Source organism: Microcoleus sp. AT9b-C3, assembly GCF_036705485.1.
Taxonomy (GTDB): domain Bacteria; phylum Cyanobacteriota; class Cyanobacteriia; order Cyanobacteriales; family Microcoleaceae; genus Microcoleus.
The window spans coordinates 115,344-157,923 of the sequence record NZ_JAUBUR010000015.1 but is presented as its reverse complement, the minus strand read 5'-3'; the positions used below and the strand labels follow the sequence as shown (position 1 = coordinate 157,923).

At 46.2% G+C, this 42,580-nt stretch carries 31 protein-coding genes (1 of these 31 running past the window's edge); 17 read left to right on the top strand and 14 right to left on the bottom strand.

Annotated elements, in window-relative coordinates:
• Positions 1–491 precede the first annotated feature (491 nt).
• Positions 492–899 (top strand): 5-formyltetrahydrofolate cyclo-ligase, encoded by a 408-nt coding sequence (locus QUB77_RS15865; RefSeq protein WP_333174566.1) that lies wholly within the window; start codon positions 492–494, stop codon positions 897–899.
• 95 nt (positions 900–994) lie between these two features.
• Entirely contained in the window at positions 995–1,774 is a 780-nt protein-coding gene (locus QUB77_RS15860) for a fumarylacetoacetate hydrolase family protein (RefSeq protein WP_333174322.1), read from the top strand.
• Between the two features lie 52 nt (positions 1,775–1,826).
• Here QUB77_RS15860 and QUB77_RS15855 read toward each other — a convergent pair whose 3' ends face one another.
• Entirely contained in the window at positions 1,827–2,300 is a 474-nt protein-coding gene (locus QUB77_RS15855) for a Tic20 family protein (protein WP_333077581.1), read from the bottom strand.
• Between the two features lie 142 nt (positions 2,301–2,442).
• Positions 2,443–2,640, bottom strand: coding sequence for a hypothetical protein (locus QUB77_RS15850; protein WP_006631916.1), 198 nt, complete (start codon positions 2,638–2,640; stop codon positions 2,443–2,445).
• A 168-nt stretch (positions 2,641–2,808) separates the two neighbouring features.
• Here QUB77_RS15850 and glyA point away from each other — a divergent pair, with 168 nt between their 5' ends.
• From glyA to QUB77_RS15810, 8 genes are all read left to right on the top strand, one after another.
• Positions 2,809–4,092, top strand: a complete 1,284-nt coding sequence (glyA, locus tag QUB77_RS15845) for a serine hydroxymethyltransferase (RefSeq protein WP_333174326.1) — start codon at positions 2,809–2,811, stop codon at positions 4,090–4,092.
• A 454-nt stretch (positions 4,093–4,546) separates the two neighbouring features.
• Positions 4,547–5,602: an MraY family glycosyltransferase gene (locus QUB77_RS15840; RefSeq protein ID WP_333174329.1), complete on the top strand. Its 1,056-nt coding sequence runs from the start codon at positions 4,547–4,549 to the stop codon at positions 5,600–5,602.
• Positions 5,603–5,735: 133 nt separating this feature from the next.
• Positions 5,736–6,992 carry a competence/damage-inducible protein A gene (locus QUB77_RS15835; RefSeq protein WP_333174332.1) on the top strand — a complete coding sequence of 419 codons (1,257 nt, stop codon included), beginning with the start codon at positions 5,736–5,738 and terminating at the stop codon, positions 6,990–6,992.
• A 299-nt stretch (positions 6,993–7,291) separates the two neighbouring features.
• Positions 7,292–7,429 (top strand): hypothetical protein, encoded by a 138-nt coding sequence (locus tag QUB77_RS15830; protein WP_333054680.1) that lies wholly within the window; start codon positions 7,292–7,294, stop codon positions 7,427–7,429.
• 105 nt (positions 7,430–7,534) lie between these two features.
• Positions 7,535–7,975: a type II 3-dehydroquinate dehydratase gene (gene aroQ / locus QUB77_RS15825; RefSeq protein ID WP_332983027.1), complete on the top strand. Its 441-nt coding sequence runs from the start codon at positions 7,535–7,537 to the stop codon at positions 7,973–7,975.
• Between the two features lie 174 nt (positions 7,976–8,149).
• Entirely contained in the window at positions 8,150–9,298 is a 1,149-nt protein-coding gene (locus QUB77_RS15820; RefSeq protein ID WP_333174336.1) for an ADP-ribosylglycohydrolase family protein, read from the top strand.
• 417 nt (positions 9,299–9,715) lie between these two features.
• The gene (locus QUB77_RS15815; RefSeq protein ID WP_333174337.1) at positions 9,716–12,271 is read left to right on the top strand and encodes an HDIG domain-containing metalloprotein; all 2,556 of its coding nucleotides are present in this window, start codon (positions 9,716–9,718) and stop codon (positions 12,269–12,271) included.
• A 169-nt stretch (positions 12,272–12,440) separates the two neighbouring features.
• Positions 12,441–12,563 (top strand): hypothetical protein, encoded by a 123-nt coding sequence (locus QUB77_RS15810; protein ID WP_333174339.1) that lies wholly within the window; start codon positions 12,441–12,443, stop codon positions 12,561–12,563.
• 88 nt (positions 12,564–12,651) lie between these two features.
• Here the strand turns inward: QUB77_RS15810 and QUB77_RS15805 are convergent, their stop codons facing one another.
• Positions 12,652–13,569 carry a carbohydrate ABC transporter permease gene (locus tag QUB77_RS15805; protein WP_333174342.1) on the bottom strand — a complete coding sequence of 306 codons (918 nt, stop codon included), beginning with the start codon at positions 13,567–13,569 and terminating at the stop codon, positions 12,652–12,654.
• Positions 13,570–13,584: 15 nt separating this feature from the next.
• Here QUB77_RS15805 and rpsF point away from each other — a divergent pair, with 15 nt between their 5' ends.
• The 4 genes from rpsF (at position 13,585) to argJ (ending at position 16,703) form a co-directional block, all read left to right on the top strand.
• Positions 13,585–13,920, top strand: coding sequence for a 30S ribosomal protein S6 (gene rpsF / locus QUB77_RS15800; RefSeq protein WP_015176119.1), 336 nt, complete (start codon positions 13,585–13,587; stop codon positions 13,918–13,920).
• A gap of 825 nt (positions 13,921–14,745) precedes the next feature.
• Positions 14,746–14,940 (top strand): hypothetical protein, encoded by a 195-nt coding sequence (locus QUB77_RS15795; protein WP_006631905.1) that lies wholly within the window; start codon positions 14,746–14,748, stop codon positions 14,938–14,940.
• 61 nt (positions 14,941–15,001) lie between these two features.
• Entirely contained in the window at positions 15,002–15,142 is a 141-nt protein-coding gene (locus QUB77_RS15790; protein WP_333035219.1) for a hypothetical protein, read from the top strand.
• 319 nt (positions 15,143–15,461) lie between these two features.
• Positions 15,462–16,703: a bifunctional ornithine acetyltransferase/N-acetylglutamate synthase gene (gene argJ, locus QUB77_RS15785; protein WP_333174569.1), complete on the top strand. Its 1,242-nt coding sequence runs from the start codon at positions 15,462–15,464 to the stop codon at positions 16,701–16,703.
• Between the two features lie 319 nt (positions 16,704–17,022).
• Here the strand turns inward: argJ and QUB77_RS15780 are convergent, their stop codons facing one another.
• From QUB77_RS15780 to QUB77_RS15750, 7 genes are all read right to left on the bottom strand, one after another.
• On the bottom strand, positions 17,023–18,336 hold the full coding sequence (locus tag QUB77_RS15780) for a hypothetical protein (protein WP_333174344.1): 1,314 nt from the start codon (positions 18,334–18,336) through the stop codon (positions 17,023–17,025).
• A 216-nt stretch (positions 18,337–18,552) separates the two neighbouring features.
• Positions 18,553–19,773: an alanine racemase gene (locus QUB77_RS15775; protein ID WP_333174347.1), complete on the bottom strand. Its 1,221-nt coding sequence runs from the start codon at positions 19,771–19,773 to the stop codon at positions 18,553–18,555.
• A 232-nt stretch (positions 19,774–20,005) separates the two neighbouring features.
• Complete coding sequence (locus QUB77_RS15770) at positions 20,006–21,739, bottom strand: asparagine synthetase B family protein (protein WP_333174350.1); 1,734 nt, start codon at positions 21,737–21,739, stop codon at positions 20,006–20,008.
• A 146-nt stretch (positions 21,740–21,885) separates the two neighbouring features.
• On the bottom strand, positions 21,886–22,509 hold the full coding sequence (locus QUB77_RS15765) for a DUF3859 domain-containing protein (protein WP_333174353.1): 624 nt from the start codon (positions 22,507–22,509) through the stop codon (positions 21,886–21,888).
• Positions 22,510–22,755: 246 nt separating this feature from the next.
• Complete coding sequence (locus QUB77_RS15760; RefSeq protein ID WP_333174356.1) at positions 22,756–23,472, bottom strand: HAD-IA family hydrolase; 717 nt, start codon at positions 23,470–23,472, stop codon at positions 22,756–22,758.
• 3 nt (positions 23,473–23,475) lie between these two features.
• Positions 23,476–25,392 (bottom strand): S9 family peptidase, encoded by a 1,917-nt coding sequence (locus QUB77_RS15755; protein ID WP_333174359.1) that lies wholly within the window; start codon positions 25,390–25,392, stop codon positions 23,476–23,478.
• A gap of 178 nt (positions 25,393–25,570) precedes the next feature.
• Positions 25,571–26,764 (bottom strand): NAD(P)/FAD-dependent oxidoreductase, encoded by a 1,194-nt coding sequence (locus QUB77_RS15750; RefSeq protein WP_333323277.1) that lies wholly within the window; start codon positions 26,762–26,764, stop codon positions 25,571–25,573.
• 380 nt (positions 26,765–27,144) lie between these two features.
• On the opposite strand from QUB77_RS15750, the gene QUB77_RS15745 reads away from it, so the two are divergent.
• Positions 27,145–30,219, top strand: coding sequence for a PAS domain S-box protein (locus QUB77_RS15745; protein WP_333323275.1), 3,075 nt, complete (start codon positions 27,145–27,147; stop codon positions 30,217–30,219).
• Between the two features lie 84 nt (positions 30,220–30,303).
• On the top strand, positions 30,304–30,729 hold the full coding sequence (locus QUB77_RS15740) for a DCC1-like thiol-disulfide oxidoreductase family protein (RefSeq protein WP_333323273.1): 426 nt from the start codon (positions 30,304–30,306) through the stop codon (positions 30,727–30,729).
• A 41-nt stretch (positions 30,730–30,770) separates the two neighbouring features.
• Here QUB77_RS15740 and QUB77_RS15735 read toward each other — a convergent pair whose 3' ends face one another.
• The 3 genes from QUB77_RS15735 to QUB77_RS15725 all read right to left on the bottom strand — a co-directional run bounded on the left by QUB77_RS15735 (position 30,771) and on the right by QUB77_RS15725 (position 39,614).
• Positions 30,771–31,196 carry a hypothetical protein gene (locus QUB77_RS15735; RefSeq protein WP_333166661.1) on the bottom strand — a complete coding sequence of 142 codons (426 nt, stop codon included), beginning with the start codon at positions 31,194–31,196 and terminating at the stop codon, positions 30,771–30,773.
• 277 nt (positions 31,197–31,473) lie between these two features.
• Complete coding sequence (locus tag QUB77_RS15730; protein ID WP_333323271.1) at positions 31,474–36,930, bottom strand: protein kinase domain-containing protein; 5,457 nt, start codon at positions 36,928–36,930, stop codon at positions 31,474–31,476.
• A gap of 302 nt (positions 36,931–37,232) precedes the next feature.
• Positions 37,233–39,614: a GAF domain-containing protein gene (locus tag QUB77_RS15725; protein ID WP_333323269.1), complete on the bottom strand. Its 2,382-nt coding sequence runs from the start codon at positions 39,612–39,614 to the stop codon at positions 37,233–37,235.
• A 485-nt stretch (positions 39,615–40,099) separates the two neighbouring features.
• Between QUB77_RS15725 and QUB77_RS15720 the strand changes: the two genes are divergently transcribed.
• On the top strand, positions 40,100–40,882 hold the full coding sequence (locus QUB77_RS15720; RefSeq protein ID WP_333174375.1) for a calcium-binding protein: 783 nt from the start codon (positions 40,100–40,102) through the stop codon (positions 40,880–40,882).
• Between the two features lie 1,326 nt (positions 40,883–42,208).
• Here the strand turns inward: QUB77_RS15720 and QUB77_RS15715 are convergent.
• On the bottom strand, positions 42,209–42,580 hold the end of the coding sequence (locus QUB77_RS15715) for a transglutaminaseTgpA domain-containing protein (protein ID WP_333174378.1). 1,992 nt of this gene lie beyond the right edge of the window; the window shows 372 of its 2,364 coding nt (coding positions 1,993–2,364); its start codon lies beyond the right edge, outside the window; it ends in the stop codon at positions 42,209–42,211.

Genomic DNA, 42,580 nt, shown 5'->3' with positions numbered 1-42,580 from the left:
TTTCTTGCACCCTTACTACTTTTTTGGTCGGAAAACCCATACACTGTTTACTTTTCTCACTGATTCAGCAAGCCCTACTTATTGCAATACTGCGGACTGTTTTTAAAGAGGGATGCGATGCCTTCGGCCTTCGCTAACCCAATAAAGCAGAGAAGCGAAAAAAGTGAGTGCAATCTGAACTCAACATGAACAGAAAAAAAGGCGCTCTTTTAGCAATAGTTCGGACAGTTTTTATATAGCCCAATGGCTTATGCTCGCTTGACTTTGAGCCACTGTGGATAATTAAATCAATGTCAGATCCATCCCTGACGTGACATTTAATTTGACTTTTTTATGATCCTTGCCCCGCGTAAGCTTGTAGTATCGTTCCCAAAACTGTGCGGAGTATTGGTAGCTGATAATTTCAAAAATACTATGCAAGTTGTTTTTGACGAATATTTGCCCAAATGGAATTATCGAGCCGTACCTCAACCTGAGTAATTGATTAAGTTATTTATTTTTCATTCCTAAGTCCCCTATTTGTAACTCCCCGCAAATGGGGATTTCCCCGCTGTGTCGGCAAAGAGCTATCCTGGCACATCTGGCAGCCCGGAGATGCTTTACATACTGGAGCTTATGGCATACTCAAACTACGGACGGATGCTCCTAAAATAGACCGCTCAGAAGTAGATTTAATGCTCGTACCCGCTGTAGGCTGCGATGTTCGCGGCTATCGCTGGGGCTACGGCGGCGACTATTACGACAGAATGCTCAGTTTAGCTGAGTGGGAATCAAAAGTTACGATCGCCACAATCTTTGAATTTGCTTTGGTCGCCCAGCTACCAGTTGACTCCTGGGATCTACCGCTGCACGGCATTTGTACAGAAAGCGGTTGCAAAATTGCACAGCGAGAATCTTAAACGGGCATAAACAAATTAATTTTCCGCAATTATGCCTATATCCTCTTAATCTAGAATCTAGAATCTAAAATCTAAAATCTAAAATCTAAAATAGTATGGCCCAGCGCTACGTTCGAGTAAAAACAACACAAGGACACATCCATTACGGTTTACTGCAACTGGGCCACAGCGTTCAAGTATTTGATGCACCGCCCTGGTTAAAAGGACAACCAACCGATTTGGAACTTTCACCAGATACTTACCAAATTCTCGCCCCGTGCTCTCCCTCAAAAATTGTAGCCGTAGGCAAAAATTATGTCGATCACGCCGCCGAGATGGGAACCCCAGTACCGGAAGAACCCCTGCTGTTTTTCAAGCCTCCGAGTGCTGTCATCCCTGGAGGTGCAGCGATTCGCTATCCGCAGCAGTCGGAAAGGGTAGACTACGAGGGAGAATTGGCCCTGGTAATTGGCGAACATTGTACCAACTGCACTCCCGAACAAGCACACAGCAAAATTTGGGGCTATACTATCGCCAACGACGTAACAGCCAGAGATTTGCAAAAGCGGGACAACCAGTGGGCGAGGGCCAAAGGGTTCGATACTTTTTGTCCCTTGGGGCCTTGGATTGTCCGCGAACTGAGTCCGGCTGCACAATTGCAGACTTTTGTCAATGAAAGCGAGCGACCGGTACAGTCATCCCAGATCGATCGCATGGTATTTTCCCCAGACTTTCTCGTCTCCTACATCAGTCAAGTAATGACCCTAATTCCAGGCGATGTGATACTGACTGGAACGCCGCAAGGAGTAGGGCCGCTACAAATAGGCGATCGAGTCCGCATTGAAATTGAAGGCATCGGCAGTCTTGAAAATACAGTAGTTATTAGTAATCGGTAATGGGTAATTGGTAATTATCACCAACAACTGTCAACTGCCAACTGCCAACTGACTAACGTACCTGCATATAAACAGCATCCGAAAGCGGAGGAATCTCTGCATAGCGTCCCAAAAGCGACTGCACGACTGCATAGACAAATGCAGCAAAAGCGCCCAAAAACACCATGTTATACAGAGTTTCCGCAATAAATGCGACTTGGACGCCGTTAGAAAAAATCGGCAAAACCAGACCACACAGCATCAAAACAATGTCTAAAAGAATTGCCTGCATCGCATTAAAACGAATGAAGTGACTGATGTTTTCGTTTCTAACTACTCCTAAATACAGGGCAAAGAAGATAATCAAGCTAGCAAATGGCAAACTATAAATTTGCATCAATGGAGCTAGCGGTATCAACAACAGTTGCAGGACAGGAAACTGTGTAAACAGAAACCTGCCAAAGGCAAGCCCGTCAACCAACGGGAGTAAATAAGGCAAAGAAGCAAAAATCCGGTCTGGAACAGTTGTAGATCCGCGCCAAGTCATAATGAACTCTCCTGAGTCGATCGATTAACTATGAATTCCATTAAACTCAGGATAACGCAGCAGCAGGGTTTGTGTTTCGACTCTGCCGGAACTTGCTTTTCACTCAGTGGGGAGCAGCCTCAACTACCAACGGCAGGCTTTCTTATTTAATATTGGCAATGACGAAGCCCATTTGACACTCGTACCGATCGGGCAAATTTTCCGTAGGTTTAGCAACTGGATGTCCACAGCGAAGCTCTCCACCACTCCAGCGCGGTTGGCCAGTGCGATCTGCCAGCAAACAACTTTGGCACACACACTGAGGGGCAAGCATCTGATTTTCCATTAAAATGACTAACATTTGATACCTCCGGCAGGTTTCACACCAGTAATTTCATTGTATGTCAGGAGTTGGGGACAAACCGCTTAACCTGAACACAACGTAATATTTATGTGAATCGTGCGAAATCCGTAGTACGGTATAAGATCCCCAATTCCCAATCCCAAATTTGTCAAGAGGTTGATTATTGTGACGGACACTAACTTAGAATTCCTTTCCAAAACCGATCCGCTGATTGCCGATTTAATCGGGCAAGAGCTCCAGCGGCAGCGAGACCACCTAGAACTCATCGCCAGCGAAAACTTTACCTCCGCAGCGGTAATGGCCGCTCAAGGCTCAGTGCTGACCAATAAATACGCCGAAGGACTGCCAGCGAAACGGTACTACGGTGGCTGCGAATTTATTGACGGCATCGAGCAAATTGCGATCGATCGCGCCAAACAGCTATTTGGAGCCGCTCACGCCAACGTCCAGCCCCACTCCGGCGCTCAAGCCAACTTTGCAGTGTTTTTGAGCTTGCTGGAACCCGGAGACGGAATTATGGGCATGGATTTGTCCCACGGCGGACACTTGACCCACGGTTCGCCGGTCAACGTATCCGGCAAATGGTTCAAAGCTTTTCACTACGGCGTCAGCCAAGAAACAGAACAGCTTGACTACGACGAAATTTTGGCACTGGCCAAAGAAAACCGACCGAAATTGCTAATTTGTGGCTATTCAGCATATTCGCGAATTATCGACTTTGAGAAGTTTAGAGCGATCGCCGACGAAATCGGAGCCTACCTGCTCGCTGACATCGCCCACATCGCCGGGTTAGTCGCCACAGGGCATCACCCCAACCCCCTCCCCCACTGTCACGCAGTCACCACCACCACTCACAAAACCCTGCGGGGGCCCCGTGGTGGCTTGATTATGACTAATGACCCGGAATTAGGTAAAAAATTTGACAAAGCAGTGTTCCCCGGCACTCAAGGTGGGCCATTAGAACACGTTATTGCGGGCAAAGCAGTAGCTTTCGGCGAAGCATTAAAGCCTGAATTTAAAACTTATTCCGGTCAAGTAATTGAAAATGCACGCGCTTTAGCGGAACGGTTGCAGCAGCGGGGTTTAAAACTCGTTTCCGGCGGCACAGACAATCACTTAATGCTAGTTGATTTGCGATCGGTAAACATGACAGGCAAACAAGCCGACCAATTAGTCAGCGGTGTGAATATTACTGCTAATAAAAATACCGTGCCTTTCGATCCGGCATCGCCCTTTGTCACCAGCGGTTTGAGACTCGGTTCGCCGGCGATGACCACCAGGGGAATGGGAGCAGCAGAATTTACCGAGATTGGCAATATTATTGCCGATCGCCTGCTAAATCCAGATGATGAAAGCGTCGCCGCTGACTGCCTGCGTCGAGTAGCAGCACTGTGCGATCGCTTCCCCTTATATCCCCACTTGTACTTGAAAGTGCCGGCATTAGCTTAATTTTCCTGATCGGCAATGGGAAATTGGTAGTTGGAAGTGTACGGGTAAAAGGGTAAAAGAGCAGGAAAAGATTGAGAGTTGCCGGTAGCGATATTGACAAGCGGTTTTCACCAAAAATATCGATCGCCAATACGGTTTTTAGTAAAGATATTTGTCTGGCGGGGCTAGTTTGACTAACGGTATTTGTAGGTTGCGAAAGATACCGCTCAACTGGACCCGTTCGCCAAATATCGACTTTTTTGCTCGCGAAAGAGTCGATATTTCAAATCGTGAATTCGAGAGTTATGAATGAAAAACCTGACAATTCGCCCCAGGGCAACTGCCATTGCGGCAAATCTCCGACTCCCAAACCCCCAGTCGCTCTTCAAGATGTTTCCTTGTTATAAGCCATCTGAAATGTAGTAGACTCTGCCTGACAGCCTAATTGCCCCGCACTATTTAAAATTGATTTCAGATGCCGTACCAGTATCTGTACCACATACTCGCTTTCCTGGTTTCTGCGATCATCGTCCTCTGGAGTACGCCAATAGTCAAAAAAATTGGTCTCAAAAGCGGGCGAGTCGATCGGCCAGGCGAGCGAAAAGTCCACAAGCGCCCTATGGTGCGCTTGGGAGGAGTGTCCATCTTTCTCGGCACTATCACTGCCCTCTTATTTGTCTGGCTCTCAGGAGGCTTCATCGATGCTAACGGACAAGTTCTCAATCCCAAAGACGAATACGAAATTTGGGGAGTCACCCTCGGCGGCATCGGATTCTTCCTCATCGGTTTAGCAGACGACCTATTTTCGCTCTCGGCGGTAAAACGCTTGCTCATGCAAATTGGCGTATCCAGCATCGTTTGGATGGCAGGCGTACAAATTGAGTTTCTCACAGTTCCCTCCCTGGGACTGACTAATATTGGCTGGCTGAGCTTGCCAATTACCGTGATTTGGCTCGTCGGCATGGCGAATGCCATCAACTGGATTGACGGTTTGGACGGTTTAGCTGCCGGAGTTTCAGGGATTGCAGCAGTTGTGATGTTAATTGTCAGTCTGGCGATGCACCAACCAGCGGCGGCCCTGATTGCAGCGGCTTTAGCTGGCGGGGCCTTGGGATTTCTGCGCTACAACTTCAATCCGGCTCAAATCTTTATGGGAGATGGCGGGGCTTATTTTATCGGGTTTACTCTCGCTGGAGTGGGAGTAATTGGGTTAGTTAAAACTACGGCTGTTACTTCTGTGTTGCTGCCATATTTAATTTTAGCTGTACCGATTTTAGATATGTCGGCGGTGATTCTCGATCGACTTCGCAACGGCAAGTCACCGTTTATTGCTGACAAGCGCCACCTTCACCACCGACTTCTACAAGCCGGACTATCCCATCGATTTGCGGTTTTATTTATTTACTCGCTGACACTGTGGGTGGGAAGTTTAGCCCTAGCTTTTTCGGTTCCCAGTGGCGTAATTTATGCTATGGGTGCGACAAGTTTGTTGGGATATGCTAGCTGGAAAGTTTGGAGACACGCTAGGTGAAGGAAGAAGGAAGAAGGAAGAAGGAAGAAGGAAGGAAGAAAATTAAATAATTTCTAATGCCCCATGCCCTATGCCCAATTCCCTAATTCCCCAATCTCAAATCCAAAATCTAAAATCTAAAATCTAAAATTGAATGGTTGCTGAAATTATTTGTGTTGGCACTGAATTGCTGTTAGGCGACATTCTTAATAGCAATGCCCAGTTTTTAGCCAAAGAATTAGCGAATCTGGGAATCCCTCACTACTATCAAACAGTGGTGGGGGACAATCCAGAACGTATCAAACAAGTGTTAGAAATCGCCGTCAGTCGATCGCAGCTTTTGCTCTTCACGGGAGGCCTGGGCCCCACACCAGACGACCTCACAGTCGAAACAATCGCCGATTTTTTTGGGGTTCCTCTCATCGAAAAGCCGGAAATTATCGCCGATATCGAATACAAATTTGCCCAGCGGGGACGCACCATGAGTCCCAGCAATCGCAAACAAGCTTTAATTCCAGAAACTGCGGACATTCTGCCAAACCGCAGCGGTTCGGCACCGGGGATTATTTGGCAGCCGGTTTCTAACGTGACAGTAATGACATTTCCCGGCGTACCGGCGGAAATGCACTTGATGTGGGAAGAAACCGCCGTTCCTTACCTGAAAAATGGCGGCTGGTGCAGCGAAACTATTTACAGCCGCATATTGAAATTTTGGGGCATTGCTGAGTCGGCATTGGCGGAAAAAGTAGATAGTTTTCTGAATTTAACTAATCCTACTGTGGCTCCCTACGCCAATCACGGCGAAGTCAAACTGCGGATTTCGGCCCGCGCGGAGTCGTCGGTGGCTGCTTCAAACTTGATTGAGCCGATCGAACAACAGTTGCTGCAGATTGCTGGTCTAGACTGTTACGGTGTCGATACCGATACCCTCGCCTCGACTGTCGGTAAATTACTGCTGTTGGCTGGCGAAACTCTTAGCGTGGCTGAATCCTGCACCGGAGGCGGGTTGGGAGCAATGCTGACCGGTGTTGCGGGGAGTTCGAGGTACTTTTTGGGCGGAATTATTTCTTACGACAATCGAATTAAGGAAGAATTATTAGGTGTTAATCCGCAAGATTTAGCCGAATTTGGGGCAGTCAGCCACCAAGTGGCAAAACAAATGGCTGCAGGAGTTCGCGCCAGCCTCAATACCAATTGGGGATTGAGCATTACAGGCGTCGCCGGGCCCGGAGGCGGCACAGATGCTAAACCTGTTGGACTGGTTTATGTTGGTTTAGCTGGGCCCCACGGCTCCGCAGAAAGTTTTGAATACCGCTTTGGCGATGCCAGAGGTCGCGATTGGATTCGGAATCTGAGTAGCTGTACGGCGCTCGATCGGCTCCGGCGTAAATTATTGTTGGCAAAAGCGTAGAAAAAATCCTACGATTGGTCAATTGTCAACAGTCAACCGTAAGCTTAAGCTTTATTTAACACTCTCTACTCCGATATAATTCGGCAATTTTCCTTTTCCCTCTTGATTATCTGTAAAGATTCGTTATGATAATAAGATAGGACTGATTGGCCAATATACTGACTCTCTCCATTGCTCAAAACAACCAGCAAGCGAGAAAGCAAGTTTGATCTTTGGTTTCAAAGTCGTGCTTGCTTATTTTCAGATATTTAGCCGTCGGTTTAGCAATCTAGACTATAAGAAAAGGAGCTATCCGTTCAATGGAAGACATTGAAAAGGTGCTGGAACAAATTAAAGAATGGGTTCGCAAGCTGATAGAAGGATTGCTGAATCCTGAAGCTCAACCGGAACTCGAACCGATTCGTATTCCTGTCAACCAACCGAGAAATCGCCGATAGTCGGGACTGGATTGGAAGTTTGAGCTTTGAGCTTTGAGGTTGGAGACTGGTTCTAAATACCATGTCAAAACTCTCCTAATTTTTGTTGCGCTGGAAATTTTAAAATTGTTAAATATCCTGGTACTTCACGGCCCTAATCTGAATCTATTGGGTCAGCGAGAACCTGGAGTTTATGGTTCTGCAACTTTAAATGATATCAACAAGTTGCTAGAACGAGAAGCGCAAGCCCTCCAGGTGAAAGTCTCAATTCAGCAGTCGAATCATGAAGGGGTATTGGTGGATGCAATTCACTCGATGTTAGGGCAGCACCAAGGCTTATTGATTAATGCTGGAGCTTATACTCATACGAGTGTCGCAATTAGAGACGCGATCGCCGCGGTGAATATCCCTGCGGTAGAAGTTCATCTGAGCAATATTTACCGACGGGAAGCTTTTCGCCACCACTCATTTATCGCAGCGGTGGCGATCGGGCAAATCAGCGGTTTTGGCTCAGAAAGTTATCGGCTGGGGCTGCAAGCTCTAGTGAGTTACCTGATTAAAAATTAAAAATTTACCGATTGTAGCGATCGGATGAGGGCAGGTTTTAGATGGAAAACCAGCCCTTATATGTTTGGGTTGAATTCAAATTAATCACAAGAGTTAGGCAAAGAAGCACACCAGAAAGAATTCTAAATTACCAATTACCAATTACCAATTACTAACAACTTGAGTTAAATTCAAATGCGGCATTCCCTGTTGAGCAAGTTTCAAGGAACCATCCTGGGCGCAGTTTTAGGAGACTCTATAGGGCTGGATTACCAGAGGCAACTCGTGGGTATTCCCCCCCAAAAAGAAGACTTGCAGCCGATTTTACAACTGACGAAACACCAACAATTGACCCTAAGAGGGGCAACATTGGCGTTGAATTCTGTTAACAGTAAAATCCCACGTGGCAAAGACTCATCCGCATCCGGGAGACTTGCGGTAGCGTGTGCTCAAAGTTTAATTCGGTGTAGGGGTTTAGATTTAAAAGATTGGCGCGATACTTGGGAAGCATTTGCCAAGTCGGAAATCTACCATCCCCGCAACAGTCAGTTTCCCACACTGCTTAACCCCGGTGAAGCTGCCGTTGCTGCGCTGCCATCCGCGATGTTTTTTCACGAAAATAAAGCCAAGCTGCGAGAAAAAATCATGCTGGCGATAGAGGTTTGGCACCACGAAAACCAGCCAGAATGGGAAACAGCAATTTTAGCAGTAGCATATACGATCGCCCGCTCGCTCAAAGAAAGACTTGACCCCGCGACAGCGATCGAGCAAACACTTGCTTACCTGAAAACAGATAATGCCTTAACAGAGCTGCTGCTGCAAGTGCAAATACTACTAGAAAAAGGAGCCGATTTAGAAACAGCCGCCACTCATCTGTGCAAAAGCGCCACAGCTTTGCGAGAAAGAGAGGGCGAAGGTGAAAAAAAATTACAAACCGAGTCAATTGTCAACCCTGAAAATTTCATTCCCATTGCCCTAGCTTTCTACTGCTTTTTGAACACCCCCGAAGACTTCCGCTTGTCAGTGGTGCGCGCTGCCCGCTGTGGTATAGCCGGACAAATAACCTGCGCTTTGACGGCAGCTTTGTCTGGAGCCTATAACGGCGTTGCTGCGATTCCTGTAGAATGGCGACAGGTATCTTCGACTGAGGTTAAACCGCAGCAGCTAGCCGAGGGCAGAGAACCCTCGCTTTGGGGAACGGGCAGCGATGCAAAAATTGTAGAGTTAGCAAATAACCTGTTTGCTGTTTGGGCGGGAGTTTACAGGCCCGATACGGGACTGGATTCCGCAGTGCTAGCCCGATCCGTGGCTGCACCTTATGTCATTAGACCTCGTAAAATATAAAGTTGGGAGTTTTTAACGGTAAGGGGAAACCAGAAATTAGCAATTAGCCATTAACAAGTCAAAAGCGAAAGTGGAAGGAGAGCGACAATTAAAGATTAAAAAGTGAAAAATTAAAGCGCACGCGCCTGCCCCAACGAGCCAGGTTTAAACGAGAATATGGGGTTGGGAAACGAAGAATCTACGGAGAAAGGGGTTTTTAGCCATCGCGCGCGAGTTCTGTTTAAGATAGACAAGGGAAGGAAAGAAGCTGCTTGCGTGGTTGGCCACCGTCCGGAAAGCCAACTTCTGGCTACAGTCAGGCAAAGTAGTCTGGGGGGTTGAATATTCAGCCAGGGTAGTTCGGATAAAATCAATCAAGATGCATAGTCAGAAATTCTGACAAAGCTGCTGGATAACAGTGATATATCTTCGACACAAATGAATACGCTCTCCTCATTGATGCGGCAGATTGAGCAGCTAGGGGCTGCGCGCTCACTGCGCCAACACATTGCTAAAGTGCAAAATGGCAGCAGCAAAGCAGATACCTCACGCGCTGGCGGGCCTCTCCTGAGCCGTTTGTCGCGCCCGAAATGGATTCTTCCCGAGACTTTTACTACTAGATTTACAAGTAAAACCTCCAAATCAAGCCTCAAAAATCAAGCTCGTTCCCCTATGTTGGCGCTGGTGGCGGTAGTTTCTCTAAGCAGCACTCTGGGCCACCGCTTCTACAACCAGCCGAAATTGGATGTAGGGACGAAAGCTCCTCAGACGATTAAGGCTCCTGATACTGCTAGTGTGCCCGATTACAAAACTACTGAAGAACAGCGGAAAGCAGCGCGGATCGGGGCTGTAGCAATATTAATGCTAGATCCTGCGGTCAATCGACAAATTTATCAAGAATTGCAACAATTTTTGCAGCAGGGGAGCGATCTACGGGAGGCGGTAGGGCCGTTTCCGTTTGCGCAATCTTCGGCGCTCTCACTTGCTGCACAGGTTTACTTGCGGGGCTGTCCCGAGTGGGAGTGGCGATCTATTTTGGCGCAAGCTAGGGAAAAAACTCCAACTTCCGATCGGTTGAGTTTGGATTCCCCCGGAGTTGGTGGGCAAACGGAGAACAAGTCTCAGCAGGATGCTATCGCTCAACTGCAAGCTTACAGCCGATCGGTCCGGGCAGCAGAGTTTCAAAGCCTGACAGACAGTATTTCCTCTGCTCGCCAGCGCTATCTCAATGCTGTGGAGGCGCTGGAAAAACCTTTGGTTTCCGGGTTCCCCCAGATATACGATACTTCGCTGTTTGATTTGTCGGATGCAGCTTGGCAGAAAACCCAAATCGGTATGAATCGCGCGGCAAAAAGGATGGTGGCTCAAGGTATCCCGCATGGGTTGCCAAAAGAGATTTTGAAAGAAGCCGTGAAGCTGCACGTTGCTGATGAAGTGCCGTTAGAGTCCCAAGCTTTGGCGGTGGAGGGTTTAGCAGCGATTTTGCAGCCAAATCTGGTGAGAGATCGCGAGGAAACCAAACAGCTAGCTGAATTAGCGGCGCAAAAAGTGAAACCTGTAATGATCGCAGTAGATCAGGACGAGATAATTGTTGCACAAGGACAAGAGATCTCGCAGCAAGATTTCGTGTTGCTGGACTATTTTGGTTTAAGCCGGCGGGGGGTGAATTGGCTGGGGCTGACGGGTTTTGTTTGTTTAGTCGCGGGGGCAATTGCGATCGTACTGCTGGTGGAAAGGCACTACCGCTTGCGCCGCAGAGATCATTTGCTATTGCTGCTGCTGACTTTGAGCGCGCCGGTGCTGGTGAGTTTGGGGCTGCCTTGGACGAGTTTGCCCGCGATCGGGATTTTAGCGGGCGGCTTCTACGGTTCGGCAGTGGGAGTGACTGTGGTGGGGCTGCTGTCGGCGCTGCTGCCCGTTGGCTTAAATGTAGACTTGATTCATTTGGTGGCTAGCGGGGCGGGGGGATTGCTGGGCGCTTTTATGGCCGGGCGGCTGCGATCGCGTGAGGAATTGGCTCTTTTGGGCTTGGCTGTTGGGTTGACTCAGGGCACGGTTTATCTGGTGGGGACTTTGATTGCCAGCGCCGCTGTCGGTGCGATTTGGTACGTCGTGCTCGGTACTGTGGGCGCGCAAAGTTTGGCCGGTTTGGCTTGGAGCGTTGTGGCGATCGGCATCAGCCCTTATTTGGAACACGTTTTTGACTTGATTACACCGATCCGGCTGGCGGAACTTGCCAATCCCAACCGCCCGCTGTTGAAGAAATTGGCTGCCGAGGTTCCGGGGACTTTTCAGCACACGCTATTTGTAGCGAGTTTGGCGGAGGCTGCGGCCCGGGAACTCGGCTGCAATGTTGAGCTGGTCAGAGCTGGTACATTATACCACGATATTGGAAAAATGCACGACCCGCTCGGATTTTGTGAAAATCAAATGGGTGGGGCCAACAAACACGATGAAATTAATGACCCTTGGGCGAGTGCGGAGATTATTAAAAAGCACGTTAGCGAGGGCTTGGTGATGGCGCGCAAACATCGATTGCCGAAGGCAATTCAGGCGTTTATTCCCGAGCACCAAGGTACAATGTTAATTGCTTACTTCTACCACCAAGCGCAGCAAATTGCTGCACAAGAAATAGAAGATTTAAAGGTTGCTTTGCCAGATGCGGATAATTCAAAGTTAACAATCGTAAGTCGCCAAGTGAGGGAGGAAGATTTTCGCTACGATGGGCCGATTCCGCAGTCGCGGGAAACCGGGATTTTGATGCTGGCGGATTCTTGCGAGGCTGCTTTGCGATCGCTCAAGGATGCTACTCATGAAGAGGCTTTGAATATGGTCAATAAGATTTTGAGAGCTCGCTGGCAGGATAATCAGTTGATTGATTCGGGTTTAACGCGGGAAGATATGTCTCTAATCGCGGAGATTTTTGTGCGGGTTTGGGAACAGTTCAATCACAAGCGGATTGCTTACCCTAGTGCAGTTTTCACTCCCAGGTAGGCGGAGATTTGTAGTTAGGACAAATCAGCTCGCATTTTAGTTGTGAATGAGATATCATTGCGATTGGCCCCCGCGAATAGCCATGCACTTCAGAATTGTCTCTGACAATTACCACAGGTTGTTTGATTCCTCAAAACTCCCAACAGTCGATATCTCTTTCGCCGGCTAGGTGCGATCGCAATTTTTGCTAGTCTTGGGCATCGATCGCATTTGCAAAAGCGATGATAATATCTACAACCGCAGCGCCGTCAACAATCCTGCGGATTTGGGGCAGTTCCTACATCACAAATAAATTTTGTGAGTTGTGAGTTGTGAGTTCAAAAGATTTTAATTTTTAACCGCAGATGAACGCGGATAAACGCCGATTTTTTGTGTTGATTCTATCCTTTGACTCCCGCCGCAGTTTCTGTTGGTACAATATATTTTTGCAATAGCAAAAATACTCCCAAAACTGGAACAATAGAAATAATAGAACCCGCCGCAACTAAACGCCAATCTAAAGAAAAAGTCCCGGCTAAATTGGCTACCCCTAAAGGTAAAGTGTAATATTCCGGTCTGTCTAAAACTAGCAGTGGCCACAGAAAGTCGCTCCAAGAACCGATAAATACGAAAATTCCTAGAGTGACTAAAGCTGGCTTAATTGCCGGAATCATAACGTGCCACCAAATGCCTAATTCGCTGCAGCCGTCGATGCGGGCGGCTTCTTCTAGTTCTTTGGGAACTGCTAGGAATGCTTGTCTTAATAAAAATATGCCGAAGGCTGAGGCTAGTCCGGGAAAGATTACGCCTAAATAGCTATTTTTTAGTCCGAGTTGTACTGTCAATATGTATAGGGGAATCATGACTATTTGGAAAGGAATCATGATTGTGGAAACGATCGTGATTAAGATGGCTTCGCGGCCGCGAAATTTGAGTCGGGCTAAGGGGTAAGCGGCGAGGGCGCAAAAGAAAACGTTGATGCTAACTGTGAGGGCGGCAATTAGGGTGCTGTTAAACAGGTAACTGCCGAAGGGGTTGGTTTGCCAAACTTTGATGAAGTTTTCGAGGGTTGGCTGTTGCGGCCACAGTTGCGGGGGAAATTGAAAGATGTTTTCGTTGGGGGATTTGAGGGAGGTACTGAGCAGCCACAGCAGGGGAAACAGCATTAAAAGTGCGATCGCGCTCATGATGCTGTACGTCCACAGGGTGTTCCACCGCGAGGGAGTGTGGTTTGGGGAATTTGGTTTTTTAGTTTTGAGTTTGTTCATTGTTGGGATATGATAATAAGTCCTTGCTTCGTGAGAAGCCTTGTTGTCCATAAGGGGATTATTGCCATGAAACCGTTTATTTACGAAACTATGTACATTCTGCGCCCTGATTTGGGTGAAGAAATGACAGACCAGGCGATCGCTAAATATCAAACTATTTTGCGCGATCAAGGTGCTGAAAACATCGAAACTCAGCACCGCGGCAAGCGCCGTTTGGCTTACGAAATCGGCAAGCACCGGGACGGAGTATACGTTCAAATGAACTATACAGCTCCGGGCGCTGCAATTTTTACCCTGGAGCGCGCGATGCGTCTGAGCGAAGAAGTGATTCGCTATTTGACAATCAAGCAAGATGTGCCAGATGCACCTGAAGCGGAAGCTGAAGCTGAAGTCGCCGAGTAGCATTCGTGTCAACTTAACGTCTTATGTACTACCAGTCTACTGTTTGACGATTAGGGCCGCTGATTCCCCGGCACGCATTTCTTAAGGGCTACCCTGTACAAACAACTTGAAAAACTAACCTCAGAGCCTTTAGCTCCCCGTGGCATCCTCCTGAAAAAGAGGCTAGGGGGATATCTGGAATTGTGGGTACAGCATAGTTTCTTAAGTGCGGGACTTGATGTTAATTGAAATTATAGGTGAATGGGCGATTGTTTTTCTAGGGGAGGACGATCGCTCTTTTTTGCGGCGAGGCTGCTGGGACTTAATCTATTTTTATCAAAAAAGAAAGCTCGCTGTTTGAGGAGGGCGAGGGCGATTCACTTAGCGCAACTCTATTATCTAGTTGACTACAAAAAACTTGACTATGCTTGAGCATAACTGCTTAATCATTGTCAATCTAATTGTGATTCGCTACTTATTAAATTTACTGTTAACTAAGCCAAATTCCACTTTCTTGAGCTCCAAAATTTTGCATCTATAACTCTGAACCAAACTATAAAGTTATTTTGGCCCTTGGCAATTAGGTAGCCGCTAAAATGTGGCTCTTAGAAGAGGAGTCTTGTCAAATTTTGCCCACGGCCGATCGAGGTTGGGCCTGAATCAACGAGCCAAAGCTCGATCGCACTCCCCGCAACCTCGATCGAGATTCTCGCCCCATAGCCCCATTGTAAAGTTTTGTTACAATTTTTAATTTGGTAGCTTTAGATACAGAATTGTCTGTTATAGTGATAGAAGAGAAGAAAAAACCAGCTCAACATTAATCTAAAGAATACGGAGGAACCCCCTATGTCTACCGAAAATCAAGCTCGCTCTCTGATGATGCGCCACCACCAACTGGTGAAGAACCGTCAGCAATCCATGCTCAACCGCACCGCCACCGAAGTCGGGATGGAAGATACGCACTACTGGGGCCACATTCAAGGCAAACCGCAGCCCAGCTTTCAAGCCAGTTACGATCGCAGCAACGCCACCATGAGCTAGGGCAAGCTCAATTTCCTCAATTGCCTACGCAGTTATTACCTATAATTTGGAGAAATCAGTTATGTCAACTCAAGAACAAGCCCGCAACCTGATGATGCGCCATCAACACGTTGTCAAAAACCGTCAGGAATCCATGCTGAGCCGTGTGGCTGCTGAAGTTGGTTTAGATGCTGGTTCTCCAGCGAATATCGATCGCAAATAACCCCTTTTTTCAACGGCGAGATAGTTGAATCGAGTTTGTTGTTTGCCAGCTAAAAATTAATAATGTCAATTACAGAACCGTCGCGACTTCTTCTGGAGTTCTAACTCTAGATTGGAAGCCGCGATTAGTTTTATGGGAACTGGGAATTGGGAATGGGGAATGGGAAACTGGGCCCAAAAGAATGGGGAATCTAAAATCTAAAATCTAAAATGGTTCGACTGAGCGCTCACGCCGAAGTCTAAAATCTAAAATCTAAAATCTAAAATCTAAAATGGTATAATCCCCTTTCAGCAGATTGAAGGCTACTAGGGAGGTCATGATGTCGGACTGGAAAGAAATTGAGGGCGGAGTTACAGCACCCAGAGGGTATCGAGCATCGGGAATTACAGCGGGTTTGAAGCCTTCAGGCTTGCCGGATTTAAGTTTAATTTTGTCAGAGGTAGACGCGATCGCCGCGGGAGTTTTCACAACATCCACTGTCCGGGCCGCTTGCGTGGACTACTGCCGCCAGCGTTTGCAAGCTAAACCCAGCGCGAAAGCAATTTTGTGCAATGCGGGACAAGCTAATGCTGCCACTGGCGAGCAAGGTTGGGCAGATGCCCTCGAAAGTGCCAATTTGTTGGGAAAAGCGCTGAATATTCCTCCAGAATCTATTCTTTTGGCCTCCACTGGCGTCATCGGACAGCGGATAAAAATGGAGCCGCTGAGGGCGGGAATTCCGCGATTAGTTGCTGAGGCATCGGAAACTGGTTCCGATGCGGCGGCTAAGGCTATTTGTACGACTGATTTAGTGCCGAAAACGATCGCCCTAGAAACAATGTTTGGCGATCGACCCGTGCGTATCGGCGGCATTTGCAAAGGTTCGGGAATGATTCACCCGAATATGGCAACAATGCTGGCATTTGTAACTTGCGATGCAGCAGTGTCATCGCATTTGTGGCAAGAAATGCTGAGTCGGGCGGCTAACAGAAGTTTCAATCAAATTACTGTTGACGGAGATACCAGTACCAACGATTCGCTAATTGCTTTAGCGAACGGTCAATCCCGCACACCGGCAATTACAGAAATGGGGGCGGATGCTGAAAAATTAGAGGCGATGCTGACAGAAGTTTGCGTACATTTAGCAAAGGCGATCGCCCGTGACGGCGAAGGTGCAACTTGTTTGGTAGAAGTACAAGTTAGTGGCGCGCTGGATGAAGTTTCTGCGAGTAAAATTGCCAAAACAATTGTCGGTTCTTCTTTGGTGAAAGCTGCTATTTTCGGACGCGATCCGAATTGGGGCAGAATTGCGGCGGCGGCTGGGCGCGCTGGTGTCGCTTTCGATCAAGAGAATTTACGGATTCAATTGGGGGATTTTTTGATGATGGAAAACGGACAACCTAAAGAGTTCGATCGCGCTGCTGCGAGTAATTATATGAAAGCGGCTGCTGAGGGAGAATATTTGAAGGCTGATACGGTTGTAATTCAGGTTAGTGTCGGGAATGGCAGCGGTTTTGCGAAAGCTTGGGGATGTGATTTGAGTTACGACTACGTGAAGATTAATGCGGAGTATACGACTTAAATAAGTCCAGGCGGTTAGCAGTCCGGGCGGTTAGAAACCGCGCCTACACAAACAAAACCAGAGGAGAGAAAGTTAAAAGCAAATTTCACACAATTTAAACTAAATTCCCCCCCAATGGGGGAAATTAAAAAATCTCAAACCTTTACTCACCGAGTTAATCTCAGCTTTTTGGTTCCTCCTTTTAAAATCGCTAAAGCCCTTACAGAGCTCAGCTTGTTTTGATTTTAACAAAAGAGCGCTAAAAATTTTATTCAGACTAAGTTTCAAGACTTTTTAAGCTTATTATTAATAAGTCTAATATAAAGTTTGAAAACACGCCCTAACCAAAACTATCGGACACAAACACATAGCCACCACCATATCCGACAGCATTATCCACTAATATTAAGCCGTCATTGGTCTGCGGATCGCCACTCTGAGCAAGTCCATAATTCACCACGCGCAACAACCGCTGTGGCGTAAACGATTCCAATTCCACAAACTTACCTGCATCCAGCCATGCTAGTTCTTCGGCTGTTAAACCTTGCCTTACAGCGTCGGGTAATTGACGGGCGGTTTGTGCCATTGTTTGAGATTGCTGCACAAACATATCACGGGTTGCTAAGATTTGACGGGGAGAAATTCCCAAATCCAAAATCGTGACGGCTTGATTGGCAAACCAGTTTGGACTGGTTCGTAATTGATGTACTAAACTAACTCCTGCAGGGTTCGCATCGTGCAGCGCATAGACTTTTAAATCGGCATTGCGTCGCAGCATTTCGATTACGGTACTGAAGATGCTTTGGGGATAGCCACTAATACTAAGAATCGCGCAGTTGTTTTCAAAATGGACGTTATTGGCAATTAGGAATTGAGCTATTTCGTCACTGTCACAGATAATTGCGCGATCGAAGCTGTAGGCGCTGACTTCGCGATCGATGGTGGTGGGCAAAGCTTCTTGACGAGTAGCAGGGAGCAGTTTTTCTAATGTGCCGTTCACTGTTTGCCAGTCTCGCAGCCATTTATCGCTCTGCGCTTGATTAACGAGAAATATTTCACCCGTTATCTGTGGGTGTTTTTTTTGTGAAATGCCGAGCCAGTAGGAAAATATCCCTAGTGTAATCGCTACGATGTATCCTGAAGAATAATTAAATATTAGGCTTCCTGAAATGCCAAGCACTAAAATAATTCCCCCTAAAATCTGGAGATTTTTAGCATTATTTCTTCTGCCGCGAATACCTTGAGCAGGAGATTTGCTGTAGTATAAAAATACCCCGATCCAAATCAAATTGTAGAGGGCGAAGGGAATAATAACTGCGAATTGTGACGGAAAAATAGCAGAAGCCCAGTTAATGCCGAAGATGCCCATAAATACGCTATAAAAGAAGTAGAGAAAAAGCCAACTGGTTTCTGGCGCGCGAGATTTAAGCTTTTGGTCAATAAAATACAAAAACTGTTTGTGCGTAAAAAACAACATATTTTGGCTCGAAATATTTTCGATCGCATTTTTGAAAAAGGGATCGGTGAATGCCAACTTTTTATCAGTGACGGTAGTCGGTTCAAACACAAACGGATGGTTGCACTGTTTACAGCGACCTGAGTTGGTGGTACGATCGCTCAAAATGTTGTCGGTATTACACTGGACGCATTTCATTCCCATTTCGGTTACTCCTGATTGATTTAATGGATTTATATCGTTGACGGTTGTTTTGGAATGGTTTTACCGCAGAGGCCGCAGAGGACGCAGAGGAAGAGAAGAGAGATAATAAGTAGAAGGAAGAAGGAAGAAGGAAGAAGGAAGAAGGAAGAAGGAAGAAACTATGCCCCATGCCCCATGCCCAATGCCCCATGCCCCATGCCCAATGCCCTATTAAAATATTTGCCCGTTTAACAAGATAGAATAGTCTTCTCGCTGTCGAATTAATCGATCGCCCTTAGCATCAATCAACACCTCAGCAGGGCGGGGGCGGTGCAGAAAATGTGACGACATCGCATAGCCGTAAGCCCCGCTATCCAAAATCAGGATCGCATCTCCAATTTTGAGTTTCGGTAGCCAACAGTTGCGTCCCAAATAATCCCGCGAATAAGTAGTGTTGCCGCAAATATCCGTTTCATGTCGCGATACATCGTCGGTTTCCCAAGTTGCGATCGCCCGATAGCCCCCGTGTACTGCCGGCACCGATAGATTTGATACAGTCGTATCCACCCCGACAATTTGCCTATTGCCCAACCACTTCACCGACACAACTTTCGCAAGCAAAACGCCACAACCTGCGATCGCCGATCGTCCCGGTTCAATCACCAACTCGATCGGGCGAGATAGCGCACTCAATCGTTCAGTAATCGCCGCACCAAACTCCCGCCAGTCAAACGCTGCACCGCCTCGATAGGGATAGCCAAAACCACCGCCAAAATCGAGAGTTTTCCAATCGGGCAACTGTTGGGCGATCGCAATTAGCCGATCGATCGCCTGCGTAAAAGCACTCGTGGCGTTCGTTCCCGTCCCCCGATAAAAATGCAATCCGGTAATCCTCAACCCCTGCTGCTGCGCGATTTCGTTGGCTTTCTCGAATTCGGCGGGACGCACTCCAATCCGACTGTCTCCCGTCAATTCCGGTGAGTTGAGGCGCAGTCCGATTTCGGCACGGATCGATCGCGGTTGACTGCGCGAATATTCGCAAAAATCCTGGAGTTGCGACAGAGTATCGAAATTGAATCGATCGATCTTCCATTCAATCAATTGCTGAATATCCGCCCTGTTGAGGTTACTGCCGGTGTAGACAATGCGATCGCTCGTAAAACCCGCTTTCAGTCCCAAAAAAACATCCCCTGGTGTATTCGCGTGTAGCCCCCAACCAGCTTGCTGAATCAATTGCAACAGAGCAATATTGCCGTTGGTGACGGCGGCAAAATGAAACTGAACGCGGGGATAGTCGATCGATCGCGTAATATGCTCAAGGGTCTGATTGAGGATCTCGGCCTGATACACATATAAGGGCGAACCATAAGTTGACAAAAGTCGCTTGGCTAATGCTTCCGAGAACGGCGGCGAATGTATTTTGGTGGCATTCTGTAGCAAAGATTCAGTCATATTACATCCGTTAGTATAGGAATGGTAAAATCTATTCAACAATTAATAATCACGAATTGTGCAACCAAAATTTATCTAATTAATCTGCGTTAATCTGTGTTAATCTGCCCTCATCTGCGGTCAAAAAAAGAGAATTGCTTCACCGCAGATGACAAGGGATGGACGCTGATTCACGCAGATAAAGATAAGAGAGATATGAAGAATTCCGATGCAGCGCGGATTGGAGATGAGCTCATTCTAGCCTCCTGCGATATTTCCAAATGCGTTGCCCGATCGCCGGTGGCAACCAAAACACATGATCCAGCGATCGCTTAACCGGAATTTCGCCTAAAACCTCGGTTCGCCATGCCTGCCACATCAGCAGCAGCCAGAGATTATTGCCAATATAGCGATCGCGCATAGCAACTCCGAGTTGTCCCGATAACATCGCGTCGGCTAAATGGGGCTGCCAGCAATTTTGCGATCGCAACAGATTGGGATTCAGCCGATCGCCGATCGCAGCCCACAACTCCCGGTAATACCAAACTTTCAGCGGCACACCCATCCCGCGCTTTTCCCGCCAGACAATTTCCGGCGGCAACCAGCGTTCGGCAGCTTTTTTGAGGATGTATTTTTCGCACGCACCTTGCAGTAGCAGCTCGCCAGGGAGTTGAAACGTCCACGCTGTGAGGTCGGGGTCGCAGAAGGGCGATCGCACCCACAAACCGCAAGCAAACCCCAATGCCGTTGCCCTCGGCTGAATATTTTGGGCACCTTTGAGCATTAGCGAAGCCCGCCGCAGCCTCGCTAGCAGGGAAGGACAGGTTGCGGGCTCGATCGCGTCTTGCAGGTAAACGCTCAAATCGTGAGACTGGATGCGATCGAGCATTTCCCGCGAAAAAATCTGTTTTTCATAACCATAAAAGCGCTGAAACGTCCGCAAATACTGCTGTTCAAAAGTTTCTTTTCCGGCGGGATGTTCTGCACTGTAAACTCCGTGTGCAATCAAAGGCTTGTTTGTCCATCCAGCAAATAGCTGATCGCCATTCTCGCCATTGAATACAACTCGCACGTCTTGCGCCGCCGCCTGTTTGAGCAAAAACAGCGCAGCCGTCGTGCCATCTCCATAGGGTAAATCGAGGGCTTTGGCGGTTGGCCCGATCGCCCGCAACACTGCATCGCCCGTCGCTACCACTCGGATCAGCGGAATCTGGAAAAAGTCCGCCACCTGTTGGGCGTAGGGCAGTTCGGAATAGGCTTCGACACCAAAATCGAGGGCATAGGCGCGCACCTGCAAGCCTGCTTTCACTAGCAGCGCCGTCACCAGGGAAGAATCGATGCCGCCGGAGAGTAAAACGCCCACGGGTTCGTCGATCGGCAAATCGGCCACTTGTCGATCGATCGCCTGTTGCAACAGCCCTTGCAATTGTGCGATCGCCTCATCCTCACGGCGCAGTAATTGGGGCGCTTCTTGCCAAGCCGATTGCAGCGATCGCACTTTCGGCAGATCGTTAACATCGGCGATTTCCCACATCATCTCGCTTCCGGCTGCTACGGAGGCAATTTGCTCGATCGCAGTTAACGGTGTGGGCACGTAGGAAAAACAAGCATAGCTGTGGAGGGCGATCGGGCTAATTTGAGGGGAAGCAATCAGCGGTAGCAGGAATTGCATCCGTGTCGAAAACCAAATCGTTTCTCCTAACTGCATCCAGTACAACGGCACTCGCCCAAACGGATCGCGCCCCAGCCGTAGCTGTTTCGCTTCTACCGCCGCCCAAGCATCTCCCGGTAAATCGGTTGGCCCAAATCGCCCGCAAGCATTCAGCGTCACTGTGTCAGCCGTGAGTACAGATGCAGAGGCGATCGCCCATTCTGAGAATTTGCCCTGTCGGATGAAGTAATCTGGGGCTAAACGGCTGAGCGTTTTTGTGCGATCGTCGAGTCCCCAATAACCGATAAAATGTGAAGGTTTGTCGATCGCACCCATTAGATGTCTCCAATAATTATTGTGGAACAGGCATCTTGCCTGTTCAAAACAGGCTGTTTTTGGATAAGTCTATGTAGATATCTCCCATAATCGTTGTGGAACAGGCATCTTGCCTGTTCAAAACAGGCTTTTTTGGATAAGTCTATTTATTTCACAGTGAAAGATTCACTGCTGATGACGCGCCCATCCAGGGACATCCGAACTTCCCATTTGCCTGGGGCGGCAGCAGATCCGAGATCGTAAAAGCAGTGCGTATTCCAAACCGCAGTATCGATCGTGCGAGTTTGATACCTGCCCTGATGCACAGTTTGACCGCTAGAATTAATCCAGTCGCATTGTAAAGACAACTCACGATTGATCGGAGCATTTTGCAACGTCACCTGGTAGTAGATGCGGGGATTGATTTGACGGTTGACTTGAGTAAGGCTGTCACCACCCTTTTGAGATAGGGCAATTCGGTCTTCTCCTGCGACAATTTGAGCAGTTTGCTGCTTCTGATTTTGCCCGAACAGTACGCCTATACCGATCGCAGATATGACAACAACTGTCGAGGCGATCGCGATCCAGCGATTCCGTCGCTGCTGTTTTTCTAGGACTTCGCGGCGGCGCATTTGGGCGATCGCATCTTCTAAAAGCTCATCAGGAAGATTCAACTCCCGTAAAATTTCTCTTACCTGATCGGGTTCCAATTCTAACTCGCGCTGCTGCGATAACTTGTCGATTTCAGCGACTACCTGTGCTAACTGAGTTTGAGTGAGTCGAGGTTCCATAGACTTATTTCCCCTTAAAATTAGATATAAATCACCTCTGTCTTCTCTTCCTCTGCGCCCTCTGCGCTCTCTGTGGTTAAATTATCCATATTATTCAATAAATAGCTCTCAAAGTCAATTCATAAAAATCATAACCTTAACATCATAAAAATCATATTTATGAGGATTTATTTACTCTACTCGTAGGGTGCGCAATGCGCACCGGTGCGCATTGCGCACCCTACTACTCCTTGCGTAAATCTTGATTTATATAAAATCCAGACTAGCAAATTCCTCTACCTTCTTAAAATCAATTAAATCCAACTTTCCTGAATCCAGTTTTTCCTGTTGGCGATTCAACCAAATTGCGTTTAATCCCGCATTTTTAGCACCACAATAATCAGCCTTGAAGCTGTCGCCGATATGCAACACCTTCTCGACAGTGCAGTTGTGCTTTTGCAAAGCCGCAGTAAAAATTTGAGAGTCTGGTTTTGCTGCACCAACTTCGGTGGAAATTGTCACTGATGTGAAATATTCAGCTAAATTTAGTGCTTTTAATACTGGATAAATTCTGGAATCGAAATTCGATACTACTGCTAATTCAATTCCTTGTTGCTGCCATTTATTTAATGCTGGCAATACGTCTGGATAGACGAACCAAGGTTCGGCGGTGGCAAAATGAGCGTAGAGTTGAGCAAAGAAATTAGGAAAATCGGAAAATTGGTGATAAACACCTGCTATCTGGAAGGCTTTAGCGGAAACTGTTTGCCACCATTCAAATTCTAATTGGGGAATTTTTGCCGCTTCTATCCCTGGAAATGCCATCGGACTTGCTGAAGCAAAACTTTGGAAAAATGCAGCATTTAACTCTTCGCTATTAACTGCTACTCCAAAACTATTGGCTAATTTTTGGTACACTTCACCGACGCTACCGCGAACGTCAAATAGTGTTCCGGCGGCATCTAAAAAAATAACTTTAGTCATTAGTCAGTTGTTAGTTGTTGGCGGATTTATCACACCGGAATGATTGGCAATGTTGCCCGCCGGTTCAAATCTGCCTCCTAAATATTTGGCGAGAAATTCTTCGGCGATCGCATAAAAGTGCAGGCGATTTTCCGGTCGCGCAAATCCGTGTCCTTCGTCTGTATAAAGCACGTATTCTACAGGTTTGCCGGCTTGCTTCATGGCATTGACAATTTGCTCGCTTTCTGCTTCTTTCACTCGCGGGTCGTTAGCACCTTGGGCGATTAGCAAAGGTTTCTGAATGCGATCGACAAAAGATAAAGGCGAGATCGATTTCAAAAACTCTGGTTCTGTTTCCAAATTGCCCACACGGTGATACAGGCTTGCTTTTCTCGGTTCCCAGTAAGGGGGAATAGTTTGCAGCAGTGTAATCAAATTGCTTGGCCCGACAATATCGACGGCGCAGGCAAAAACATCGGGACTAAAAGTCAATCCCACTAAGGCAGCATAACCACCGTAAGAACCGCCCATAATCGCAATTTTATCTGGTTGCGAAATTCCTGTTTCTACAAGCCAATTAACCCCATCTAGCAAGTCGTCGTGCATCTTAGCCGCCCATTCGCGATTCCCGGCATTGAGAAAGGCTTTGCCGTAGCCGGTGGAACCGCGAAAATTGATTTGCAAAACGGCGTAACCTCGGTTTGCCAGCCATTGGGCTTGTGGATTGTAACCCCAGGTATCGCGTCCCCAGGGGCCACCGTGAACCAGCAAGACTGTCGGTACGGGCGTTGAGACACCAACCGGTTTTGTCAGGTAGCCGTGAATGGTTAAACCATCTCTTGCTGTGTAAGAAATGGGTTCCATTGATGATAGCGGTAGCCCTTCGAGTTTGGGTTTGTTGCTGAACAGAAAGGTGAAGGTTTTGGAGGCGCGATCGAACGCATAGTAGTAAACTGGGCCGTCGTCTGTCATGTAAGCGACTAGCCAAGTGGTATCGGCGAGGTTGCGGCTTGTGATGGAGAATTCGCCGGGGCGGAATTTGCCGAGATCCTCAAAATCCTCTGCTATACTTTGGTCTAAAATCTGCCACTCTTGCTTGTCCTTGTAGAAGGAAACCGCCTGAATCTCTCGCTTGGTGGGGTGTATCAAAATATCGGCGACATCGTATTCGGGGTCAGAGGCGAGATCGGTTTCTTGTTTGGTTTCTAAGTCTAATGCGATCAAACGTTCGGCGTTAGCATCGTGATCGCCTCGGATGTAGAGAATTTTGCCGTTTTCTGAGAACATGACGGCACCGCCTTCGTCGTCGGGACCCCAGCTTCGCAGGCTTTCCCAAGACTTGTCCGCAGTTTCCCTCCATAGCAATTCTTTACCGCCGTCGGCAGTTGTGGCTGTGGCCGCCCGCACTTGAAAGTGGGCGTCAGCAGCCCAATTGACGATGTTACCTGGGTTGTCGGTGTCGAGTTCAACTGCACCGTTTTGCAGATTGATGCGGTAAAGATCGTGTTTGCGCCGATCCCGGATGTTCATTCCCACTAATATTTCATTGGGGAAGTTGCGGTCAAGGGCGATCGGATGAGCTCGAACACCTTGAAATGGTGTCAAGTCGCGAACCAGGTTTGACTGGATATTGACTGAGAATAAATGCCATTTTTCATCACCATCAATATCTTGCTGATAAATGAGATATTCGGCGCTGTAAGTCCAGAAAAAGATGCGGATGCCGCGTTTTTTATCTGCTGTCAGTTGGCGATCGTCTGTTTGACCGACGGTACGCAATTGCACTTGCAAAACGTTGTGTTCATCTGGTGCAATGTAGGCGATATAGTTGCCGTCGGGTGAAAGTTGGGGGCGGGTTTTTTCTGGGTTGCCGAAGAGAATTTCTCGCTCTATCAACGGTGGAATTTCAGTTTTTGGCTGTTGAAATGGGGAATTTTGCATTTTTTATCGTGCCTAATATTCTCTGAATCTACACTCCGACAGAAAAAACCAGGTTTTTACCAAATATGCGCGTAGTAGTGAAGTATTTTCGTGAAAAACCCGGTTTCGGAACCGCCCTCATAAGTCCTACAATCAATAATAAACCGTCAACTGTCAACAGTTAACAGTCTACAATCAACTAACTTTTAAGCAAATCCTGAATCGGCTTGCTAATCCAATTGAAACCAACTTTTAGTTGATGGTCAAATGTTGGCATCCGATAGAGATAAGCTAAGCGGCGAGCAATGTGGGCTAGTTGTCCGTCGAGTTTAATTCCTAAACCGGCCAGGGTGGCGTTGTCTATTCCTAATGTCATCATTTCTCCTAACGGTTGATAGCGGAAAGGAAGTAAAGGACGGCCGGTGAGGGATGCCCAAATGTTCCAGGCGGTGTAGTCAGCTTGCTGGAAGGCTGTTTGGGCTGTTCCGGGGACTTTTTGATTAGTTGCATCGTGACATTCCGCTAAGTCTCCCAAGGCAAATATGTCTGGATGGTCGATAATTTGCATTTGCGAATTGACCATTAATTGACCGCGGCGGTTTTGTTTGAGGGGTAGCGATCGCACTGCTTGACTAACTTGAGTTCCTACTGTCCACAGCACTATGTCTACGGGGAGAACATCTAATTGTCCTTTGTAAAGTAAGGATATTGTGTCTGCTTCGATCGCCTCTACTTCTGTTTCTAAGTCGATCCACACTTTCCGTTTTTCTAAAGCTTGGTTGGCGGCTTCGCGGTTAAACTCTGGTGATGTCCGCAGAATCATGTCGCTTTGCTCAACTAACCGCACGCGACCTTTTTCTCCGAGTCGATCGGCTAATTTACAAGCTAATTCTACTCCTGAATAACCGGCGCCGACGATCGCAACCCGAATTTTATCGGTGTTGCTGGCTTCTAAAAACCGCAATCTTTCTTCTAAGCGGTAGGCGTCGTCGAGAGTGCGAAAAGAGTAAGCATATTCAACCGCACCCTTGACCATATCTAGAGGGGTTTCGCCACCTAAAGCTAAAACCAGGCGATCGCACGGAATTTCTGGCCCGTCGTGCAACTGCACTCGCTTTTCCTCCACATCGATGCCGGAGACAGTACCCTGACAAAAGCGCACACCTGTGTTCTGCAAGAGTTCGGCAAACGGTGGGGCAATTTCCCAGGTTTGGAGTTCGTCGGTCAGGAGTTCGTACAGCAGGGGAACGAACAAAAATCGATCGCGGCGGTCAACTAGGACAATTTCGGGTTTTTCGGTTTTGGAGAAGGGTAACTGACTCAAGCGCAGGGCTGTGTAGAGTCCGCCGAAGCCTCCGCCGAGAATGCAAATCCGGGGTTGTTGTTGAGTCATGGTGTTTTGTTTGAGGGGCGATCGGTAGCAAGGAAACTTATCTTATTGTAACGAGAGTGGGGGAGTGAGGGAGTGGGGGAGTGGGAGTGGGAGTGGGAGAAATGGGGAGAGGGGGAGAGTGGGAAAATCTTCTCTGTTTCCCTCGATCCTCAAGATCCATCCGTTAAATGCGTTAAATGCGTTAAATCCGTTGCCGAACTGTTTTCTCTATCTCTAGCCTTGATTAGCTCTACCTATTAGCCACCCTCAAATTTTCTGAATGTTCGTAGAACTAATTTTGTACTATATTAGTTTATAACGAATTATTTCGCAAATTTAATTCACTTTTTATAGGGTCATCTACTGTAACACTTGCCCCCGCACTCACAAGTGAAAAAATCATGCAAATTTCCTCGAATTCTTCTAAATTTAAGAACGGCGATCACAATAACGAAGACGGCTCATCTTTGTTAAAAAGCGAAGAAAAATATAAAAATTTAGTAGCTAATATTCCCGGTGCTGTCTACCGCTGTACCTGCGAGTATACGGACGACGAGGAATTAACACGGACAATGGCGTTTTTGAGCGAGACGGTTCAAGAAATATCAGGCTATCCCTCTTCTGATTTTATCAACGATCGCGTCCGTTCTTTTGCCAGCATTATCCATCCTCAAGACCGCAAAAATGTGGATGCTGTTGTTAAAAAAAGTGTAGAAACCAGAACTCCGTACATCCTTGAATACCGGATTGTCCGGGCTGACGGCGGCATTAGCTGGGTTTACGAAAAAGGCAAAGCTGTTTGCTGCGAGGCGGACGAGGCGAGAGGAATACAAGAGGGACAAGGGCAAATTGAGGGCTTTTTGTCGGCTGTGGTTCCGTCGGTTCCGCCGATCGCAAATTCTCTGTGTCGGGTTGTCTATCTCGACGGAGTAATTTTGGATATTACGGAACGAAAGCGAGCTGAGGAAAACTTGCGAAACACTCAAGATTTTCTGAATGCGGTACTGCAAAATCTGCCGATTAGCGTCTTTATTAAAGATGCTGTCGAGCAAAAATTTATTTATTGGAATACTGCTAGCGAAGAATTGTTTGGCTATTCCAGGGATGAAGTGATCTTAAACAATGCTGCTGATTTGTTGGAGCCAGATCATGCCAATTACTTGCAAGCACAAGATTTAGAAGTTCTGGCCACGAGAAAAGGCGTCGATTTGCCTGAACAAACTATCGAACTTCCGCACCGAGGAAAGCGGATTCTGCACACTAAAAAAGTTCCTTTGTTTGACGATTCGGGCGCGCCTAAGTACATTCTGGGTATTGCTGAAGATATTACGGAAAGCAAAAAAAATGAAACCGAATTGTCGCGGTTGGCTATTGTGGCTCAAAAAACGCAAAATGGTGTGATTATTACTGATGCTCAAGGCTGCATTGAATGGGTGAATGAAGGATTTACTCGGATTAGTGGTTATGTGCTGGCAGAAATGCAGGGAAAAAAACCGGGTGATGTATTGCAAGGCCCTGAAACAGACCCGCTAACTATTGCTCAACTGCGATCGGCTTTGTCTGCAGGGGTGCCGTTTAATCAGGAAATCTACAATTACAAAAAGAATGGAAGGGGTTATTGGGTGGCGCTTTCGATCGCCCCAATTTATCAAGAAAATGGAGAACTCGAAGGTTTTATTGCGGTGCAAACTGATATTACGGATCGCAAGCGAGCAGAGGAAACACTCAGGGAGAGGGAAAATTATTACCGCTGCATTGTCGAGACGGCTTCGGAGGGCGTTTGGATGTTTGATAGCGAAAGTATCACGACTTTTGCTAACTCTCGGATGGGTGAAATGCTGGGGTATTCTGTGGAGGAAATGCTGGGGCGATCGCTATTTGAGTTTATCGACTGCGAATCTAGGGAAATAGCTGAAAGTTATGTCCAGCGCAGGCGGCAAGGCCTTAGCGAACGCCACGATTTTAAGTTTACTCGGAAAGACGGATCTCACTTGTGGGCGATCGTGTCGGCGACGCCGATGTTCGACGCTGAGGGCGAATTTTCAGGTGTTTTGCGGATGATTACCGATATTAGCGATCGCAAACAAGCAGAAGCAGAATTGCGCCAAACTCTCAAAGAGTTGGAATTTGAAAAATTTGCTTTGGATCAATCGGCAATTGTCTCGAATACCGACGAATTCGGAGCCATTACCTATGTCAACGATCAATTTTGCGAACAATTTAAATATTCCCGAGAAGAACTGATCGGCAAAACCCACAGACTTGTCAATTCTGGCTATCATTCAGCCGATTTTTTCAAGCAGCTTTGGTCAACCATCCGCCAGGGAAAGGTTTGGCGAGGACAAATGAAAAATCAAGCTAAAGACGGCACATTATTCTGGTTGGATACTACGATTGTACCTTGCTTAAATACCAGCGGAGAACCCCATCAATATGTAGCAATTCGCAAGGATATTACCGATCGCAAACACGCAGAAGAAGCGGTGCGGCTTTCCGAAAGTCAATTGAGGACTAAAAATCAAGAATTGGCAAAAGCCCTACGCGACGTGCATAAAACTCAAAGCATGATGGTTCAAAATGAAAAAATGGTAAGTTTGGGGCAATTAGTCGCTGGGGTAGCTCACGAAATCAACAATCCAGTTAGCTTTATTTACGGCAACGTCATGCACGCTGACGATTACTTTAAAGACTTGTTAAAAATGCTGCAACTTTACCAGCAGGAATATCCGCACCCAACATCGGCAATTAAACAAGAAATAAATGATGTCGATTTGGATTTTCTGCTAAAAGATTTGCCGAATCTGCTAAATTCGATGAAAATGGGAGCAGAGCGAATTCGCCAAATTGTGCTGTCGCTGAAGAATTTTTCGCGATTAGACGAAGCCGAACAAAAGCAAGTGGATATTCACGAAGGGATTGAAAGCACTTTGTTGATTTTGCAGCACAGGTTGAAAGAAACGGCAGGACATCCAAAAATTATGCTGATCAAAGAGTTCGGCAATTTGCCCCGCGTACAGTGTTATGCAGGACAGTTGAATCAGGTATTTATGAATATTATTGGCAATGCAATTGATGCTTTGGAAGAGGCAATGGAGACTGGACAGTGGGCAGAGGGACAACTGGCGCCTATTCCTTATTGTCCTTCGCCGACACTGCGGATTTGTACGGATGTAAAATATGAACAGGATGCTTTGATGCAAGCAGATTCTGCTGTTTCTGATGATTCAATGCGGCATCCTTCTCATATTGTGATTCGGATTGCTGACAACGGGCCGGGGATTCCGATAGATGTTCACAAAAGGCTGTTCGATCCGTTTTTTACTACGAAAGAACCTGGTAAAGGTACTGGTTTGGGGCTGTCTATCAGCTATCAAATTGTGGTGGAAAAACACGGCGGGCTGCTTAAGTGCGATTCTGCACCGGGTCAAGGCACGGAATTTGCGATCGAGATTCCTGTAAAAAAAATAGTTAGTTAGTTAGGTGCGCCCTTACGCACCCTACAGTTAGTTAGTTAGGTGCAATTCCTGCAATTGTTCATCCAAAACTTAGGAAATTATCAAATGAATTACAACGTAATTTACGACGGCACTTGCAATCTCTGCGTTACCTTGGTACAGTTACTAGAAAACTTAGACCAAGGCAAGAATTTTGAGTATATTCCCATGCAAGATTTAGAGCAATTAAATCGCTTTGGGATTACGTCTCAAGACTGCGAAATGGGGATGATTTTGATAGATGGCAACACCCCGGAACGGCGCTGGCAGGGCAGCGATGCGGCGGAGGAAATTGGGCGGATACTTCCTGCTGGCGAGGTGTTTGTGGCTGCTTACCGGGCAATGCCGGGGATGAAGTGGATGGGCGATCGCGTTTACGAACAAGTCCGCGACAACCGCTATACTTTATTTGGCAAGCGATCGACTACTTACAAATCTGTTTATCCAGTTGGTTGTAAGTCGATCGACAATGGTGATAATAGCAAGGACTAAAGTCCTTACTACAAACAGGTTCGCAGCGAAAACTGAAGTCCTCAAAAAGATTGATTAAACAAATCGAATATCTGCTGGCAAAAGTCTTTGAGTTTTTGCGCCGATTCCACCGCAGGTTCGGTTAGGCCGAGAAAATTCCAATTTTCCACAGTAGAAAAGTGCCACTGCTGACCGCTATGATCGTAACCGGCGGCCTCAACTCCGATCGCCCGCCGATATCCTTCCACCGGATCTTGGTAAAATCGGATTTGAATCAAAATGCTGCGGCTTTGCAACAAGCGACTTCTACCGGGAAAATGGAAGCCAATGTCGATCGAATCTGGATCTACAAGTTCTCTGGTATCCTCGTCATTCATCCAAGGTTTCAAATCGACTTTTGCATCCGGGAATTCGGACTTGAATAAATTAACAACCGCAGCAATTTTGCTGGCAACTTCTATATTTTTGGCTTGTTCGGCAGCATTCACTCGAAAAACTCCTATCAAATATAGTTATTACATTTAGCTAATAATGTAACTGCATACTGCCGAATGTAGACTGTGAACAGCGGACTTTTTCAGAAATAATTAGGCATTGACAAATTTTCATATATGTGTTGTGTTGTTTTTGTCCGAGTCTCGATCCCCCTAAATCCCCCTTAAAAAGGGGAGTAGGGGTTGACTTAGAGCAGGCTCTTGTCCCCCCCTTATTAAGAGGGGTTAGGGGGGATCTCCGGGTTTTAAAACACGCCATAGTTCCATAATTTTAATTCACGGGAAGGGCGATCGCAAATTCCGAACCTTCTCCCAGCACCGATTCGCAAGTTAGTTTACCGCCGTGGGTTTCTTCCACAATTTGCCTGCTGATAGACAACCCCAAACCCGTACCTTTCCCTACTCCCTTGGTAGTAAATAAATGGTCAAATATTTTCGACTTAATCTCTGATGACATCCCTTGACCGTTATCTTTGATTGTAATCACCACGCTGTTGTTATCATCGGAGACTTGAGTGATAATGGCGATCGTATTCGGTAAAGCTTCAATTTCAGCGTAAGTGCGACCCTGATTAAATTCGTCAAAACACTCGATCGCATTTGCCAGCAAATTCATAAATACCTGATTCAGTTGCCCAAAATAACATTTAACTGGCGGGATATCTCCGTATTCTTTGATAATTTTAATCGCGGGGCGAGTATCTGTAGCTTTCAGACGATACTGTAAAATCATCAAAGTGCTGTCGATGCCCTCATGAATATTTGCTGACACTTTATTCGCACTGTCAGCGCGGGAAAAAGTCCGCAAAGACGTGCTAATATTGCGGATGCGCTCTGTACCTGATTTCATAGATAAAAGCATTTTTGGCAAATCTTCCATCAAATATTCTAAATCAATCTCCAATGCTTTATCCTCTAATTCATCTCCAGGATTAGGAAATTTTTCTTGGTAAAGTTGTAAGCAATCAATCAAATCTAAGCTAGCCTCAGCAGCAGCATCAACATTGCCCGCAATAAAACCGAGCGGATTGTTAATTTCGTGAGCAACCCCTGCAATCAAATTGCCTAGAGCCGACATTTTTTCGCTTTGAATCAGTTGCAGTTGAGCCTGTTGCAGTTCATTGAAAGATTTTTCTAACTGTTGAGATTTTTCTTTCTCCCGCGCGTACAAACCAGCATTTTCTACGGCAATAGCAACTTGAGAAATTAACACTTTGAATACTTCTACTCTCTCTGCTGTAAAAGCTCCTACCGTCAAAGCATTTTCTAGATAAATTATTCCGCGCCGCTGAGATTGATAAATAATCGGCAAACAGAGAATTGATTTGGGTTGATATTTCTGAATGTAGGTATCTACATTAAAAGGTTCGGCGACAGTCGCATTGTCTAAAACCAGATACTTTTGACTGCGGTGTACGTAATTAATCACAGACAGGGGAACATCTTGACGATTTTTTACGGGAATAGACGGTAAAAGTGTCACTTTATCATCCGCAAAACTGCCAGTAGCTTCTATGCAGAGGATATCGTTTTTCAGCAGCAGCAGCACTACTTTTTGAGCCGCCGCATTTTCTAAAATAATTTTGATTAATTTGGTCAACAATTTTTCTAGAACAATTTCACCGTTAATGGCTTGCGCCGACTTAATAAAAGTAGCTAAGTCTAAGAAATCGCCTAAACTACTACTGGTAGTATTTCCCGTAGCCGTGCGGGTGACATCCAGGGTTGGGGTGTGAATTGTGCGCGTCTGTGCTGCTAAGAAAGGATGTGTTGATTCTAAGTGTTTAACTTTAGCTATGGCTCCCCAATGGATATATCCATAATAGGCTTTAGTCAGATATGCTTGATAAACTATCTCTTTACCCAAAGCTTGATAAAATTCTCCGGCTAATTCATAGGCTAATGCTTCCTCTTGAATGTAACCGTTTTTGGCTGCTCCATCAATTGCGTGATCGTACAAATCCATTGCTTCGGTATTTTTTCCCAAAACTCGCGCTGTTTCCGCTGCTACCAAGTCGTATTTGTGTTGATAATTCATCGGAGCACCAATTGCCCATTTTTTCATCTTCTTTTGGTTTCGCAGCACTTTTTTCAGATATTGCTTTTGCTCCCCTTTCTCAGCTTGGGGATACAAAGCGAGAAGACTTATAGAAGAGTAAAAATTATTCAGGGAAACTACATAAAATCCGGCTACGGCTTCTTCATATTTCTCAAATAACATTGAATTCTCTAAGGCTTTCGCGTAGTTTCTGAAGACAAAATCAAGCTGAGTTTTGGCATGATAAACCAAACTCACTAAAAAAAAGTTTTTAGATTCTATTAAAACGGGGAGCGTTTTGACTTCATTAAAGCTCTCACCAACTAAATGGCAGGCTTCGACAGCTTGACCGCGCAAATTGAGGGTTGTCTGCTTGCCTATACTTAGATACTGTACAGCCATTTCTAGTTGAGATTGCTGCATTATTTTCATATATTTACCAGTCTCCTGCTCCACCAAATCTAGAGGCTCTCCTATCGACATTTTTTTGAAGCAATATTGACCTATACAATAACTCGCATATTCCAATTCTCCAGTTTCCATCCCAGTTTGAAAACCTTCCTTGAGAACGCTTAATCCTGAGTTAAGTTCGGTTTTCCAGTGTAGAATAAAACAACCTAAGAGTGTATAAACTCTACTTTTCATGGAACGGGATGGAGATTTGTCTAACATCCTAATGGCCAGTTGACCGCATTGGTATGCCAAACTAATGTCCCCTAGCCGGCACATAACTACGCCATAATAAAGGTAGGCAATACTTGCATAAGGCGAATTGCCATGTTTAATGCACAGCTTGACCATCCTAAAGGCCAGCAGTGGTACCAGGCGAGGTTTTCCCTGAACAGCAGTGCTGATAATCCCTGATAAAATCCGCATCGCTGCTTGTTGATTGGGATCAGTCATTTCTGGCAAGTTAGCTAAATCCTCAATTCGTTTCAATCCCAAGCTCAGTTTTGTCTTCATCAGTCCCGCCACAATATGTAGCGTGTTGGGGTTTTGAGGAAAAGAAATGCCTAACAGTTTCAGCACTTCCAGTCCTGTATTTAGTGCTTCTATCAGTCTAATTTGAGCATTGTAAGACTGGATTTGAAGTTCATAAACATTCATTTTGTCTAGTAAGTTTTTAGCTTTTTGCAGTACAATATCGACCAGTTTTTTTGAATTTTCATACTTGATGTTTAAGTATTCAGCTTCTGCTGTTGACTCGTAAATTGCTAATGTTAAGTCATACTGACTTTGCCAACAATCCGCTGGCAATAATTCCATAGCCACCCGCAAATACCTAACAGCAGCTTCATAAGCACTCGCGGCTTTTGCCTTGCGTCCAGCAGTTAAATTTAAGTGTGCCAACTGAGTTTTTTCTGACTGTTGGCTAATCGTACCAATTCCGACATTCAATTGATTGACGATATCAAAAATGTTTTCTTCTAGCTTGTCGGGTGGAGTATTCTGTAACAGTAATTGACCGATTTTTAAATGGGTGGATTGCTTTTGGTCTTCGGGAATTAGCGAATATGCGGCTTGCTGGACGCGATCGTGCAAAAATTTATAACTAACCCGCGAAGTGTCTAACTTGAGATTGATTGATTCGGCTCGATCGAAAACTAAAGGAATGCGATAAGCATCGCTTAAAGGCAGAATTAACCCGGATTGCAAAGCTGAATAAAGTTCAGTTGCTGTAGTATTAGCTGACTTTTCGCTAACAAGTGACAGCACATCTAAAGCAAATTTATCTCCCACGCAAGCTGCTAGCTTCAACACTTCTTGCGTGGCTGCGGGCAGCTTTTCAATGCGAGAAGCTACCAGTTCCACCACACTTTTATCGGTGATTCCAATGGCTTGGATTTTATCTATACTCCAATACCAGCCCGTTTGGCTTCCCTCATTTGTAATTTGATTAAATTCAAATTTTAAAAGAGAGTCTTGATAAAGTGCTTGGAGTAATTGAGTCAAGAAAAAAGGATTGCCACCCGTTTTATTCCAGAGCAAATCGGCTAAATTTGTTACTTTTTCTGGGGAAGTGTTAAGTGTTTCAGTGACTAACTCCGTCACATTTGCTAAATCCAGCGGTTGCAACACGATATTGTTGACTATTGTACCAGTTTTTTCAATTTCTTCTACCGTCTGAATTAAGGGGTGGGTCGGACTAACTTCATTGTCTCGATAGGCACCGATTAGCAACAAATATTCCTGGTCAGGGTCAGTTATCAGTATTTGCATCAACTTTAATGTTGCTGAATCTGCCCACTGCAAATCGTCTAAAAAGATAACTAGGGGGTGTTCTTTTTGGGCGAAAACGCGAATAAATTCTTTGAATACCCGATTGAATCGATTTTGGGATTCTACAGGGGCAAGTTCTGCGACTTCTGGCTGTTTGCCGATGATTAATTCAACTTTTGGAATTACGTCGGCAATTACTTGGCCATCTGTTCCCACGGCTGTTAAAATTTTAGTGCGCCATATTTCTAAGGAAAGTGTACTTTCTGTTAGCAATTGCCGCAGCAAGGAGTTAAATGCTTGGATTAATGAGGCATAAGGAATGTTGCGTTTTAATTGGTCAAATTTGCCGCTGATGAAGTAACCTTTTGACCTGGTAATTGGTTTGCTAACTTCGTTGACTACGGCTGATTTACCGATGCCTGAGTAGCCTGATACTAGCATTAATTCGCTGCTTCCTGATGGCGACGGGTTTTGTTCTAAGGTTGCTGGTTTTTCTAAGAAATTGTTAGCTAAACCCGCCCCTACACGTTCAAATGCTGCTAGCAATTCATTAACCTGATTTTCCCGACCGTACAATTTTTGGGGGATTAACAATTGGCTGAGAATATCTAAGCGTCCGGGGATGAAGTCGGCAATTTGTCCGGTGGTTTCTAACTGATGCAAACAAATTTCTAAGTCTGCCAACAATCCGGTCGCACTTTGATATCTATCTTCGGCATTCTTTGCCATCATTTTTATCACTATCTCTGAGATAGCCCGAGGTATTTCTGAATTGATTTGATGGGGATATATTGGTTGAACTGCGATGTGGCTGTAAACTATTTCTAAGGGGTCGTTGCTGGGGAAAGGCAATTTTCCTGTCAGCATTTCATATAATGTGATACCAAGGGAATAAAAGTCTGTGCGGTAGTCGAGGGTGCGGTTCATTCTCCCGGTTTGTTCGGGTGACATATAGACTAATGTGCCTTCGACTGAGTTGGGATTGTTAAATTGCGGATTTTCTTTGTTGAGTTTTGTAGCAATGCCGAAGTCGGTGATTTTTACTTGTTTTGTTTGCGAGTTAATTATAATGTTGCTGGGTTTGATGTCTTTGTGAATAATGTGCTGAAAATGCAGGTATTGTAAGGCTTTGACTATTTGAATGGCGATGTGTAAATTTGCTTGCAGGCTCAAGGTTTCTCTTTCCAGCAGTTTTGCGAGGGATTCGCCGCCAAAGTCTTCTAAAACGATTCCTAATCGGTGGTCAAATGTTTCGAGACTGATGGCTTTGATGATTTGTTCGCTGTCTAAACTTTGGCGGATTTGATATTCGTGTTTGAGCCTGGTAATGGCTTCGAGGGTAGGATATTCAGCTTTGAGGACTTTCAGAATTGCTGGGGCCGCATCTGTCGGTGTTTGTCCGCGATAGACTATTGTTTCGACGCCTTCGTGCAGAGTAGAATTTATTTGGTATTCTGATAAGGTTAACATAACTTAAGTTATAAATTTCTGGAGCTAATAAGGGTTAGATTAACACTACTTAGTCTTGATTTTGTGTGATTCCGATCGTGTATTTGGCAATTCCAAATCACACGGAATATACACTAAGTGAAAATGTGGGCTTGGTCGTGGGTGTCAACAAACATCATAAATGTAATATTGGTCTTGTGTGTGAGTCTCGAATGCTTTCGCTGCAGCGTTTTTCAGGGGGATGGGAGCGATCGCACTCGGCCTCAAACAGCAGGGGATAGGAGCGATCGCACTCGGCATCAAACAGGCAATAGAACGGCTTCTCAATCGCTGACTACCGTAACTTCACAGATAGTAGAAATAGATTCCGGTTCAGGCAAAATACGCACGCGGGCGAATTTTAAACCGCTAACTCCTTGTTGTGATTCTACCATGCCAGTCTGAACTTTTGGCTCTACCCAACCTTCGCGAGACAAGTAGCGCAAGTATTGCTGATACTCTTCCCACTCCTCCTCGGTGGAATAAACAACTGTCAACATTCCCGACTGGGTAATTCGCTCTTGTGCGTCTTTGTCAACGGCTTTTTCGATCCGCTTTTTGACAAGTTCGTAGCGAATGTCGCGAGTGCCTTTGACATCAAACATTTTTTCGGTATTTTCGTTGTGAAAAATGTCGATCGTGGTATTCTGCACTAATACTAAATGTGCGAGTTCCATGTTAATTTGAGACTCGGCTTGCAGGCGAAAAACGGTGCGACCGCAATCGCAAATAGCTCGCAGTTGTTCGTAGCGCAAACTGTGCAGATGAAACTCGCTGAATTTGGGGTCGATCGATTTTCCTACATAAATCATGTGATCGATGCCGTCGGTGCATTCGATGTCGCAGTAGTGGGGGAGAATTTGCTGCATTTGTTCTTGCCAGCGGGCCCAGGTTTCTTGGAGTTTGGTGCTGATTAGGTTCAGCATTTGGTCGTAGCGGTTGCGATCGCTGTAAACGCAGTTGTGTTCATTTTCACAGGCTGCTTGGTAAGCTTTAACGGCTGCCTGAACCTTGGGCCCGCACTGCACAAAATAGTCAAAATATACTTCTAAATGCTCGTTTAAATACTCGGCGGCTCGCACCTCCATATCGACTGTTACTTTTTGTTTTAAATGCTGGATGTAGTCGAGCAAGTCGAGCCGCAGTTGCTCGCCGAGGTGGGTAGTTTGTGTTTCGCAAACGGCATCAGTTATGACTAAACCTAAGCGGAATTGTTCGAGCAAATCAGTTTGAATGGCTCGGTTTCTTTCGTCGCTAGAACCGCGAATGTCCGAAATTCCGTACAGCGGATGAACATCAGCAAATACGATTGTTTCTGCAGGTAGTCCCCAACTTCGCCTTTCTGCTTCTTGGGCGAACCGCCATTCGACTGCGGGGTGGATGTTGTGAATGTGGGTAAACCGTTCTTGGATGGCTTGCCGCAGGGCTGCAATGAAGGCGGGAATGAGTTCTTGGGCGTGTTGAGTGTCAATGCCGTTGAAGTGGTTTGGCCGATCGCACAACAGCCCCACAACTCCCAAAATCCGCACCCCGCACCCCTCACGGGTGACGGATTTGACTACCAGGGGCACCAGCAGCATCGATCGAGTTCCCATTCTCCGCAAAGTTCGATCGCACTCGGTTTCGCACTCCCTACGCAAGTCTGGCACGTTCCAAACTTGATTTGCTGCTGTGGCCTTCAAAAAGTGAGAAGCTTCTAGGGAGTGCATTGAATAAAGAATCGGCTGCAAATGTTGGCCGTCTTTTGCAACTAATAGCTGTACTTGTTCGCCGTCGGGGCGCAGCAGCAAAGTGCCGTCAGCATTGAAAAGCGATCGCAAACACCGATCGATTTTCTCAAATTTGTCTGGCCGCAGCATTGAATCTTGATCGATTAATAACTGAGTCAGCCGCCGAATTTGCTCCTGCACGGTGACATCAAAACCTTCTAGCAGCAGCAACCCTTCTACGCGGTAATTATCCAACTGCAATCGATCGGCTAAATTCTCCAGTTGATTCGGCTGCATCAGCCAAGCTTCCCGTTCCGCTACAGGCATTAATCTTAAAGACACATCCGCAAATTCATCTATTTTTGAGTCAATTCGAGTAATTTTTAACTGTTCCGAACCCAGCCAAAATTTAATAAATCTGGGTTGTCGGTGTTTGGGGTTTTTTACACTCGCCGTGACAGGTTCGTCTAGCACCCGCAAACCGTCGATGTCAATTTGATAATATTGCTTAAATACCCAGTGCAAAAGGTGGCGGCGGTACAATTGTTCTGCTGTTTTGCCACCCCAATCCTCGAACAGTTCCAGCAGAGTGATGTCGGTTTCTGCAAACAAACCGTTGGTAGATTGAGTTGCCAAGGACGTTTCCTCCCAACCGGCTAAGCGGCAAAATGCTGCGTTAGCGTACCGCAGGGCAAAACTTCCTGGTTGCATTACTGCGATTAAAACACGGCGGTCGCCGAGAAATTGAAACAGTTGCTGTAAATCTTGTTTCCACGTTTTCAAGGGTTCAATTTCAGCAGATTGACTGGGTACTTTGCCCGCCAAAGCTTCCAGTAGCTGTTCTATACTTGGTTCGCTGGGCAGATTGTTACTGTCTTGCTTTGTTGGGACGATATCTGTCGCTGTCGATTTTACGGAGTTGTTGTTTTGATGGGAAGACGATTTAGGAGTAGACATGAGTAAAACACCTGAAAGCAGTGGATTTTGCCAAAAAATGTCAGCGATCGGCGATTATGGCTTTGTAAAGAGCTTAGATCCTGTTTGTAAAGTTTGTGTATGGGTATCGGAAACTGGGTTTTTTCTCGGACGATGGGCCCAGGGACTTTTACTTTTATTCACAAACAACCTCTCAGTCTCGACGTTATAGGTGATATTAACGTGTTACCGCCTGGGGGGTAACACCCATTATAAGCGGTACACAGTAGCGGATAGTGTCAGCAACTAATGCTATTTGACTCAGAGGCGAGATCTATAGCAGGTTTGGGTTGAATGAAGCACAGCCCTGGTAATTACCAATTGGTAATTACCAATTGGCAAGCAGGTTGCTTGTCACTAACTTAGCAAATAAACGTGCGACAAAAATTCCAATATTACTTGCTATTTGGCAAGGCCAGAATTAACATATATAATACAGCTAACAGGATTTTTGAAAGGACATAGTTATGGCTTTAACGGTTAACAATCTCATTGCCGATGTGACGGGATTTCCTGTATTTGCTGGCGGGGGGCCACGTCTTTTGGGATTCGCTACACCCGATGATATTAACGTAGGGAATGGAAATTTGTCGTCTTTTCCCTGGGGAGTTTGGGGACTTGATGGCAACGATACTATAGGAGGTTCATCGGATTCCAACGAACGTCTGTTAGGAAATAATGGCAATGATATTATCGGTGGTGGCGGCGGAAATGACATCATTTACGGCGGGAAAGAGGACGATCGCCTGGATGGAAATGATGGCAACGACGTAGTTAGGGGCGACGCCGGAAATGACCTGATCTTCGGAGGGTTCGGGAACGATATCCTGCGGGGAGGGCAAGGAGACGACGATTTAGAGGGCAATGAGGGCAACGATTTCTTAGCAGGCGATCGGGGAGTTGACGTGCTTACGGGAGGCCTCGGTGCTGATATATTTGTGCTCAGAGGCAACGATGAAGCATTTGGTATAAATGGAGCAGATGTCGTTACCGATTTTAACTTTGACGAGGGCGATCGCATCGGTTTGACGGACGGTTTCGCAGAAGTAAACCTTTTCTTTGAAGACGACAATTTGATTGCTTACGATAACGACGGAATTATCAACGACATGGTAATTGAAAACCTAATTACCGGACAGATTGTGGGGATAGTTTTAAACACCGACAGCTTTGAACTTACTGGTGCATTTGAACAAGCGAGTCCGTTTGCATTGGCAGTTAACGGTTCTCAATTCCAGTTTTTAGCTTAGTTATGTGTAGGGAATTAGACGGGCTATAGAGCGAGTTCCGGGTAGGGGACACGGCACTGCCGTGTCCCTACAGATAGGGGGCAATCTATCTATACGCCCCCGTACTTTGCAGCATTGATCTTAAAACATTTATGCCTTTAGAGATTTTTTTAGCCTCATCTAAAAGTAGAAATTAAAAATCGGGGAAAGTATATACAGCACTTTCCGATTTTATGAGGTTCAATTAAGTGAAAAGCACCTGATAGCTAAAGCTCATAAAATCCTATTTTTTAGACCTCCGCTCAAAAATAGTGACAGCGCACTTGGCCCAGAAGATGTCAAGCGAGAAAAGTAGCTGCCCGGTTTGGCGCTACTAAAAGTCTAGTTCAAAAACGGGTCAAGCCACAACAAACTGAGGAAAATTTACTCCCCAAACAGAGGGGAAAACCCCGATTTAGTTATTTAACTGATGCAGAAACGGAAGTGAGAGAATGCTTTAGCTAATCATCCCGATGCTACTTTGAGCGAATTGTGTGAATTATGGGGGCAGAAGACTGGAAAATGGGTGAGTCGGACGGGCCTGTGTCGCCCCAAACAAAAATTAGGACTCACTCGAAAAAAAACATGGTACAGTAGCTAAGCCGGAACAGAAAGAGTACAAAAACTAAGAAGTGAGTATTGGGAAAAAATCCGAAATATCGAAACCCAAAACAAGCGTATTTTTAGACGAAACAGGGATGATGCGCTCGTTTGGCTAGCAGTCATGCCTATTCTCTTTTGGGGAGAAGAATAGGAGGAATCAAACCATGTTATCGAGGAGCGTTCGTCACAGCTAGTGGCGCAATTAGTCTTAAGAAAGTGCTGGCATTAATGACCCTGAATGACTTAATGGACGGTGCAGTATTTTCTGTATTTATTGAGAAGTTTTTAGGCCGTCAGTTGTGGCTCTTGTGCGGTAGTAGTAATGGATAATTTACCCGCCCATAAAGTAACCTGAATCAATTCAATGATTGAAACCGTAGGTGCAAGGGTTATTTGTTTATCCCCTTAGTCTCCTGATTTTAATCCTATTAAAATATGGTGGTCGCAGCTTAAATCTTCTTTGCGAATGTTTTCTCCCAAGACCCCAGAGATGATTGACACGCTCATAGCAGTTGCCCTTAATTTGATGAATCGGAACCCTTTAAGACATTGGTTCACTCATTGCTGCTACTGTACCTCATAGCATCGGAAAGTGCTGAAATATGGTGTCGGATTACACCCTCATTCTGCCTATTTAGGACGGCGAATGTCTGATGGGTCAAACCCATCAGACATTCGCCAACAGTCTCTTTCGATCGCCGATTTTTATCTTAACTTTTTGAGTTTCTTCAAGTGCGATCGCCTCAAATTTTCCACCAACTGCCGCAACTGCTTCAAATTACCCGCTTCGCCACCATACTTCCACCGCACGTAAGCTTGCGAAACTTCATCAATCACCTCAGCTTCATCAGTTGCATGATTGCCGCGCATTGCCTCAGCATACTCCAAAGGCGTTTGAGCTTTCTGCTTGGCAAATCCCCTACTCGCCAAATCCTTCAGCATTTCCTGATAAACCCCCTCCACGGGCGGCAACTTCGCCAACCAGCGGCGGTGGCGCCACTTGCGCCACAGTTGCCAAATTAACCAGCCAATAAAGCCAAAGGCGATCGCAGCAATCAAACCAGTAAATAACCCCAC

What these genes read in the sequence shown, in the direction of transcription:
- QUB77_RS15860 (WP_333174322.1), top strand. Translation starts at nt 995, where the DNA reads ATGGCCCAGCGCTACGTTCGAGTAAAAACAACACAAGGACACATCCAT.
- QUB77_RS15855 (WP_333077581.1), bottom strand. Translation starts at nt 2,300, where the DNA reads ATGACTTGGCGCGGATCTACAACTGTTCCAGACCGGATTTTTGCTTCT.
- QUB77_RS15850 (WP_006631916.1), bottom strand. Translation starts at nt 2,640, where the DNA reads ATGTTAGTCATTTTAATGGAAAATCAGATGCTTGCCCCTCAGTGTGTG.
- QUB77_RS15840 (WP_333174329.1), top strand. Translation starts at nt 4,547, where the DNA reads ATGCCGTACCAGTATCTGTACCACATACTCGCTTTCCTGGTTTCTGCG.
- QUB77_RS15835 (WP_333174332.1), top strand. Translation starts at nt 5,736, where the DNA reads ATGGTTGCTGAAATTATTTGTGTTGGCACTGAATTGCTGTTAGGCGAC.
- QUB77_RS15830 (WP_333054680.1), top strand. Translation starts at nt 7,292, where the DNA reads ATGGAAGACATTGAAAAGGTGCTGGAACAAATTAAAGAATGGGTTCGC.
- QUB77_RS15820 (WP_333174336.1), top strand. Translation starts at nt 8,150, where the DNA reads ATGCGGCATTCCCTGTTGAGCAAGTTTCAAGGAACCATCCTGGGCGCA.
- QUB77_RS15815 (WP_333174337.1), top strand. Translation starts at nt 9,716, where the DNA reads ATGAATACGCTCTCCTCATTGATGCGGCAGATTGAGCAGCTAGGGGCT.
- QUB77_RS15805 (WP_333174342.1), bottom strand. Translation starts at nt 13,569, where the DNA reads ATGGACAACAAGGCTTCTCACGAAGCAAGGACTTATTATCATATCCCA.
- rpsF (WP_015176119.1), top strand. Translation starts at nt 13,585, where the DNA reads ATGAAACCGTTTATTTACGAAACTATGTACATTCTGCGCCCTGATTTG.
- QUB77_RS15795 (WP_006631905.1), top strand. Translation starts at nt 14,746, where the DNA reads ATGTCTACCGAAAATCAAGCTCGCTCTCTGATGATGCGCCACCACCAA.
- QUB77_RS15790 (WP_333035219.1), top strand. Translation starts at nt 15,002, where the DNA reads ATGTCAACTCAAGAACAAGCCCGCAACCTGATGATGCGCCATCAACAC.
- argJ (WP_333174569.1), top strand. Translation starts at nt 15,462, where the DNA reads ATGTCGGACTGGAAAGAAATTGAGGGCGGAGTTACAGCACCCAGAGGG.
- QUB77_RS15780 (WP_333174344.1), bottom strand. Translation starts at nt 18,336, where the DNA reads ATGAAATGCGTCCAGTGTAATACCGACAACATTTTGAGCGATCGTACC.
- QUB77_RS15775 (WP_333174347.1), bottom strand. Translation starts at nt 19,773, where the DNA reads ATGACTGAATCTTTGCTACAGAATGCCACCAAAATACATTCGCCGCCG.
- QUB77_RS15770 (WP_333174350.1), bottom strand. Translation starts at nt 21,739, where the DNA reads ATGGGTGCGATCGACAAACCTTCACATTTTATCGGTTATTGGGGACTC.
- QUB77_RS15765 (WP_333174353.1), bottom strand. Translation starts at nt 22,509, where the DNA reads ATGGAACCTCGACTCACTCAAACTCAGTTAGCACAGGTAGTCGCTGAA.
- QUB77_RS15760 (WP_333174356.1), bottom strand. Translation starts at nt 23,472, where the DNA reads ATGACTAAAGTTATTTTTTTAGATGCCGCCGGAACACTATTTGACGTT.
- QUB77_RS15755 (WP_333174359.1), bottom strand. Translation starts at nt 25,392, where the DNA reads ATGCAAAATTCCCCATTTCAACAGCCAAAAACTGAAATTCCACCGTTG.
- QUB77_RS15750 (WP_333323277.1), bottom strand. Translation starts at nt 26,764, where the DNA reads ATGACTCAACAACAACCCCGGATTTGCATTCTCGGCGGAGGCTTCGGC.
- QUB77_RS15745 (WP_333323275.1), top strand. Translation starts at nt 27,145, where the DNA reads ATGCAAATTTCCTCGAATTCTTCTAAATTTAAGAACGGCGATCACAAT.
- QUB77_RS15740 (WP_333323273.1), top strand. Translation starts at nt 30,304, where the DNA reads ATGAATTACAACGTAATTTACGACGGCACTTGCAATCTCTGCGTTACC.
- QUB77_RS15730 (WP_333323271.1), bottom strand. Translation starts at nt 36,930, where the DNA reads ATGTTAACCTTATCAGAATACCAAATAAATTCTACTCTGCACGAAGGC.
- QUB77_RS15725 (WP_333323269.1), bottom strand. Translation starts at nt 39,614, where the DNA reads ATGTCTACTCCTAAATCGTCTTCCCATCAAAACAACAACTCCGTAAAA.
- QUB77_RS15720 (WP_333174375.1), top strand. Translation starts at nt 40,100, where the DNA reads ATGGCTTTAACGGTTAACAATCTCATTGCCGATGTGACGGGATTTCCT.